This is a genomic window from Vibrio sp. Vb1574 (genome assembly GCF_033338675.1).
The window spans coordinates 1-57,671 of the sequence record NZ_JAWOTC010000024.1 but is presented as its reverse complement, the minus strand read 5'-3'; the positions used below and the strand labels follow the sequence as shown (position 1 = coordinate 57,671).

Below are 57,671 nucleotides of genomic sequence, written 5' to 3'. Positions count from 1 at the left end.
GTCGTTGAGCCGTAAAAGAGTCCGATTTTCATTATATTCGTCGTTATTTGTGTTGCTGTTGTGGAAGATTCTAACCATAAATTGAGGAAGATTGCAGCGAATATCCTATGTGGGATGATTTTTTATGGTATTGGATTGGCAGGTGCTTTAATCTAAATACTGTAAATATAAACAGATAAGGAAGCATTCATGACGGCACAACAGCCTGTCAATCAACAAGATTTTTCGTTTGTTGAGCAATTCTTAGATGCGATGTGGATGGAGCGTGGTCTATCAGAGAACACGTTGGCTTCCTACCGAAACGATTTAATGAAGCTGCTCGTGTGGATGGAAAAACATCGATACCGTCTTGATTTTATCAGTTTGTCTGGCTTGCAAGAATATCAAAGCCACCTTGTAGACTTAGATTACAAACAGACGTCCCGTGCGCGTATGTTGTCGGCTATTCGTCGTTTATTTCAATACCTGCATCGTGAGAAGGTGCGTGCTGATGACCCGAGTGCGCTCTTGGTTAGCCCTAAACTGCCACAACGTTTACCCAAAGATATTAGTGAAGAGCAAGTGGACGCGTTGCTCGAAGCGCCAGACCCGAATGACCCTATAGAATTGCGCGATAAAGCGATGCTAGAGCTACTCTACGCGACAGGGTTGCGTGTGACAGAGCTCGTCAGTTTGACCATGGAAAATGTTAGCTTGCGCCAAGGGGTGGTGCGCGTGACTGGTAAAGGTGGTAAAGAACGCCTGGTTCCTATGGGGGAAAACGCGGTCGATTGGATCGAGACGTTCATTCAACAAGGGCGCCCTGCGTTACTTGGTGATACATCATCTGATATTGTTTTTCCTAGTAAACGCGCAAGACAAATGACTCGTCAGACGTTTTGGCACCGTATTAAGTACTATGCTTTGATAGCAGGGATTGACACGGATCAGCTGTCGCCGCACGTACTGCGTCATGCCTTTGCCACGCATTTATTGAACTATGGCGCAGATCTCAGGGTCGTACAGATGCTTTTAGGACATAGTGACTTATCGACCACGCAAATTTATACTCACGTGGCGACTGAACGATTGAAGCAGATCCACAGTCAACACCACCCAAGAGCATAACAATGGTTAGATTCATCCATGTCTTCTTGGAAAAACGATTTTACATTAAGGTGAATTTCATGAGCGTATTACGCCGACTAACTCTGCTGACTTTACCATTTTTTGTTACCGCTTGTGGTGCAGAAGAAAGTCAGGCTCAAACGGAGACTCCTGCGCAACAAGTGGCGCCAGCTGCACAAAGCGGCTTTGATGAAGCAGCATTAAAAACTAAGTTCTCAAAGCTTGGTTTATCTATCGTTGATATTCAACCATCAGACGTCGCTGGCTTATTGGAAATTCAAACCAATGGCGGGATCCTGTTTGCTTCAAATGATGGTAGCCATTTTATCGCCGGTACGCTTTATGCCATTAATGATGATGGCAGTTACAAAGATGTCATAGCAGAGCGTCAAGCGCCGCTTAACGCCGAGAAAATTGCGCAGTTCTCCGATAGCATGATCGAATACAAAGCCGACGATGAAAAGTACGTTGTGACCGTATTCACCGATATCACCTGTGGTTACTGTGTGCGTCTGCATAGCCAAATGCAAGGCTATAATGATCTAGGTATTACAGTGCGTTACATGGCTTACCCTCGCCAAGGTGCAACTGGCCCTGTAGCGGAGCAAATGGCAACGATTTGGTGTGCTGAAGATCCGGCGTCGGCAATGCACAACGCGAAAGTGAATCGTACATTTGATAACCCTGCGAAAGACTTGAAACAGTGTAAAGAAACCATCCAGGCGCATTACAATCTAGGTCGCCAATTGGGTATTTCTGGTACGCCAGCAATCTTCTTACCGAATGGCGAAATGGTTGGTGGCTACCTACCACCTGCAGAGCTATTGAAACGTTTAAAGCAACTATAATCCATTAGGAGCAGAGCCGGCAAAGTTGTCGGCTCTTTTAAGCATGATAGAAATTCAACGACGTCCTGAACCTGATCTTTCCCTTCTTCCTGATTCCATTCCTCCGATTCTTAAACGTATCTACATCAACCGTGGGATAACGGATCTTTCACAATTAGAAACGTCGGCCCGTGGGTTGCATTCATATCAAAAACTCGGGGGGATTGAGCAAGCTGTCGATCTTTTGTTTCAGGCGATAAAAGAACAAAAACGCATCATCGTTGTCGGTGATTTTGACGCTGATGGCGCGACAAGCTCAGCATTATCAGTGCTCGCGCTGCGTATGCTTGGTAGTCACAATGTGGATTACCTAGTGCCAAATCGTTTTGAAGACGGTTATGGGTTAAGCCCAGAAGTCGTTGACCAAGCCTTAGAGCTTGGCGCTGAGATGATCATGACGGTGGATAACGGCGTCTCATCAATCGAAGGCGTGCGTTACGCAAAAGAAAATGGCATTACTGTGCTTGTTACCGATCACCACTTGCCAGGACAAGTGTTGCCTGATGTGGATGCAATGGTGAACCCAAACCTTGAGAGCTGTAGCTTTCCATCTAAAGCGCTTGCGGGTGTAGGGGTCGCGTTTTATCTTATGATGGCACTATGCGTTCATATGCGAAAACACAATTGGTTTGCAGAACAGGGGATGCAAGAGCCCAAATTGATGGAACTGATTGACCTTGTTGCACTGGGTACCGTCGCCGACGTCGTTCCATTGGATGAAAACAACCGCATTCTTGTACACCAAGGCTTGCAACGTATTCGTGCTGGCAAAGCGCGTCCCGGCATCCAAGCATTAATTGAGGTCGCGAAGCGCGATGCGCGTCGTTTAGTTGCGTCTGACTTTGGCTTTGCTTTAGGTCCACGTATTAACGCTGCAGGTCGTCTTGATGACATGTCTTTCGGTGTTGAACTATTGATGTGTAACAACATCCACGCTGCTCGTCGCATGGCAAGTGAATTGGATGGCTTGAACCAAACTCGTAAAGAGATTGAAGAAGGCATGAAGCAAGAAGCGATGGCTTTCTGTGAGCGCCTTCAGTTTGGTGAAGGCAATGAGCTTCCTTATGGCTTAGCCTTATTCCAGCGTGATTGGCACCAAGGTGTGATTGGTATTTTGGCTTCGCGCATTAAAGAGAAGTTTCACCGTCCAGTCATTGCATTTGCTGATGGCGGAGAAGGGACGATTAAAGGCTCGTGTCGTTCTATTCCGGGGCTACACATGCGCGATGCGTTGGATTTCATCGACACACAAAACCCGGGTTTGATCATCAAGTTTGGTGGACACGCCATGGCAGCAGGCTTAACGATTAAAGAGCAGGATTTTGAGCGTTTCAGTCGTTTGTTTGATGAAGTGGTAAAAAAGGAACTCGATGAAGCGGCGCTAAAAGGCGTGATCATGTCAGATGGTGAACTTAAGCCGGAAGAGTTCTCTATGCATGTTGCTGAACAGCTGCGATCGGGTGGCCCTTTTGGACAAGCCTTCCCTGAACCAATCTTTGATGGTGAGTTTAAAGTACTGCATCAAAAGCTGGTGGGTGAGAAGCATCTTAAATTGATGTTAGAGCCGCTTTATAAAGGTCACCCTACCAATGTGATGATCGACGGCATTGCATTCAATGTTGATCTACGCCGATGGCCAGATGCATCGGTTAAAACAGTACGTCTCGCGTATAAGCTGGATGTGAATGAATTTCGTGGTAATCAATCATTGCAATTGATGATCGACCATATCGAAGCTAAGTAATACCTAGATTAACCTTTCTTATAGAGTACGGTTGCCCCTAAGTGGGCGTAAAATTTTATGACCGTGCTCTCTCTCACCGCAATCTGATTTCTCATCCGAAATTTTCCTGTATCTCGGTCACATTTTTCAGTAGAATTTCTCGGTTAAATTCTATTCTAAAATGTTGAGTAAACATGTTTGAAATCAATCCAATTAAAAACCGTCTGCAGGACGTGTCTCAGCGCACAAATGTCCTGAGGGGGTATCTTTGACTATGACGCGAAGAAAGAGCGTCTAGAAGAAGTCAACGCAGAACTTGAACAACCAGATGTATGGAACGAACCTGAGCGTGCGCAAGCACTGGGTAAAGAGCGTGCATCACTAGAAGCGGTTGTTGAAACCATTGATCAACTAGAGCAAGGTGTGGAAGATGTAGAAGGTCTTCTTGAGCTGGCTGTAGAAGAAGAAGATCAAGAAACATTTGACGAAATTGAACCAGAACTTGCTGAGTTGGAAGAGAAGCTAGAAAAGCTTGAATTCCGTCGTATGTTCTCTGGCGACCACGATAGCTCTGATTGTTACATCGATTTGCAAGCAGGTTCTGGTGGTACAGAAGCACAAGACTGGACTAACATGCTGCTGCGTATGTACCTACGTTGGGCAGAAGCGAAGGGCTTCAAAGCTGAAGTGATTGAAGTCTCTGAAGGTGAAGTCGCGGGTCTTAAGTCGGCAACAGTTCGCATCTCTGGTGAGTATGCGTACGGTTGGTTACGCACTGAAACGGGCGTCCATCGTCTTGTTCGTAAATCTCCGTTCGATTCAGGCGGTCGTCGCCATACGTCATTTGCTTCTGCGTTCATCTATCCAGAGATTGATGAAAACATCGACATCGACATTAATCCTTCCGACCTACGTATTGACGTTTACCGTGCGTCAGGCGCAGGTGGTCAGCACGTAAACACCACAGAATCTGCGGTACGTATTACGCACGTACCTACGAACACAGTGGTTCAGTGTCAGAATGACCGTTCTCAACATAAGAACAAAGATCAGGCAATGAAACAGCTTCGAGCGAAGCTATTTGAGCTTGAATTGCAAAAGCAAAATGCGGAAAAACAAGCTAATGAAGACGCTAAGTCTGACATTGGCTGGGGTAGCCAGATCCGTTCTTACGTATTGGATGACTCACGTATTAAGGACCTCCGTACGGGCATTGAAAACCGTAATACTCAAGCGGTTCTTGATGGCGATCTGGACAAATTTATTGAAGCTAGCCTGAAATCAGGTCTATAAAGCTTTTCACCGACAAAAACAGGATACATCGAAAATGACTGATGCTGTTCAAAACGAAACTGTACTAGAAGAAAATAAGCTGATTGCTGAACGCCGCGCTAAACTGGATGCAATCCGAAAGAGCTGCAAAGCGAACGGCCATCCAAACGACTTCCGTCGTGACGCACTAGCGGGCGACCTTCAGAAAGAGTTCGGTGAAAAGACGAAGGAAGAGCTAGAAGAGCTTAACCACGTAGTAGCAATCGCTGGCCGTATCATGGCTAAACGTGGTCCATTCTTGGTAATTCAAGAAACTTCTGGCCGTATCCAAGCTTATGCTGACAAAGCGGTTCAAAAAGTACTTAAAGAAAAATACCAAGGTCTAGATATCGGTGACATCATCGGTGTTAAAGGTGCACTTCATAAGTCTGGTAAGGGTGACCTATACGTGAACATGGAAGAGTACGAGTTGCTAACCAAAGCACTACGTCCACTTCCAGAAAAGTTCCACGGTCTAACTGACCAAGAGATGCGTTACCGCCAACGTTACGTTGACCTGATCGTTAACGAAGACTCTCGTCAAGCGTTCGTAGTACGTTCTAAAGTAATGTCTGCAATCCGCAACTTCATGATCTCTAAGCAGTTCATGGAAGTTGAAACGCCAATGATGCACGTTATCCCTGGCGGTGCGAGTGCGCGTCCATTCATCACGCACCACAACGCACTAGACATGCCAATGTACCTACGTATCGCGCCAGAGCTATACCTGAAGCGTCTAGTTGTTGGTGGTTTTGATCGCGTATTCGAAATCAACCGTAACTTCCGTAACGAAGGCCTTTCTCCACGCCACAACCCAGAATTCACAATGATGGAATTCTACATGGCGTACGCAGACTACAAAGATCTGATGGACCTAACTGAAGAACTACTAAGCTCAGTGGCGCAAGAAGTTCTAGGTTCAACGTCAATGCCTTACGGTGATGAAACGGTTGAGTTTGGTGGTACTTACACTCGTATGAGCATGTTCGAAGCAATCAAGCACTACAACCCAGACCACGCGCAAATCCAAGCGCTAACAGAAGAAGACCTACAAAACCGTGATCTAATGGTTTCTATCGCGAAATCTGTTCACGTTGAAGTAGAACCTTTCTGGACATGCGGTCAGCTTCTTGAAGAGATCTTTGGTGAAACAGCAGAACCTAAGCTAATGCAGCCTACGTTCATCACTGGTTACCCAGCAGATATTTCTCCGTTGGCTCGTCGTAGCGATGATAACCCGTTCTTTACAGACCGCTTTGAGTTCTTTATCGGTGGCCGTGAAGTAGCGAACGGTTTCTCAGAGCTTAACGATGCTGAAGACCAAGATGCACGCTTTAAAGCACAGGTTGAAGCGAAAGAGTCTGGTGACGACGAAGCAATGTTCTACGATGCAGACTACATCACTGCTCTAGAGCACGGCCTACCGCCAACAGCAGGCCAAGGTATCGGTATCGACCGTTTGGTTATGCTACTGACTAACACGCACACTATCCGTGACGTGATCTTATTCCCTGCAATGCGCCCGCAAGCGTAATTCGATAGGATGAGTAAAAAAACCACCTTCGGGTGGTTTTTTTTTGCCTTTTAGTTAAGGTAATTCAAGTTGTTGCACTTGCCTTTTAATGGGATATGCAAATAAACATTCGCCAAATCTCAATCTATTGCATAGTCTTAATACTGAGACAGACGTGAGGGGGCGGAGTCTCGATAATGTTACCCGCTCGCAAAGATAAGTTTGTGGCACAAAATTTCTATTAACAATGAAAAAGGGTTAGAGAATGGCTGGGCAGTTTAAGATGGATTCCATCCCGGGATCGCTTGTGGTAGTTGGCGGTACTTATGAGCCTTGGTTATCGGTACTGGAGCAAGTGGGCTGGAAGTGTCATCAAGTAGGTGACTTACGCAAAGCTAATACGCTGTTAGAAGATATTGGTCCATGTATCGGTATTGTTGATCTCAGCCATGACGAGTTCAGCTTGAATGGTTTGGCGAACTTAGTCAGCTCTCACAAACACGTACGTTGGTTAGCGTTTATTCGTGAATCTCAGCTTGGCACTGACACCATATGCCAGTTCATTGTTAACTTTTGTATCGATTTTTTCACAGCGCCGATCCCAGATGCACAGTTATTAAGCACAATAGGTCACCAGCTTGGCATGCTTAAATTGGAGAAAAAAGTTTGGCCTAGTTTTGGTAGCAGTTTAGATATGGGTTTGATCGGTGAATCTATCCCGATGAAACGTTTACGCGATCAAGTGAAGCGCATTGGTCCAACGGACGTCAGCATTCTGATTTCTGGGGAAAGTGGGACTGGTAAAGAGGCGGTTGCTAGGGCCATCCATAAAGTCTCTTCACGCTCTCATAAACCGTTTATGGCAATTAACTGTCGCGCACTCAATGAACAACGTTTCCAAGCTGAAGTATTTGGTATTAACGCCGATGAAGATATGGAAGCATGCCTGCTTGAACAAGCAGATGGTGGCACCGTGTTGTTTAATGACATTCTTACCATTTCAAAAGAGCAGCAAATGAATCTGCTGAGATTCTTGCAAGAAGGCACCATTGATACCAAAGATGGCGTAAAAGCGGTTAACGTGCGTATTCTTGCTGCTAACTCGTCGGATGTTGAAAAAGCTTTGATTGACGGTGACTTCAATGAAGAGCTTTACCATTACATCAACGTTCTGCGCATCAATGTCCCTAGCTTGAAAGAACGTGCGAGTGACATCGCATTGCTGGCTCGTTTCTACTTACAAGAGTTCTCAAAAGAGTACAACTCGCAAGCAAAAAGCTTTTCTGAGGATGCATTCAAGGCACTGACACGTTATTTCTGGCCTGGAAATGTGCGTGAGCTGATGAACCAAGTGAAGCGAGCGGTATTAATGTCCGACAGCGTAATGATTGAAGATCATCACTTAGATTTACCTCAACGTAATGACTCAAAGCGCAGCTTGAAATCAATCCGAGAGAAGAGTGAACGTGATGCGTTGCTGGTTGTTTTGGAATCTCATTCTGGTCAAGTTTCAAATGCGGCGAAAGAGCTCGGAGTTTCGCGTGCAACCATGTATCGACTACTTAATAAACATAACTTGATTTCCGAACAAGCCATGTAGTTGGCCTTTCCCTGTGTTAAATAGGCGAATAAATACAATAAAAGAGAGTGGCCACAGAGCCGCTCTTTTTATTTTTGTTTGGTTTGATTTATAAAATCCGCAAATTTATATATTCCTCAGGTGAATATGTTATACATAAAAGTATATGAAACTAAATTGCGGTGTATTGATTTGTTTTTAATCAAAAAGGCAAAAAATGTTTGATATATATTCATCAAAGCTTACAATTTAACCGTAACTCAATGAGTTATACCTTTCATAAACGGATTAATTTTTAGCTAGGAGGCGCAAGATGAAACATTACGTTGTTAACACCACTGCTTGCGCTGATCGTATGCCTATCGCTCCGATAACCCTTAAATCGGATGATACCAATACCACTGGCTCACAAGATAAAAATTAATCCGTAACCTATCATATTTATTACTAGGCTGCGGGAAAGTAGCGGCTTAGTATCAACAGAATATTTCTGTTCATTTTACGCATTATTTTTCCCAGTCGAATACATCGATAATCGGAGAAAATATTATGCGTCACTCTATTTACTTACAATTGGCCACTTTGCTATTAAAAGCAGACCTTAAACGCGAAGAAAAGCAATGGCAGCGTACCATACGCCGAACTGCTCATGATATTCCATGGACGAATGTTCATCTATTGAGGGATATTGGTTTAGATCGCGATGGTCGTTCTACACGTGCCAATGTTCCGGATGCAGTAAAAGTTGAACGTCGAGTTCGTCACCTTCGTCGAGTCTTAACGTCGCGAATAATGACGTAATCGTTAGCGTGTTGGGCTGACTGAGTTGCTAACGAGTCATTCAACACGCTTAACTTTTTATATGAAGTATGACTTCATTGGATAAACAGCTGATCTTGAAGATCAGCTGTTTTCGTTTGAAGGTGGTAGTGTTAAGGGCAAGGATTCGAGTAAGTTGTACCTATTGCTTGAATTTCAGTAAGTAGTTCGTCGCTAAGTTGCAAATCAATACTGTCGATATTGGCTTTTAATTGGTCTAGGTTTGTTGCTCCGATAATGTTAGAAGCAACAAATGGACGCTGATTGACAAACGCGAGCGCCATTTGTGCAGGGTTTAGGCCATGCTCTTGAGCTAAATTGACGTAAGCTTCGGTCGCTTTAACACCTTGCGGAGTGAAGTAGCGCGCAAAACGCTCCCACTTAGTGCATCGAGCGCCTTCAGGTTTTGCCCCGTTTAGGTATTTACCACTCAGGCAGCCAAATGCCAAAGGAGAGTAGGCAAGTAACTGAACGCCCTCGTAATGGCTGATTTCAGACAAGCCAACTTCGAAGCTGCGGTTCAATAAGTTATATGGGTTTTGAATGGAGACAATTCTTGGCAAATCGTGTTTTTCTGCCAAACGCAATAGCGACATCACACCCCACGGCGTCTCGTTGGATACGCCGATATAGCGCACTTTACCTGCATTCACTAATTCAGTAAGCGCTTCCAACGTTTCAATTAACGTGACTTCTTCTTGTTTGTCAGGGTATGGGTAGTTGAGTTGACCAAAGCAGTTGGTTTGACGCTGCGGCCAATGTAGTTGGTACAAATCGACATAATCGGTTTGTAGACGATTAAGGCTGTCATCAATTGCTGTATGGATGTGGCGACGATTAAGGCTCATGTTGTCTCTGATGTGAGGAACATTGCGAGGGCCTGCCACTTTTGTTGCCAGTACTACTTTCTCTCTTTTGCCGCTTTTTGCTAACCAATTACCGATGTATTGCTCGGTGAGCCCTTGTGTTTCCGAGTTTGGCGGTACAGGGTACATCTCTGCGGTATCGATGAAGTTCACCCCATGATCGAGGGCAAAGTCGAGCTGTTCAAAGGCGTCCTTTTCTGTGTTTTGCTCGCCAAACGTCATAGTGCCGAGGCAGATTTTACTGATCTCAAGTGATGAGTGCGGTAGTTTTGTGTATTGCATATCACGTCCTTGAAGAGTTACCGACTAAATAAGTGACTCCAATATAGGGGATTTGTAGCCGCAATCGCAAATGATTTACGTATAAAGGAAGAGCAAACTCGAAAGCTACAGTTAGCCTAACTACACTTAAATGATCGTGTGAAGGAGGTATGTTATGCAGAAGCATCAATTGGACATGTGGCTACATGGTCCACATAAAGATACTTATAAAACTCCCAAAGTATTTGTGATTGGGTGTTCTGATGTCTCTGACTATCTTTTAGCTGTGGAGTACAAGCATCAACTTGAGCCGATTAAAGACGGTGAAGACCCGATACATTTTGGCTCTCTAGACTTAGTAAAAGAAGAACTATTGAGGCTAGGGGTCGATAAAGCGTATTTAAGGCTGCGCAATGCGTATGACGAATGTGGCACTGAAGAGGCAGCCTCATACTGCGATATTGAGTTATCGCTCGTGACGCACTAAATAGCTGATATAGTTTTATTCTGGTTGAGTGTTAATGTAGTGCTTGAGTAAGATCTGTTCAGTAAACTGTGTTCTAAGGTAAAAGCCTCGGGGCAGAGTTTTCATCGGCTTACCATTTGAGTTATATGCTTCGGTGAGCGCTTTTGCATTTGCGGCTTTAGGGCGAAGATGCAGCGCTTCTCCGTGTCTGGCGGAAATTTGATCAAATCTTCCCAAGACGATCATCTCCATTAACTCTTCCCAGTCATTTCGCAAAATCCGTTCTTCTTCTTCATCTGGTGACCAAATGAGTGGACTGCCCACACGTCTTTCAGGGAGTGGGATTTCTCGTTCTCCTTCTACGGGTACCCAAAGGACACGAGATAGCTTGTTTCGAACATGACTTGTTTCCCATGTAAGACCATGAACACCAGTGAGGGGCGCCACAGAAACAAAGGTTGTTTCTAAAGGTTTGCCAGAGTAACTGATCGGAATACTTTTCAACTCGATCCCTAGTTTTGCGAAATCTTGTTGAGGTTTACTGCCAGCTGGAGCGCCCAAGTGCCATTCGAGTAATTGACCCACCCAACCTTTATCACGTTTTAAGTTTTCAGGAACAATCATATTCGCCTCGGCGGCCAACTCAGCAAAACAGAGTCCTGCCATATCATGCGCTCGTTCCAATAGCTCTGCTTCTGTTTGTGGTTCTGGTTTCATAGTTACAAGGTGGTATTACAAAAAATATAGTTTATCAAACTCCGACCAAATCTACTGTTTAAGATTTCACCGAGGCGGTGTAAGAACGATCAATTCATAACTTATCCACAGGTGGAGGAGGTATTGATAAGATCCTGGCGGGGTCTGTATGAATAAACAGGGGTTAAAATGCATTTTTGGGGTTGATTTTGTTGTAATCATCTAAACGAATAGCAGGTGAGTGTGGATAAATAGCCTGTTGGTGGATCTTTGACCGATCTGAGTTTGGTGAAAAGATCATCAAGAAACTGAAGATCGAATAATCGTTGTTTTTAAAAATAAATACTTTTTTATCAATGTTTTATGTTTGTTTTTTTGTTTCTTCATCTGTTTTGCTTTTGATGGGATTGAACTGAATTACTCATTTGAATTGAATTCTTCACAAAGTTATTCACAGAAAAGGTGAATAAATGTGGGCAATGTCTCACTCTTGTGTTGATAAGGTATGGTTTGATTAAAAGATATCCAAAAATGGTGAAAAGGTAATAAATCTTGCTCATATCACATCAGTAAGTTTGCTAGTAATGGGGATATGTGGAAAAATCACGGTAATAAAAAATTTATTCATAGAGGTTAGCCAGTGATAGATGGCGATGGTTACCGACTTAATGTTGGTATTGTGATATGTAATAACCATGGTCAGGTCTTCTGGGCTAAACGATACGGGCAACACTCATGGCAATTTCCACAAGGTGGGATTGACGAAGGTGAAACCCCTGAACAAGCCATGTTCAGGGAGTTATACGAAGAAGTCGGTTTAACGAAAAAAGACGTTAAGATCATTGCAACAAGTCGTCATTGGTTAAGATATAAGCTACCAAAGCGATTGGTGCGTTGGGACTCCAAGCCTGTTTGTATCGGCCAAAAACAGAAATGGTTTCTGCTGAGATTAGAATGCGATGAGTCTCGCATTAATATGCAACGCGGAAAATCCCCTGAATTTGATGGTTGGCGCTGGGTAAGTTACTGGTATCCAGTTAGGCAAGTTGTTTCTTTCAAGCGAGATGTTTATCGACGAGCGATGAAAGAATTTGCATCCTTAGCCATGCCTTTTCGAGAGAGAAAAGCGAAAGGGAAAAGAAAAAAGCAACGTAGAGGATAATCATGCTCAGTCAGCTAAGGGAAATAGTTGAGAAAGTCTCCAGGGTCGATGATGTGCATCTGGCACTCGATATATTGGTGAAAGAGACTTGTGCTGCCCTTAGTACTGAGTGCTGTACTATCTATCTTGCTAATGAAGAAATGCAGCGCCTTGAGTTAATGGCAACTCAAGGCCTTATTTTTGAAGGTGATAGTATTCATATCAACTTCAATGAAGGCTTGGTTGGGTTGGTAAAACGAAGCGCTGAACCCCTTAACCTTGCCGAAGCCTCAAAACACCCCGAGTTCAAATTCTTTCCTCAACTCGGCGAACAGATTTACCACTCTTTTTTAGCTACTCCAATCATTCATCGTAAACAAGTTTTAGGTGTGTTGGTGATCCAACAAAAAACGCCGCGCTTGTTTAGTGAAATGGAAGAATCGTTTCTTGTTACCTTATCCGCTCAGTTAGCGGTGCTCATTGCACATGCGCAGAATCTTGGGCATTGGCAGTTAGCATCTAAACCCACGGTATTAAAAGGTTTGCCTGCGTCTACTGGTGTCGCGATTGGAGAGTTTTGGTTCGACAATACCCAGCCGAGTTTATCGGATGTTTTCCCTTCGTCCACGTTAGATAAGGAACGCGAGCACGAGACATTACTGGTGGCCATAGAGCGAGCGTTAAATGACTTTCGCCGTATGCGGAAAAAGCTGGACAGTGAAATCAACAAAGATGCGCTGGCGATCTTCGATCTGTTTACTCACTTACTGAATGATCCGATGCTTCGCGGTGATTTGAAGAAGCAGATTGAAAAAGGAGATAGGGCAGACTGGGCGTTACGCCAAGTTGTAGAGTCATACTCGAATCGATTTGCAAGAATGTCGGATGTATACATGCGTGAAAGAGCGCAAGATATCCGAGAGTTAGGGCAAAGGCTGCTCTATTTTCTGCACAACAGTGAGCAAGAAAATTCTGCAATTGATCGTCCCATTATTTTGGTGGCGAACGAACTCACTGCCACCTTGCTCGCTTCTGTACCTAAAGAGTTTTTGTTAGCCGTCGTATCATTAGAGGGAGGCGCAAACTCTCACGCTGCCATTTTATCTCGAGCTCTTGGGGTCCCTGCAGTCATGGGCGCCAACATTAATCCGGATGTGGTGAATGGCAAACTCGGGATAGTCGACGGCTATACGGGTGAGATCTTCTTAGAGCCAAACCGCCAGTTGTTGCGAGAGTATCGCAGCTTAGTAAGCGAAGAGTCTGAACTGTTTGCCATGGTAAACAAGGACCTCGCACTCCCTGCGGTTACGCAAGATAATCACCATATCGAAATTATGCTGAATGCGGGACTCAGTGCAGACAGTAATATTGCCATCAACACAGGTGTTGATGGTGTTGGGTTGTACCGAACTGAGATTGCATTTTTACTTCAGCATCACTTTCCTTCGGAAGATGAGCAGTATCATCAATACCAAGCAATACTTAACAGCTATCCGAATCAACGAGTAGTGATGCGTACTTTGGATATTGGTGGTGACAAACCTTTGCCGTATTTGCCCATCGAAGAAGATAATCCGTTTCTAGGCTGGCGTGGCATTCGTTTTACATTGGATCATCCAGACATTTTCTTGATCCAGCTGCGTGCAATGTTAAGAGCGAGTGCAGAAAGCGGAAACTTAAGTATCTTATTGCCAATGGTGTCAGGGGTAAAAGAGCTAGACGATGCCATTAGCTTGATTAATCAAGCTCACAGCGAAGCCGTTTTGCTTGATGATAGAATTCAATTCCCACAAATTGGGGTCATGATTGAAGTACCATCGATGGTGTATCTGTTGCCAACGATTGCTCACCGTGTTGATTTTGTTTCTGTCGGGACAAACGATTTAACTCAGTATTTATTAGCGGTAGATAGGAACAATTCGCGCGTAGCGGATGTCTATGAATCTATGCATCCTGCGGTACTGTTAGCGCTTAAGCAAATCCATGAGGTGTGTGATAAATATCAGGTGCCCGTGTGTATTTGTGGTGAGCTAGCGGGTGATCCATTTGGCGCTCTTCTCTTACTTGGGTTAGGGTATACCAGTTTGAGTATGAACACCTCCAACGTGGCTAAGGTGAAATATTTGATTCGTCATAGTCAACAAGAAGAATTAGAAAAATTAGCGGAGCAAGCAATGACAAAATCCTATGGGGAGGACATTCATCAAATGATGCATGACTTCTTCATTCAACAGGGCTTTGCGGGCTTTATCCGTGCAGGTAAAAAGTAGGAAATCGTGACCGTCTCTTTATTTTTGTTATTGTTGGCGCTAGGCGCTTTTGTGGGTGTGATGGCGGGGTTACTCGGTATCGGTGGTGGTTTGATTGTTGTTCCTGCCTTGTTGTATTTGCTTCCTCTTGCTGGGATCTCTCCAGAAATGAGTATGCACATGGCCTTAGCCACTTCGTTAGCGAGTATTATTGTCACGTCTGGCTCATCGGCGATGAATCACCTTAAGCTCGGCAATGTCGATATGTTTGTCGTAAAATGGTTGATGCCTGGTGTGGTCATTGGTGGCTTTGTTGGTGCCAATATTGCTGAGTGGATCCCTACACACTATTTGCCGAAAGTGTTTGGTGTCATTGTTCTTTGCCTGTCAGTACAAATGTTTCGTTCCATTAAAGTTACGAGCAGTAAACCTATGCCGAGCAGCCCTGTGACTGTAGTTTACGGCACGGGAATTGGTGTCGTATCAAGCCTTGCTGGTATTGGTGGTGGCTCACTGTCGGTACCATTTTTAAATAAACATGGGATAGAGATGCGTAAAGCGGTGGGCTCATCCTCCGTTTGTGGTTGCGTGATTGCTATTTCTGGTATGATCGGCTTCATCTTACATGGCTATAAAGTGGAAGGCTTACCTTCATACAGTATTGGCTATGTTTATCTTCCCGCTTTATTAGCGATTGCTATGGCCTCGATGCTCACAACAAAAGTGGGTGCGAAGCTCGCAACTAACCTTCCAACTGCGGTATTAAAAAAGATATTCGCGGTGTTCTTAATGTTTGTTGCAGCGACCATGCTGCTCTAAGTTTGTACCCAAGTCATTCTCGCTGAACCAAGCATCTAGAGGTTACTTGGGTATATTTATTTTGTTGTGATAAGAAGAGAATGATTTATGTCTCAGGGATATATTGAATTTCCCAATATTGATCCGGTTTTAATCTCTATTGGTCCTGTTTCGGTTCGTTGGTACGGTTTGATGTACCTTGTTGGCTTTATGTTTGCTCTATGGTTAGCGAACCGACGTGCGGATAAGCCTGGAAGTGGTTGGACACGAGAGCAGGTTTCTGATTTGTTGTTCGCAGGCTTCCTTGGCGTGGTGATTGGTGGCCGTGTAGGCTACGTGCTTTTCTACAATTTTGAGCTCTTCCTGGCTGACCCTTTGTATCTATTTAAAGTGTGGACCGGTGGTATGTCTTTCCACGGGGGCTTACTGGGTGTGATTACTGCGATGTTCTGGTATGCACACAAAAACGGGCGAACTTTCTTCGGTGTTGCTGACTTTATCGCGCCGCTTGTGCCATTTGGTTTGGGTATGGGGCGTTTAGGTAACTTCATGAACAGCGAGTTGTGGGGCCGAGTAACGGATGTGCCTTGGGCGATCGTTTTCCCAAATGGCGGTCCACTGCCACGTCATCCATCACAGCTTTATGAAATGGCGCTTGAAGGTATCGTCCTTTTCTTCATTTTGAATTGGTTCATCAAGAAACCTCGTCCTCTAGGTTCTGTTTCAGGACTCTTTCTTGCGGGTTACGGAACCTTCCGTTTCCTAGTAGAATACGTGCGCGAACCAGACGCTCATTTGGGTTTATTCGGTGGCTTTATTTCCATGGGACAGATTTTATCCCTGCCAATGGTGGTTATCGGTGTCCTCATGATGGTTTGGGCATACAAACGTGGTCATTACAAAGACGAATTACCACAAAAGACGAAGTAAGGTATTGGTGTGAAACAGTATTTAGATTTGTGTCAACGCATCGTTGACCAAGGTGTTTGGGTTGAAAATGAGCGTACAGGCAAGCGCTGCCTGACCGTAATCAACGCGGATTTAACCTACGATGTTGCGAACAATCAATTTCCGTTGGTCACCACACGTAAAAGTTTTTGGAAAGCGGCCGTTGCAGAGCTATTAGGGTATATTCGTGGTTACGATAATGCGGAAGATTTTCGTAAGCTGGGCACGAAAACCTGGGATGCCAATGCCAACCTAAATGATGCCTGGTTGAATAACCCATACCGTAAAGGTGAAGACGACATGGGCCGTGTCTATGGGGTTCAAGGGCGCGCCTGGGCGAAACCTGATGGTGGTCATGTTGACCAGCTACGTAAGATAGTGGATGACTTAACGCGTGGTGTTGATGACCGCGGTGAAATCTTGAACTTCTACAATCCGGGTGAGTTCCACATGGGGTGCTTGCGTCCTTGTATGTACAGTCACCATTTTTCATTGCTGGATGATACGCTTTACCTGAATAGTACTCAGCGTTCGTGTGATGTACCGCTTGGCTTAAACTTCAATATGGTTCAAGTTTACGTGTTCTTGGTGATTATGGCGCAAATTACGGGCAAGAAACCTGGTCAGGCATTTCATAAGATTGTGAATGCTCACATTTATGAAGATCAGCTTGAACTGATGCGCGATGTTCAGTTGAAACGTGAGCCATTAAAAGCGCCGACGTTCCATATCAACCCAGAGATTAAATCTCTAGAAGATTTGGAAACATGGGTCACACTGGATGACTTTTGGGTTGAAGGGTACGAGCATCACGATCCTATTCGTTACCCATTCTCAGTGTAACGAGTATCGTTCTTCAAGATATAGAAAAAGCTCCGAATGGAGCTTTTTTCTTTTTTGTACTTAGAAGGTATTATTTTAGTGCACTGACAATATAACGGTGAATTGGGTTGGTCTGCATCGGTGTGGACAGTGCCGGGCTAATAAACTTAGGTTGAGTGAATATTTCTTTACTCACTAATGAACGGATAAGCTCAAAGTACTTCAGCTCTGTTTTCCCGCACAACAATAGTGAAAAGTCATCGCCCAATTTATCATAGGCATTGAGCACCTCTCGGAATCCTCTAAGATACAAGTAATCCTTCGTTAAACCTCCACCTCGATAGACTCGGGCAGTCGTTGTAAATGCTTGAAGATCAGAAGCTTTATACTGTTCTTTTAATAGCATGAACGTATGGCGGAAATCGCGATCCTTGATCATCGACTCTACTGCCAGAACTCGTAAGGCTAAGGTTCTTAGGCGCTTGATACTGAAATGTCCTGACAGATACTCACATAATATAGCCAGCCCTTCTTGAGTGTTGGTATTGGCAGGGCAACCTAAGCTCAGGACTTTTAGCGGTTGTTGACGACCGTTAAGCGTAGTCAGGAGATGTACTCCCATTTCATGATGTGCAAGAGCCTCCAGCTCATCAGTGGTGATGTACGCCGCGTGGTTAATTTTGACTCGAGATCCTGAAACTAGTGCGTTTGCTAACATCCCGTCCAACACCTGTATTTCACATTCATACCCATTGCGTAGAGCAAAATTTTGCATGAAACGTGCTATTGCACGGCTATCGTGCTGAGGTTCTTTTTCTTCTTCTGTAGGAAGGTGCAATATGAAATGGGCGTTGGCAATATCTTTGGCGCTCGGTTCCCCATAATAGCGTAAGGAGTTATAAAGAAACTCTTGCGTGCCGATGGTATTCACTTGATCCAGTTTATCTGCATAAGACTGAATTACATCCGCGTACAGCCTCTGCAGTTGGGTGTCTTGAATGTTTTCTAGAGGTAGCTCATATAGACGTCGCTTTGCGCTGTGGGTATCTACGTTAGTAATTGAATATTGAAAATTAGGCTCTTGAGAATATTTGTTTTTAATGAAACGTTCTCTTTCTTGAGCATAATTAAGAGGATTCACGCTACTGAGGATATCAATATCAGCAACCAGTTGGGTTAGGTTTTCGTCTATTGCGAGTAGCTGATCAGAAATAGCGTCATTAAGCTGCGTCATGTTGTCGACTCCAAATGAGATAGCTCAGCATAAGCATGCTGATGTGGCTCAAATTATCACCGGACAATCGATTTGAACAGTTTAATTATCATAAAAAAGGCTCCACGATGTGGAGCCTAAACAATAAGCGATGGTATGTCGTTGTTGTTACGTTGTTAGGGCTAGAATTGCACCTGGTAGAATAACGAATACTGACATTAGGTAACCACCAACAACTGCTTTATTCTTAATAGCCATTTCAGAAATCATCTCAGCGCCTTTAACCGGAATCTCACGTAGGAATGGAATTCCAAAGATAAACAGCGTCGCCATGATGTTAAATACTAAGTGGACTAGAGCGATTTGTAGTGCGAATACTGCGAACTCTCCAGACACCGCTGTCGCTGCTAGTAGTGCCGTAATACAAGTACCAATGTTAGCACCCAGAGTGAAAGGGTAGATATCTCGTACTTTCAACACGCCAGTACCAACCAACGGAACCATTAAACTTGTCGTGGTTGAGGAAGATTGTACTAGAACGGTCACGATTGAGCCTGATACGATGCCGTGAATAGGACCACGACCGATGGCGTTTTTCAAAATTTCACGTGCGCGACCAACCATTAGGCTCTTCATCAATTTACCCATCACTGTGATTGCAACGAAGATAGTCGCAATACCCAAAGCAATAAGCATGACGCCGCCAACAGTATCACCGAAGGTAGAGAGTGGCTCTTTAATTGCGCCTACGACTGGCTTTGTAATTGGTTTAATAAAGTTGAAGCCTTTAATGCTCATATCACCAGTAGCAAGCAGTGGAGAAACAAGCCAGTGAGAAACTTTCTCTAAAATGCCGAACATCATTTCCAACGGAAGGAAAATAGCGACAGCAAGCAAGTTGAAGAAGTCATGAATGGTTGCACTTGCAAATGCACGTTTGAACTCTTCTTTACAGCGCACGTGGCCAAGAGACACAAGCGTATTGGTCACTGTGGTACCAATGTTAGCACCCATCACCATAGGGATAGCGGTTTCTACAGGTAAGCCACCTGCAACCAAGCCTACAATAATAGACGTTACAGTACTTGAAGACTGAATTAAGGCTGTTGCCACCAAGCCGATCATTAGACCTGCAACTGGGTGTGCGGCAAATTCAAATAGCACCTTAGCTTGATCGCCAGTTGCCCATTTAAAGCCACTACCAACCATAGATACTGCTAGAAGAAGCAGATATAACATGAATGCCAAGTTAGCCCAGCGTAACCAACGAGCTGTGCTCGAAATTGGTGCCACTGTTGAAGTAGCTTGGTTCATCATAATTTTCTCCGTTGACCTTTCAGTTCATTTTTCGGTCTGTAGTTGAATCTGCGGGCGATGTTAGAGAACAAATATTTCAGTAATATTACAGATTTCTTGCTGTGAGAGATTTTTATTGTTCTTTTTGATAATGGCGTAAAAGAGGAAGAAAATTAATTTTTAACTTATTGATTTTAATGGTTAAATTTTGATTTAGTTTTGTTTGGTTTTTGCGTTTTTTTTGTAGAGAAAATGCGCCTCAGTTCAACTTTTATGACAGTGTTGACTTTATACTTTCGGTAAAACTTATGCTTTTGTAAGGTATTGTATGGTTTTGTCGAGTTTATTGTTTGTCTCTGTCACATTTGGTATAAAAAGTATCACTTTCTTTTCGGGACTCGATCATGTCACATCTAAACTACAACCATCTCTATTATTTCTGGATGGTGTGCAAACAGGGCTCTGTAACTAAGGCGGCTGACGCGCTCTTCCTGACACCGCAAACCGTGACAGGACAGATTAAAGCGCTTGAAGAGCGCATGAAAGGAAAGTTAACCAAGCGCAATGGTCGTACAGTTGAGCCCACTGAGTTAGGTCAGCTTGTGTTTAAGTACGCCGACCGGATGTTCGGTTTGAGCTATGAGATGTTAGATATCGTCAATTACAGCCAGCACTCGAACATTCTATTTGAAGTTGGTGTAGCCGATGCATTATCTAAACGCTTGGTCAGTAAAGTACTGATGACGACCGTCCCGGAAGATAACAGTATTCATTTACGCTGTTATGAATCGACCCACGAACTGCTACTTGAACGCCTTTCTCAGCACAAGCTAGATATGATCCTTTCGGATTGTCCCGTTGATTCTACTCAAAGTCCTGGCCTTTATAGCAAAAAGTTAGGTGAAAGTAGCATGAGCTTTTTTGCTTCTTCTGAAATTGAAAATGTGCGATTCCCTGAGATCTTGGAACAAAAAAAACTTCTGATTCCCGCGAGCCGAACGGCTATGGGGCGTAAAGTTATTCAATGGTTTGATCGTCAAGGTCTTCAACCCAATGTGCTGGGGGAGTTTGATGATGTTGCGTTGATGAAAGCTTTTGCTCGGTACCACGATGATGTGATTTTCTTGGCACCGACCGTATACATGTCGGAGATTGAAGACGACCGAAATTTACAGCTAATTGGCCATGTCGATGGGCTAAAAGAAGAGTACTACGTGATTTTTGCGGAACGAATGATCCAACACCCCGCGGTAAAAAATGTTTGTGATGCTGATTTCAGTCAAATGTTTGAGTAAACCCGTATCGTTGCGTAAATAAATAGATTACTATCAATAAAAATATAATTCTAAATAATATCTAAGTAAGCAAGATACTTGTTTTAGTGAGCAAAACTATTAATTATTGATGGCGCACCAATTAAAATCCTTGGTGGATAATATTGGTGTATCACTAACAACTAAATTAGAGGTTCTAATAATGAAGACTCTGGAAGTGTATCTTGATTTTCTTAGATATATAAATCAGTGCAACACAACAAGCTGGCCAGGGTTGGAATAAGTAAGTTGTAGCTAGAGGTCCAACACATGAATCTACAAGAAATGGAGCAGAACTCCGCAAAAGCCGTCGTGTTGCTCAAAGCGATGGCAAACGAGAGACGCCTACAAATCCTTTGTATGCTGCATAACCAAGAGCTGTCCGTGGGAGAGCTGTGTGCAAAGTTAGAGCTAAGCCAGTCGGCATTATCTCAGCATCTTGCTTGGCTTCGCCGTGATGAGTTAGTCACGACAAGGAAAGAAGCACAAACGGTGTACTACACATTAAAGAGTGATGAAGTGAAAGCGTTAATAAAAACACTGCATAGTCTTTATTGTGCTGAGAGTGCTCAACATTAATTAAATAGTCCTAATATACTGCTCATCTTAGAGTGTGAATCTGACTTGTTGGAATATTTGAGAGTGGCGTTAAACTTTTGATGATAGGGTACTACTCATCGACCAATTTGCTTTGTTCTCAAGTGTTTTATTAGTGCTTTCTAGTTTGAGCGTTATATGGGTAATGAATAAGCTGATGTCTTTAAATGGGACATTCAGAAAAAGAAAAGCTGGCATTGCCAGCTTTTTTTATTAAGAAAATTTTGTAGATATAAAAAAACCGACACAAGGTCGGTTTTTTCTTCACTGTAAAATCAGGACTCTATTAAAGAGCTTTGATTTGTGCAGCGAAACGAGACTTATGGCGAGCTGCTTTATTCTTGTGAATAAGGCCTTTAGTTGCCATGCGGTCTAGGATAGGTGTAACTACAGCGAATGCAGCAGTTGCAGCTTCTTTGTCGCCTGCTTCGATAGCAGCAACAGTTTTCTTCATGTAAGTACGCATCATTGAGCGACGGCTAGCATTGTGCTGACGACGTTTCTCAGCTTGGATAGCGCGCTTCTTAGCAGATTTACTATTTGCCAAGGGTCTAACTCCCAAAAACTTAGTTCTGTGACAATTTAAGGGCGAGGAATATCCCTCATTTGCGCTTAAATGTCAAATGATTTGTGCAAAAACCGATCTAAGCCAAAACAAATTTTGGTAAGAGAGGTTATCGCGGTTAAGATGGCGGGGATTCTAACAGCATTTTTATACCAATGCTAATAATTATCCGCGAAAGGCACACTTATTCCTTACAACCCGCGGATAGATTTTTGACGTCTATTTACAGCACCTGTCAGAGAAACAGTATAGGGTTAGCTGTCTTATGGTGATATTCCGAGGTTACAGTGAGTAAACGACTACTCAAGTCTGGCATGATCGTCAGTGCTATGACATTTATTTCCCGCGTTCTTGGCCTAGTTCGTGATGTTGTAGTGGCAAATTTAATGGGGGCAGGAGCAAGCGCAGACGTCTTTTTCTTCGCCAATAAAATTCCTAATTTTTTACGACGTTTGTTTGCTGAAGGTGCTTTTTCCCAAGCGTTTGTACCTGTTTTAACGGAAAGCCATGCTCAAGGCGACATGGATAAAACTCGGGAGCTCATTGCTCGTGCGGCGGGTACATTAGGGGTGATAGTCTCAATTGTTACCATCTTAGGTGTTCTAGGTTCCGGAGTGGTGACTGCACTGTTTGGTTTTGGTTGGTTCCTAGACTGGATGCATGGTGGTCCCGCGGCTGAGAAGTTCGAACTTGCTAGCGTGATGCTCAAGATTACCTTTCCTTATTTATGGTTCATCACTTTTGTTGCCCTATCGGGAGCCATTCTCAATACACTAGGTAAGTTTGCGGTTTCTTCGTTTACTCCTGTCTTCCTCAATGTGATGATCATTTTGGCAGCATGGTTTATCTCGCCGCAGATGCCACAGCCAGAGATTGGTCTTGCCATCGGTGTTTTCCTTGGTGGTTTGGTTCAGTTCTTATTTCAAATCCCTTTCCTTATTAAAGCGGGGGTTATGGTTAAGCCGAAATGGGGCTGGCGCGATCCGGGCGTGGTGAAGATCCGAACCTTAATGATTCCTGCTTTGTTCGGTGTGTCGGTAAGCCAAATCAACTTGTTGTTTGATACTTTTATTGCCAGCTTTCTGCAAACCGGTTCGATCAGTTGGTTGTACTATTCAGATCGCTTGTTGGAATTCCCGTTAGGTCTGTTTGGTATTGCTATTGCAACGGTGATTTTACCAGCATTATCACGCAAACATGTTGACGCACAAAATGAAGGATTCGCACAAACCATGGACTGGGGGGTGCGCATGGTGATCTTACTTGGCCTTCCTGCAATGCTTGGTTTGATGGTACTGGCAAAACCTATGTTGATGGTGTTATTCATGCGAGGTGAGTTTTCGCCACAAGACGTACATCAAGCATCATTGTCACTCTTTGCTTACGCTTCAGGCTTGTTGAACTTTATGCTGATTAAAGTGCTCGCTCCGGGTTATTACTCGCGTCAAGACACTAAAACGCCAGTGAAATACGGCATCATTGCGATGGTGACCAACATGGTATTTAATGCAATTTTTGCGTACTTCTATGGCTACGTTGGCTTGGCTATCGCGACGGCACTATCGGCATTTGTGAATATGGCACTGCTGTATCGTGGCCTGCACATCGCAGAGGTATACCAAATCACTAAGCGAACCGTCTTCTTTATTATACGTTTAGCTATTGCTGGCGCGGCGATGGTGGCGGCAATCTTATGGCAACTGGAAGATATGTCAGTATGGCTGGGCTGGAGCTTTGCTCACCGAAGCGCGGTGCTAGGGATGTTGATCGGTTTAGGAGCCGTAGTTTACCTAGTGGTTCTATTTTTAACTGGTGCGCGTTTAAAAGACCTAAAAGCTGGGACAGACTGAGGGTGATTAGTATATAATCCGTCAGTTTCACACAGTGTAAAGTAAAACAGAGGCAGAAAGCAGTATCCAATGGAACTGATTAGAGGCATTCACAATATCAACCCGCGACATCATGGTTGTGTGCTGACTATTGGCAATTTCGATGGTGTCCATAAAGGCCATCAACAAGTATTGCAGCAAGTGTCTGAGCAAGCGGACAGGCTATCCTTGCCTTCTGTTGTGATGACCTTTGAACCTCAGCCGATGGAGCTGTTTGCCAAAGACAAGGCACCTGCAAGGTTGACTCGATTACGCGATAAGTTCGTGCAATTGAGTAAGCTCGATATTGACCGCTTACTGTGTGTCAATTTCAATCGCCATTTTGCAAATTTAACCGCGGAAGAGTTTATCCGTGACTTGTTGGTCGAGCGTTTGGGTGTTAAGTTTCTTGTCGTTGGTGATGATTTCTGCTTTGGCAAAGGCCGTACAGGTAACTTTGCAATGCTGCAGGAAGCAGGGGAAAAATACGGCTTTGATGTCGTAAGTACCCAGAGCTTTTGTTTACAACAATTACGTGTCAGCAGTACGGCTATCCGTCAAGCGCTGGCGCGTGACGATTTGCATTCCGCGCAACAGATGCTGGGAAGAAACTACAGCATCAGCGGTCGTGTTTCTCATGGAAGAAAGCTAGGTCGAACCATTGGGTTCCCTACTGCAAATATTCCTTTGAAACGCTGTGTTTCTCCGGTTTCCGGAGTCTATGTTGTTCAAGCGCTTGGCTTAGGAAATAAGCCAGTTGGTGGTGTTGCTAATATTGGTCAAAGACCAACCGTCAATGGTGTTCGCCAACAGTTAGAAGTGCACTTATTCGACTTTCATGCCAATTTATATGGCAAGCAACTAGAAGTGGAACTTTTGCATAAACTTCGAGATGAGCAAAAGTTTGAGTCGTTTGAAGCACTTAAACAACAAATTGAATTGGATGCTGAAGCAGCAAGGGTGTGGCTGCGTCAGCTTAAGCGTTGAGCGGTTTATTCCACCGTTCAACATAATGTCTAATTTTCGCCCAATATAACGGAATTAAGAATCGATGAGTGAGTATAAAGATACCCTGAACTTACCTGAAACAGGGTTTCCAATGCGCGGCAACCTGGCCAATCGTGAGCCAGAAATGCTTAAGCGTTGGTACAAAGAAGATCTTTACGGTGAAATCCGTAAAGCTAAGAAAGGCAAAAAGTCATTCGTATTGCACGATGGCCCTCCTTACGCAAATGGTGACATTCATATTGGTCACGCACTAAACAAGATTCTTAAAGACATTATTATTAAATCCAAAACACTTTCAGGTTTTGACGCACCTTACATCCCAGGCTGGGACTGCCACGGTCTACCAATCGAATTAATGGTAGAGAAGAAAGTAGGTAAGCCAGGCCAAAAAGTGACAGCAGCGGAATTCCGCGAGAAATGTCGTGAATACGCAGCAGGTCAGGTTGAAGGTCAGAAAGAGAGCTTCAAACGTCTTGGCATCATGGGTGAGTGGGACAAGCCATACCGCACTATGGATTTCGCAACTGAAGCGAACATTATTCGTGCTCTTGGTAAGATTGCAAGCAATGGTCACCTTCTAAAAGGTTTCAAACCTGTTCACTGGTGTACAGACTGTGGTTCTGCTCTTGCTGAAGCGGAAGTAGAATACAAAGATAAAGTATCGCCATCTATCGACGTTCGTTTTAAAGCGGCTGACGAAGCGGCACTGCTATCTAAATTTGAACTGACAGAAGGTCATGAAGGTCACGGTGACGTATCTATCGTTATCTGGACAACAACACCTTGGACACTGCCTGCAAACCGCGCAGTATGTCTACGTGATGATCTAGAGTACGTGCTTATCCAAACAGAAGGCGACAACGCTGAGCGTATCATCGTTGCTGCTGAGCTAGCGAAAGACGTAATGGATCGTGCGGGTATCGAGCACTTCCACAACCTTGGCTTTGCTAAAGGTGCGGACCTAGAGCTTTCTCAATTCCAACACCCATTCTACGATTTCACTGTACCGGCGATCCTTGGTGATCACGTTACGACTGATTCAGGTACTGGTGTTGTTCACACTGCTCCTGGTCACGGTCAAGAAGACTTCGCGGTTGGTAACAAGTACAACCTAGAAGTAGCAAACCCAGTTGGCTCAAACGGTGTTTACCTACCAGATACAGAGCTATTTGCTGGTCAGCACGTATTTAAAGCGAACGATGCAGTAGTAGAAGTACTAAAAGAAAAAGGTGCACTACTACACCACCACGCTTACGAGCACAGCTACCCACACTGTTGGCGTCATAAGACCCCAATCATCTTCCGTGCTACACCTCAATGGTTCGTTTCTATGGACCAAGCTGGCCTACGTGCTAAAGCATTAGAGTCAATCAAGAATGTAGAGTGGATGCCTGAGTGGGGTCAAAGCCGCATCGAAGGTATGATCGAAGGTCGCCCTGAGTGGTGTATCTCTCGTCAACGTACTTGGGGTGTGCCAATTGCTCTGTTTGTTCATAAAGAAACAGCAGAACTTCATCCAAACACGCTAGAGCTGATCGAGAAAGTCGCTAAGCTGGTTGAAGAGAAAGGCATCCAAGCATGGTGGGATGTAGATGCCGCTGAACTACTAGGTGCTGACGTTGACCAATACGAAAAAGTGCTAGATACGCTAGACGTATGGTTCGATTCAGGTGTCACTCACTTCTCTGTTGTTGATGCTCGTGAAGAGTACAACGGCAACAGTGCAGACCTATACCTAGAAGGTTCTGACCAACACCGCGGTTGGTTCCAATCTTCTTTAATTTCATCTATTGCGATGAAAGACGAAGCACCTTACAAACAAGTACTGACACACGGTTTCGTGGTTGACGGTCAGGGTCGTAAGATGTCTAAATCTATCGGTAACGTGGTTGCGCCAAAAGACGTAACCAACAAGCTAGGTGCTGACATTCTTCGTCTATGGGTTGCTTCTACAGACTACACTGGTGAAGTTGCGGTTTCTGATGAAATCCTAAAACGCAGCGCAGATGCGTACCGTCGTATCCGTAACACAGCGCGTTTCTTCCTTGCTAACCTAAGCGGCTTCAACCCTGAAACAGACATCGTTCCTGTTGAAGAGATGGTTGCGCTAGATCGCTGGGCGGTTGGTCGTGCACTAGCAGCACAAGAAGAGATTGTTAAAGCATACGAAGAGTACAACACACACGGTGTAACTCAGCGTCTAATGCAATTCTGTTCAATCGAAATGGGCTCTTTCTACTTAGACGTAATTAAAGACCGTCAGTACACAGCAAAACGTGGCGGCAACGCTCAACGTAGCTGTCAGACTGCACTTTACTACATCGTAGAAGCGCTAGTTCGTTGGATGGCGCCAATCATGTCGTTCACTGCAGATGAAATCTGGAACGAAATGCCAGGTCAACGCGACAAGTTCGTATTCACTGGTGAGTGGTTCGACGGTCTATTCGGTCTTGCTGAAGGTGAAGAGCTGAACAACGAATTCTGGTCTGAGATCCAAGCGGTTCGTGGTGCGGTAAACAAACTTCTAGAAGATGCGCGTAAAGAGAAAACCATTGGTGGTGCACTACAAGCTGAAGTGACTCTATTTGCTGATGACGCACTAGCGGCGAAGATCAACAAACTTGAAGATGAACTGCGCTTTGTTCTACTAACCTCTGCGGCGAAAGTTAAGCCTCTAGGTGAGAAGACGGATGCAGCACAAGCCACAGATATCGAAGGCTTGTTTGTAGAAGTAGCAGCAGCTGAAGGCGAGAAGTGTGACCGTTGTTGGCACCACACGCCAGACGTAGGCACAATTGAAGGTCACGAGAAGATCTGTGGTCGTTGTGTGTCTAACGTAGACGGCGAAGGTGAAGTACGTAAATTCGCGTAATTGCCTAGAACGACTGAACTTTTTTTAAAATTAACAGCCCCAGTATTTACTGGGGCTGTTTGTAGGTAAAGTAATGAGTGAAAAAGCACTGACGTTAAAGCAATCTGGAGTTCGCTGGCTGTGGTTAGCAATTCTGGTATTTATTGCAGATATTGGCATCAAATTGGTGGTGATGGACAACATGGGCTACGGATGGGCAAACCGAATTGAGGTGTTGCCATTCTTCAACCTACTTTACGTTCATAACTACGGTGCCGCTTTCAGCTTCTTGAGCGATCAAGCTGGTTGGCAGCGCTGGTTATTTACAGGTATCGCGTTTGTTGTTACGGGTCTTTTGACCTACTGGATGAGTAAGCTTCCAGCAAAAGAAAAATGGAACAACATTGCTTATGCACTGATTATTGGTGGTGCAGTGGGCAACGTGTTTGACCGCGTCGTTCATGGCTTTGTTGTTGATTACCTAGACTTCTTCTGGGGTAACTACCACTGGCCAGCATTCAACCTTGCTGACATGGCGATCTGTATTGGTGCGGCAATGATTATTCTGGATGGCTTCCGTAAAAAAGACGCTGACAAGTAATCTTTTGCGGTATATCGAATAACCCTAAGCGTCGTCCGTTGATTCGAGCGATGCTTTTTATTATGTTGGAGCGCCAATCAGCATATCAATGTATAAAAAGACCAAGCTGACAGCGTAATAACCCAAGAACAAGGAAGCATTAACGTGACAACAATAACCAATGAATCGGTAGTAACCCTTCACTTTACGATTAAAATGAAAGACGGATCGGTTGCAGATAGTACTCATAACATGGGTAAACCAGCGAAATTTGTTATGGGTGATGGCAGCTTGAGTGAAAACTTTGAGCAGTGCTTGATAGGCCTCGAAACAGGCGCACAAAAAGCGATTGAGCTAAAGGCAGAAGACGCGTTTGGTATGCCAAACCCTGATCATATTCACTATATGGATCGCACTAAATTTGTAGGTGATGCAGAAGTGGAAGTTGGTACAATCATGGCCTTCAGTGGCCCTGATGGCATGGAAATCCCGGGCATTATTACAGAGATTGCAGGCGATTCAGTCACTGTGGACTTCAACCATCCTCTAGCGGGACAAGACGTGACTTTCGAAGTTGAAATTTTGTCAGTAGAATAGCGAACCAAATAAAAGATAACTTCCATGAGCAATGAAATGAAAATCCTGTTAGCTAACCCACGTGGTTTCTGTGCTGGTGTTGACCGCGCGATTAGCATCGTAGAGCGTGCGCTAGAGATGTATCAGCCACCTATCTATGTTCGACATGAAGTGGTGCATAACCGTTTTGTGGTTGAAGGTCTAAAACAGCGTGGTGCTATCTTCGTTGAAGAACTGCACGAAGTGCCAGACAACAACATTGTGATTTTTTCTGCTCATGGTGTATCGCAGGCGGTTCGTCAGGAAGCGAAGCTGCGTGATTTGACCGTATTTGACGCAACGTGTCCTTTAGTAACCAAAGTGCATATGGAAGTGGCGCGTGCGAGCCGTCGTAATATGGAAGTGGTTCTGATTGGTCACGCAGGTCACCCTGAAGTCGAAGGTACGATGGGGCAATACGCCAGTGAAACCGGTGGTATGTACTTGGTTGAAACTCCAGCCGATGTCGAGAAACTGAAGGCGATTGTGAAAGATCCATCCGATCTTCATTACGTAAGCCAAACGACGCTTTCTGTCGATGAAACTGCCGATGTTATCGAAGAGCTACGCCGCGTGTTCCCAGATATCCAAGGTCCACGTAAAGACGATATCTGTTACGCGACACAAAACCGCCAAGATGCCGTACGTGAATTAGCTGGTGACGTAGATGTGATGGTTGTGGTGGGTTCTAAAAACTCATCAAACTCTACACGTCTTAAAGAGCTAGCTGAAAAGCTAGGGACACCTGGCTACTTAACCGACTGTCCGGAAGATATCAAACCTGAGTGGTTCGAAGGCAAAACAAAGGTCGGCGTGACTGCGGGAGCATCTGCTCCGGAAGAGCTCGTTAATCAGATTCTAGAGCGAATCAAAGAACTCGTCGGTGCCGAAGCGGTTGATGAAGTACTTGGCCGTGAAGAGAATATGTTCTTTGAAGTACCTAAAGAACTGCAAATCAAGCAAGTGGATTAGTCTCCATTTATCGAATATTCAAAAGGCGACCTGTGGGTCGCCTTTTTTACATCTCTCTTAACTCATTTAGGTAATCACGAATTTGGTCTTTTCCTAAACCATCGATAATCATATCAGACATCTTCGTGATTCTTCGCTCAAGCGACTGAGCAACCTTTTCGCAATGTGCGTACATGTCTTCATCAGAACCATCGGTCGGAAAAGCATCAACTTGCCAGTTTACTCGAACACCACCTGCAAGCCACTGAGGAGCGGTTTCTTGATGTAAAGAATCACAGAGAATAATAACGATGTCGGGAAGAAACTGAGTTCGCTCCTCCCATGAATGCGTGTGGATATGCGGAATGGGGAGTTGGTGGTCATCTAAATATTTTTGCACCACTGGGTGCACCTTGCCTGTGGGATGTGAGCCTCCACTGGTGACATTAAAATCTGCTGGCAGGATATTGGTTGCGATTGACTCCGCGAGGACGCTTCGTCCAGCGTTGTGCTTACATATGAATAAAACTTTATACATCATCGCCTCGTCTTTTCAGAGCGTCCTATTTATACGCTAGCGGAAACTCAGCGATGATGTGTGAAGTTTTTGTGTTAGTGGCTAATGCCGAGCATCTCTTTGAGCACCTTTAAGTAGCGGCGGCTTACTGGTATCTCAAAGCCTGTTTTGGTGATGATTTCCGCTAACCCATTTTCCAGTAACTTGATTTCGCTAATCGCTTTAATACTGACTAAGTATTGACGATGGCAGCGGACTAGAGGGGTTTTCTCTTCCAACGTTTTTAATGTCAGTTGGGTGCTCGCGGTTTGGCTGGTGGAGCGTACATGCACGCCGCTGATATCACTGTAAGCACATTCCACCGTGTCGGTGGCCATGATAACGATGCGGTTGTGTCCGATGCACGGTATTTGATCCAACGTGTCAGGTGTAATAGCAGACAGTTGTTGCGTTAGGGCGGATTGGCTAATGACTTTGTTTAGTCGTTTTACCGTTTTAGTTAGCCGGCATGGGTCGACAGGTTTGAGCAAGTAATCAAAGGCATTGTCTTCAAATGCTTGAATCGCATACTGATCATAAGCCGTGACAAAAACCACATAAGGCATGGTTTCTGGATCAAGCATCCCTAGTAATTCAATCCCCGTGACTTGAGGCATTTGGATATCGAGAAACACCACATCAGGCTTGAGTTCATTGATTTTTTTTAGGCCGAGGATTGCGTTTGAGGCATCGCCCACGACCTCAACTTGGCCTGTTTCATCCAGTAACTCTGCTAGCTCTTCACGAGCAAACTGTTCATCATCAATGACGAGTGCGGTTAACATCCAACATTACCTTTATTGCTTCAGCGTGCTTTTATGATTTTGGGGGAATGATAAAGCTCATTTTAGTAAATTGATGTGGCTCGCACGTAATTTTTAGCGCTGCATCACGTCCAAATTGATTAGTGAGACGCTTGTCGACAATTTCTAAACCTAGCCCTGAGTGGTTTTCTTTTGGCGGCTCAAAACTGCCTGCGTTGTCTTCGACGGTAATCAAGTGACCTTGTGGGTGTGCTTCGCTGTATATATGAACTTTACCACCTTCAAGCATGTTTGAAATGCCATGCTTAATGGCATTCTCAACCAAAGGCTGGAGTGTAAAGCTTGGTAATTTGATGTCCAGCAATTCAGGTTGAATATCGATTTCAACCTCTAAGCGGTCCGTAAAACGCGCTTTTTCGATGCTCAAGTACGAGTTCACATGTGCAAGCTCTTCCTTTAACGTCACGGTATTAATGTTCTGCTTTAAATTGCTGCGGAAGAAGTGCGATAGATTTTGGATTAGCTCGCGCGCTTTGTCAGGGTCACGACGAGTAATCGCACTAATAGTATTGAGTGCATTAAACAAAAAGTGTGGATTCACCTGAGCGTGAAGCAATTTTATTTCTGCTTGGGCGAGTAAGGCTTGTTGTTGTTGGTAATCGCCATAAAGGATTTGGCTAGATAGAAGCTGGGCTATTCCTTCCGCCATCGACATGTTGGCCGTCGAGAACAATTTACGCTTCGGTTCATACAGCTTTATGGTACCAATGACCTCTTTCCCTGCACGCAGTGGGATGATCAGCGCAGATCCGAGCTTGCAATCTTTTGCAATGGAGCATTGGTATGGACGCTCCGCGCCATCAAGATAAATGATGTCGTTTTTCTCCATGGAGTCTAATGTGCTTTGCGATGAAATCGGCGTGTTTGGTTTATGGTGATCATCGCTAATACCCACAAACGCCAAGATTTTTTCTTGGTCAGTAATCGCGACAGCGCCCACTTTGGTTTCTTCGTAAATAATACGCGCGATTTTCTCTGCGTTTTCGGTGTTGAAGCCGTTGCTTAGAATTCCCACTGAGCGATCAGCAATGGTGAGCGCTCGACGCGAAAACGTCGCAGAAAACTTTTCAAAGATTGCTTTTCTGTCTTGCAGGATACTCATGAACAACGCCGCACCAAATGAATTCGCGATGATCATAGGCGCTGCAATAGCGGACACCAGTTCATAGGCTTGATCAAAAGGTTTCGCGACGGCGAGCAGCAAAATCATTTGCACCACTTCTGCAACAAACGTGACGCTGAATACGACGCTTGGATTAAACAGCAATGCGCCTTTATTTCGCTTGATAAGGTAAACGTGGAGTAAGCCACCAATTACGCCCTCGGCGGTGGTTGAAATTGCGCAGGCTAGGTCAGTAAAGCCACCAAGAGAGTATCGATGGATGCCACCAGTAAATCCGACGGCGAAACCTACAACAGGTCCACCAAACAGCCCGCCCATAACTGCGCCGATCGCACGAGTATTGGCAATAGCATCGTTGATGTGCAGACCGAAATAGGTGCCGAGAATACAAAAGCCAGAGAAGAGTACGTAACAAATTAGGCGGTGGCTTAAGCGCGAAGAAATACTCAGCAAAGGTAAGATGATTGGCGTTTTACTTAGCATGTAAGCCAAAACTAAGTACACACACATCTGTTGTAAAAGGGAGATGACCAGTTCCATAGTGAACCTAACCTAGAATCAATGTTGTTATTGTATACCTAAGTAACCTCAAGATGCTTGGCTCAGATAGATAAGAACAGCTAAGTAAATGATGCTGCGCTGTGCTTTCTGAACCTTAAAGTGACTTGGGTATAAAACAAAAAGAGCCTGCAATTGGCAGGCTCCTATCTTAGTCACTCAGATGTGACGAGTATTACGCTGTTTCTGATACGGCTTGTGGTTTCTCTTCGTCAGCCAGTTCAGTTTCACCTTTACCCTTAGAGGTTTTGATAACGTAACCTGTCACAGCTAGGGCAAACACAATACCTACGATAGTTGATAGTTGCATTGGCAGACCAAAACCTAGCGAGCTGTTGTTTAAGATGAACGTGACACATACCGTGGTCATGAAGATAGCTGGGATAGTGGTAATCCAGTGCAGCTTGTTGTGACGCAGAAGGTAAGCGGACGCAGTCCAAAGCATCATTACCGCTGTTGTTTGGTTTGCAAAACCGAAGTAGCGCCAGATAATGCCGAAGTCTACTTGAGTTAAGATACCGCCGATAACGAACAGTGGAAGTGCCATCAGTAGACGGTTACGTAGCGTTTTTTGTTCCATGTTGAAGTATTCAGCAAGGATCAAGCGGCTTGAACGGAACGCTGTATCGCCAGACGTAATTGGTAGGATAACCACCCCCAGGAACGCAAGGATACCACCGAACACACCTAGCAGACCAAATGATGCGCTGTATACCACGTTACCAGGGCCACCGTTTTTCACAGCTTCTGATAGAGCGTCTAGAGAGCCGAAGAAAGACAGAGCGATAGCACACCAAATTAGCGCGATAACACCTTCACCAATCATTGCACCGTAGAATACGAAGCGACCGTTTTTCTCATTTTCCATACAACGCGCCATCAGTGGAGACTGAGTTGCGTGGAAGCCAGAGATAGCGCCACATGCGATAGTGATGAACAATGCAGGCCATAACGGCATGTCATTTGGGTTGAGGTTAGAGAACATGTCCGAAACTTGGAAGTCACCCATTACTGTGTGTTCGCTAGAGAAAGCAACGGCTGTCATTAGGCCAACAGACATAAAGATAAGTAGGGCGCCAAACAGTGGGTAGAAACGACCAATGATTTTATCGACAGGAACAATCGTCGCAATGATGTAGTAAGCAAAGATAGCAATAACCATTGTAGTCATGCTTACGCTCAAGCTTGTTTGATCATTGATGAGGTTAGTAATCATGCCAGCAGGGGCTGAAACGAACACTACGCCAACTAGAAGCAATAGGACAATGGCAAAAATATTCATAAAGTGTTTTGCGCCATTACCTAGGTAGCGACCTGTAATGGTAGGTACAGATGCACCGCCGTTACGCACTGAAAGCATGCCTGAGAAGTAATCGTGTACTGCACCAGCAAAAATACAACCGACTACAATCCAAAGCATCGCCGCAGGACCGTATAGTGCCCCCATGATCGGGCCAAAAATTGGACCAACACCTGCGATGTTAAGTAGTTGAACTAGGTAAACTTTCTTTGTTGACATTGGAACGAAGTCAACACCGTCCGATTTGGTGTGAGCTGGCGTTTGGCGTTTTTCATTGATGCCGAAAATCTTCTCGACGAAAGCGCCGTAGATGAAGTATCCGCCGATTAGGGCTGCGACACAGGTTAGAAACCACATCATAGCAATTGTCCTTGGTCTTAGTTGGGTAGGGTAATTTTTTAATCTCAGGATGCATGTTATGCGTCGCTTGTGTTAAATGCATTCGGTTAGTAGATGAGTGGTCGAATAGAGCACTGAGTGGTCGATATGCTGCTTGAGCGGTTTTTAAAAATGGCGAAAGGTTGATGACAGTCTTGAGTGGCTGATTTGAGTCATCAGTGGTTCAATCTGCAAGCTCAGCGGCAAGCGCCAATAATTAGTGGTAAGCTTATTTTTGAAAACAATTACTTAAGGAATAACCATGAAAAAGGTAACGGTAGGTCTGGCACTGGCTTTACTTGCAGGATGCACAGCAACGACAGCAGATCTTGCCAAGTCGGGAGATTGGCATCAGATCGGATATCAAGATGGCATAACCGGACACACATCGCGCACGATGAGCGAGCTTCGTGAGTTGGGTAGTGTTAAGCAAAGTGACTACGACCAAGGTTATTTAGAAGGTTTACGTGAGTACTGTAATCCTGCTTTTGCGTATCAAATGGGGTTATCTGGTCAGTATTACGAAGGGGTTTGTGAAGGTACTGAGCAAGCGCAAAAATTCCGCATGGAATGGCAACGTGGTTGGAATGAATACTCAAATTAATAGTCAATAAAGCCGTTGTTACACTGTCTGCATCACATAAATGTGGCAAAATCTTCCTTATTAAACTATGTTCATACTGCTTGATAGTGAGCACAGAAAAAAGGAATCACATTATGTCAACGCAAATGGCTGGTGGCTGGAGTCCATTTCATGAACTCACAGCAGATAATAAAGAAGTATTTGCTAAAGGTATCGAGGGGTTTGTCGGTGTCAAATACTCCCCTTTGGTTGTGGCTACTCAAGTCGTAGCCGGACAAAACTATGCGTTTTTCTGTAATGCAGAAGTTGTCTACCCTGGAGCACAACCATACCCAGCAATGGTTCATATGTTCAGTGACCTTGAAGGTAAAGTCGGTATTACTCACATTGAACGATTGAACTACTAAATTAAGCCATAAAAGGCGCCTGACTTTTAAATAAGTGAGGCGCTTTATTGATTAAGATTGATTAGTTTGCGCGATCACGACTTTTCTTAAATATCCTTGCTTGGCGTTCAGTTGCTCAGTCGCGCTTTCTCTATCCAGCCCGGTTAAAATCATCAAAATCGCTAACTTGGCGTCGTAGTCCGTTTCTTTGAGCGCCGTTTTAGCCTCTTGGTTAGTACAATCTGTTGCTTGCATAACAATACGAGCCGCTCTTGCAACTAGCTTTGCATTCGTCGCTTTCACATCTACCATTAAGTTCTGATAACTTTTGCCCAGGCGAATCATGCTTGCGGTAGTGAGCATGTTTAGTACGAGTTTTTGTGCCGTCCCTGATTTTAAGCGAGTGGATCCCGTTAACGCTTCAGGTCCAACAACGGGGCTAATCGCAATATCAGCAATATCTGCAATCGGAGAGTCAGGGTTACAAGATAGTGCTACAGTGGTGGCACCAAGCTCGTTCGCATACTCTAAGCCACCAATCACGTAAGGTGTTCGTCCACTTGCCGCAATACCAACGACGACATCGCGTTGTGTTAGAGTATTCTCTTTAAGATCTTGCTCACCCAATGCTGGATCGTCCTCCGCCCCTTCTTTTGCACGGAACATTGCCTCTTTTCCACCGGCAATAATACCAACGACCATCTCTGGATCTGTGCCAAAAGTTGGTGGGCATTCTGAAGCGTCCAAAACGCCAAGTCGACCACTGGTACCCGCACCGATGTAAAACAACCGACCTCCGACCTTAAATGCTTCCGTGATCTTATCAACGGCTTCAGCGATCTCAGGCAACACTTTTTCAACGGCAAGAGGAACGAGTTTGTCCTGTTGGTTGATGCGTTGAACAATATCGAGAGAAGGCAGCAAGTCGATGTCCATGGTGTCTGGGTTTCGCCCTTCAGATACCAGATGGGATAAAGCTGCGATAAGTGCATCGTTCGTCATAATGAATTAAGCCTTTTTGTTTAGGATCTATTGCCCTTAATTTTTTGAATAGAGTACACCCAGTGAAGCGAGACGACTTGCCCCCGTAACTTCCGGTAAGTTGCTAGGGAGGCCGTGAATATGGCGCTGCGCAAGCCAAGCAAACGCCATTGCTTCCATGTAGTCGCCATCAACGCCTTTTTCTGCCGTTGTCGCAACGCTCCATTGTGGCAATAACTTAGCTAGTCGCTGCATCAAAAGTGGGTTTCTTGCTCCACCGCCACAGACCAATAGTTGAGGTGTGATGCCATGAGAAAACTTGTCGACTTCGTTGGCAATGGTAATTGCAGAATACTCGCAAAGTGTACGTTGTACGTCTTCGATTGGTAAATTGTGATGGGCCAGTTGTAGATGCAGCCAGTCAATATTGAACAGTTCTCGCCCGGTACTTTTAGGGGCAGGCATGGCGAGGTAAGCTTCTTTGAGTAATTGAGTCAACAAAGTAGCGTTTACCGTTCCTTTAAGTGCAAATTGTGCATCTTCGTCGAAGCTTTGCCCAGTATGCAGCGCACACCATGCGTCCATCAACATATTGCCCGGGCCTGTGTCATAGCCAATGACTGGTTGTTCTGGATGCAGTACCGAGATATTGGCAATGCCTCCAATGTTAAGTACCACAGTTGTGGAATCCTGCATCGCAAAAATGCTTTTATGGAAAGCAGGGACGAGTGGGGCACCTTGTCCACCTAGCGCCATGTCTTTACGACGAAAATCCGCTACCGTATCAATGCCTGTCTTGACCGCGATAATGTTGGCATCGCCCAATTGAGTGGTAAACGGCAAGTTTCCGGTAGGCTGATGGAACACTGTTTGACCGTGATTACCAATCGCACGAATTTGCTCTGCGACGTAACCAGACTTATTGAGCAGCTGTAACACGGCATCTGCAAATAGGTGGCCGAGCTGGTGGTCAAGTTCACCTATGGCTTTTAAATTTGTTGCTTGACCGGTACAAACAGATAACAGCATGTCTTTTAGTGCTGCGGGCATTGGGTAGTCGTCGTGCGCAATCAGACGAACGTGCTCATCGCTTATTTCAACTAGAGCGGTATCAACACCATCCATACTCGTTCCAGACATCACACCAATGTACAGTTCGTTAAATTTCATAGCCGATCTCGTCAATTCTTCATTCACTTATTGTAAAGCAAATCTGAAGCGAATAACCTCATCGAATACGAGATATTCAGCCGATTTTGAGGAGAAAACATGGGACCGTTATGGGTTGACGTTGCGGGGTATGAACTGACCGCTGAAGACAAAGAAATCTTGGAGCATCCTACGGTTGGTGGCTTAATTCTATTTGCTCGCAACTATCATGATAGCGAACAGCTTCAAGCACTTACTCAATCCATCCGAAAGGCGGCTAAGCGCCCGTTTTTGATCGGTGTGGATCAAGAAGGCGGCCGAGTGCAGCGCTTTCGTGAAGGTTTCTCATTAATTCCTGCTGCTGATGAGTACGCTAAACATCAAAATGGTGAAGAGCTTGCTCGTATGGGCGGTTGGTTAATGGCAGCAGAGCTGATTGCCCATGATATTGATTTAAGCTTTGCCCCGGTACTTGACCAAGGCCATCAATGTAAAGCGATCGGTAACCGTGCATTCGGTGAAGATGCCGATACCATTCTTCGCTATAGCACTGCTTATATGCAAGGAATGAAGAGTGTTGGCATGGCAACGACAGGCAAACACTTCCCTGGACATGGTGGCGTGATTGCAGACTCACATCTAGAAACACCATACGACGAGCGCAGTGATATTTTTGAACAAGATATGGCGATCTTCAAAGCGCAAATTGATGCCGGTATTTTAGATGCCATGATGCCTGCTCACGTGATTTTCCCACATTATGATGCTCAACCAGCCAGCGGTTCTGAATACTGGTTAAAACAGGTTCTGCGTCAGCAATTGGGTTTTAAAGGTTTGGTTTTTTCGGATGACTTGACCATGGAAGGCGCTGCGATTATGGGCAGCCCAGCCGAGCGAGGTGCTCAAGCATTGAGAGCTGGCTGCGATATGTTGTTAATGTGTAATAAACGAGAAGCGCACGTTGAAGTATTAGACAACTTACCGGTTTCAACCGTGCCACTCGCGGATGCATTACTGAAAAAACAGTCATTTTCTCCAAGCGAACTTAAGCTATCTCAAGAGTGGAAAGCGGCGAGTGAAGCGATGAAACGCTTGACTAGCTAAACCTCTTGTAAAAGATTCAAAACGGCGATGAGAAGCCAAAGTTAATTATGCTTTGGCTTTTTATTTAACTGTAAACTTTAATTTACACTAAATGTTTTTTATTATGTACGCTTGTTTTTCTTTTTTAGCCTGTTATCTTGTCGTTAAAGCTTAGTTGTCTCACCAAGGGTTTGGTTGGGTGTAAAAATAAATATACAGGTTAGAGTTATGCAGAAAAGTGAGTTGAGCAATATTAATATTATCGAAGAACAGGTTCTTATTACTCCGGAGGAACTAAAAACCAAGCTTCCTTTGAGTGAAAAAGCACGTCGCTTTATTCAAGAGTCTCGTCAAACTATCGCTAATATTATTCACAAGAAGGATCACCGCCTGCTTGTTGTATGCGGTCCATGTTCTATCCACGACGTAGAAGCGGCGAAGGATTACGCAAAGCGCCTTAAAGCACTCTCTGAACAACTAAGTGACCAACTGTATATTGTTATGCGTGTTTACTTTGAGAAGCCGCGCACCACGGTCGGCTGGAAAGGCCTGATCAATGACCCACACCTAGACGGCAGTTTCGATATTGAACACGGTCTGCATGTTGGACGCGAACTTCTGGTGGAGCTGGCAGAGATGGAAATCCCGCTCGCGACTGAGGCTCTAGACCCAATTAGCCCACAATACTTGGCGGATACTTTTAGCTGGGCAGCCATCGGTGCTCGTACGACGGAGTCACAAACTCACCGTGAAATGGCAAGCGGCCTGTCTATGCCAATCGGTTTTAAGAATGGCACGGATGGCAGTTTGGCAACCGCAATTAACGCGATGCAAGCTGCGTCCTCTAGCCACCGTTTTATGGGAATTAATCGTGAGGGACAAGTCGCACTATTAACCACCCAGGGCAATGCTAATGGACATGTGATCTTACGTGGCGGCAAGCAAACTAACTACGATTCGGTATCCGTCACTGAGTGTGAGCAGGAGATGGCGAAATCTGGTCTTGATGCTTCATTAATGGTGGATTGCAGTCACGCCAACTCACGTAAAGATTACCGTCGCCAGCCATTAGTCGCGGAGGATGTGATTCATCAAATCCGTGAAGGCAATAAATCTATTATCGGTCTTATGATTGAAAGCCATATCAATGAAGGAAATCAATCTTCTGACTTAGCTCTTGAAGAGATGAAATACGGTGTATCTATCACTGACGCATGTATCAATTGGGATTCAACTGAGGCACTATTACGTCATGCACATGAAGAGCTAGTGCCTTTCTTAGAAAATCGTCTAAAGGCTAATTAATACAGGATTTAAGGAACATCAATGGCAGTTGAACTTAACGCATTACGCGATCAGATTGATGCAGTCGACAAGCAAATGTTGGAGCTATTGGCTCAGCGTTTAGCGCTCGTAGAGAAAGTTGGGGAAGTAAAAAGCGAACATGGTTTGCCAATTTATGCTCCAGACCGCGAAGCGGCGATGTTAGCTTCTCGTCGCGCTGAAGCTGAAAAAATGGGAATTCCTCCACAGCTTATTGAAGATATTCTGCGTCGAACAATGCGTGAGTCTTATGCCAGCGAGAAAGATTCCGGTTTTAAGTGTTTGAACCCTGATTTACGCTCAGTTGTTATTATTGGTGGTAATGGTCAATTGGGTGGCCTGTTTGGGCGTATGTTCAAATTGTCGGGCTACCAGGTCAAAGTTCTCGGTAGTAAAGACTGGGATCATGCGGATGAGATTCTAGACAACGCGGGTTTAGTCGTGGTCACGGTGCCGATTCATCTAACGGAAGGGGTGATCGAAAAACTGGGGAACTTGCCGCAAGACTGTATTCTGTGTGACCTGACTTCTATCAAATCGAAGCCTCTGCAAGCAATGTTGAATGTGCATCAAGGTCCTGTGGTTGGTTTGCACCCAATGTTTGGCCCAGATGTTCCGAGCCTTGCCAAGCAGGTTATTGTGTACTGTGATGGCCGTGGTCACGAGCATTACCAATGGCTATTGCAACAGTTTGGGATTTGGGGCGCAAGCTTGTGCCAAATCGATGCACAAGAGCACGATCATGGCATGACGTTGATTCAGGCGCTGCGCCACTTCACGTCGTTTGCTTACGGTATGCACCTTAGCAAAGAGAATCCGAACATCGATCAGTTGTTGAAGTTAAGCTCGCCAATCTACCGCCTTGAATTGGCGATGGTGGGACGACTGTTTGGTCAGGATCCGAACTTGTACGGTGATATCATTTTCTCTTCTCAAGAGAATATCGATATGATCAAGCGATTCCATCAGCGTTTAGGTGATGCAGTAGCGATTCTGGATAGCAGAGACAAAGCGCGATTCATCGAAAGCTTTAAGCAGGTGAGTGATTGGTTTGGTACTTATTCTCAACAATTTATGAATGAGAGCCAAAACTTACTCAAACAGGCGAATGATAATATTCATCGCGGCTAATCACGGGTCATTTAGCCGTGCAGAGTCCGAAACAAAAAGAGCAGCGTAAGCTGCTCTTTTTCGTGTTGATGGACAAATCAGTTCGTCGCAGTATTACTCGTATCTTCACTTGATACTGTGTTGATACTGGTATCGCGATAGGGTGAATTGGTTAAATTGACTTGTAGGCGTACAACGTTATCAATCAATTGAACCAAAGGTCCCCATTTCACTTTTTTCTCTTTTTCAAAGACGTCATTGAAGTTTTCTGGCGTCCACTCCATTAAGTATTGAGGGTTGAGTGCTCGTCCGAGGAAGCGTACTTCATAGTGCAAGTGTGGCCCTGTGGAGTTGCCAGAGTTACCGCATTGAGCAATGATGTCGCCTTTACTAACAAACTGACCGCTTTTCACTTTGAAGCGTTGTAGATGAGCAAAGGAGCTCATAAAGCCAAATGAGTGACGAATGGTGACATAGTTACCATAACCACGATTGCTCGGGCGAACGGTTTCCACCACACCGTCAGCCGGTGCCAGGATCTCTTCTCCTCTTTTACAAGTCAGATCGATACCAGTATGAACATGCCTCTTACCTGAAATCGGATTAATACGACTGCCGTAAGAAGAAGAAATACGTTGGTATGTGACTGGGCTGTCATTTGGTATCAAACGGAACATCGTCGCGCGAACAGCAGAATCGATAGCGGCTGCGTCAATTCGCTCCTCTAACCCCATGCTGTTCTCATCGATCATCAACTCTTCGTCTGCGAGACCTAAAACCGATTCAACGTCGAATACCCGTTTGCCCAATAGCTGAATTTGATTGTTTTTGTCCGTCAAAGACTGGGAAAGCGAATGATTGGTATCAAGCTGTTCTTCGTAAAGAGCCGTCACTTCGGCCTTTTCACTTTCCAGTTTGGCGATGATTTGTGTTAGTTCGTCTTTATTGTGCATCTGCTGCTGATTAAGGTACCACGCGCCACCAACGACGGCGGGTAATGCCAATACTGAAGCAAATACTGCTAGGACCGAACTGCGGCCCAAATAGAACTGCTGATCGCCGTCTTTCGTCGGGATCTGCATGATGATTTTTTTAGACATAGTTATTGTTACTTAAATAGGCGTTCATTTATTTTTCTCCTAAAAACCAGAGAGGTGCTCTAACTCTCGATTCAGAAGGTCGTTATTGCCTACATTCAATTCTATAAATCGTTTTAGTTGGCTAATGCTTTCGATGTCTATCTTAGCGATCTTCAACCTAATCTCACACTTAGAGAGATCCACAACTTGCGCTTTTAACGTAATCACTTGTTCGGATTGATCAAATGAAAAAGTCACATGGACTGGAAGGGTTGGATCCAAAGCCTCAGTCTCTTCCACTTTCATGAGTAAACCATGCAAGGAAAGATCTTGAATCCTAGCTTCAATTGCCAAGTCACGTTGTTCTATCTTAGCTGGAGCTTGATGGAGAATACGTGAAAAGCGTCGTCTCTCTGTCATATGAATATTCTCGTCAGGTCGTCAAACAGAATTGAATAGTATATCAATACGAACAAAAAATGTTCGATTGTTGTTTGAAAAGTGTCGAGGTCGCTACAGAGTGACGTAAGTGCTATGTCATGTTCTTAACGAACGAGACGGGCTAATGAGCTCTTTTTATAACAAAGAAAACAAAGGCCGCTATGATAGCGGCCTTTGTACAAATTACAATCAAACTTTGTGGGTTGCGATTACTTCGCAATACGCTTGTATTTGATACGGTGTGGTTCTGCGGCTTCAGGACCCAATGTTTTCTTCAACCAATCCATGTACTCTGTGTAGTTACCTTCGTAGAAGTTAACTTGGCCTTCGTCACGGTAGTCAATGATGTGGGTAGCGATACGGTCAAGGAACCAACGGTCGTGCGAGATAACCATTGCACAACCAGGGAACTCTAGTAACGCTTCTTCTAGAGCACGCAGTGTTTCAACGTCAAGGTCGTTGGTTGGTTCGTCGAGTAGCAACACGTTACCGCCCGCTTTAAGCAGCTTCGCAAGGTGGACACGGTTACGCTCACCACCCGATAGTTCACCAATAATCTTTTGTTGGTCACTGCCTTTAAAGTTAAAGCGTGAACAGTATGCACGAGCTGGGATTTCGAAGTTGTTGATCTTAATGATATCAGCACCTTCAGAGATCTCTTGGAATACGGTTTTAGAATCGTCCATGCTGTCACGGAACTGATCGACAGATGCTAGTTTTACTGTATCGCCCATCTCAATTGTGCCCGAGTCTGGTTGTTCAGTACCACTTAACATCTTGAATAGCGTCGATTTACCTGCGCCGTTAGCACCGATGATACCAACAATTGCACCTTTAGGGATGCTGAATGACAGGTCATCAATTAGAACTCGACCGTCAAATGACTTGGTCAGGTTCTTCACTTCAATAACCTTATCACCTAGACGCTCACCTGGTGGGATAAATAGTTCATTGGTTTCATTACGTTTTTGATGATCAGAGCTTTGCAGTTCTTCAAAGCGAGCCATACGTGCTTTTGACTTCGCTTGACGACCTTTAGGGTTTTTACGTACCCACTCAAGCTCTTTCTCGATAGTCTTTTGGCGAGCACTCTCTTGGGAGGCTTCTTGTTGTAGACGAGCGTCTTTTTGCTCCAGCCATGAGGTGTAGTTGCCTTCCCATGGGATACCTTCACCACGGTCCAGTTCTAAGATCCAGCCCGCAGCGTTATCTAGGAAGTAACGGTCGTGGGTGATGGCTACTACGGTACCTGTGTAATCCACTAAGAAGCGCTCTAGCCAAGCCACTGATTCTGCATCTAGGTGGTTGGTAGGTTCATCAAGCAGTAGCATGTCTGGCTTAGAAAGTAGCAAGCGACAAATAGCCACACGGCGGCGTTCACCACCTGATAGGTGCGCAATTTTTTGGTCCCATTCAGGTAAACGAAGTGCGTTTGCCGCACGCTCAAGCGCATTTTCTAGGTTGTGGCCATCTTTCGCTTGGATAAGGGCTTCTAGCTCGCCTTGCTCTTTTGCAAGTGCGTCGAAGTCTGCATCTGGTTCAGCGTATGCTGCGTAGACTGCGTCCAAACGTTTCAGAGCGTCAGCAACGTCAGCAACCGCTTCTTCAACAACTTCACGAACGGTTTTTGATTCGTCTAATACTGGTTCCTGAGGTAGGTAACCTACGTTTAGACCAGGTTGTGGACGCGCTTCACCGTCGATATCCGTGTCGATACCTGCCATGATACGTAGCAGTGTGGATTTACCTGCACCGTTCAGACCTAAAACACCGATTTTCGCACCAGGGAAGAAGCTCAGAGAGATGTCTTTAAGAATTTGACGCTTAGGTGGCACAATTTTGCTCACCCGCGACATGGTATATACGTATTCAGCCATTGCCGATCGTTCCTAAATTAACTGTCATTCAAACCCATCATTTTATACCAAGTGCTTTGTTTTTGTTACCGCATTGCAAGAATTTCCCTAACGAATGGATTTCTTATTTTGAGCTGACCGGAAACTTACACGGTTAGGGTATACACTTTTGTTATTCGTTAAGAATGACGAAGTGTTTTCTATGCGAGTTAGAAACGCTTTGTCTCCATCGTCTTAAAAGTTTGACGAGTACAATTTTTAATACACTAAGTTGCTTTACATGGACATCTGCATTCTGTGTAAATAGATGCATGTGTGAAAATTGCCTTAACATCACATGAACTCTAACAAAACTAGGCTTTAGGGCAGTATATGTCTGGGGAAAATGACACAAATGAGATTCAACGTATCTGAATTGGCTAAAAACGTATGCTGCGCCGCCGCGTTGTGTGCTATGAGTTTGAGTGCTAATGCCGCGCTGAGTTTGGAAAAGCAGCGCGAAGTATATGAGCAAGCTCAAGATTTATTAGATAAAAATGACATCGATGGATACCTTTCGATTCGTCCTAAAATTTCTAACTATCCACTAACGCCTTATGTGGATTACCGCACTTTTATTAGACAGTTACCGGAAAAGTCACCACAACAGGTAAACGAGTTTATTTCTGAGCACGAGTCTTTTCCATTTTCTCGTCGAGTTCGCGCTCCATACCTCAATCATCTTTATAAGCAAAAAGATTGGAAAACCATTACTGAGTTTCAAAAAGTCATTCCTAGTGGTGAGCGTTACCAATGTATTTTCTACGTCGCCCAGTTAAAGCAAGGCAAGAAAGTCGCGGCATTTAAAGGGGCTGAACATATGTGGTTACGTGGCATCAGCATTGCTGATGAGTGTGACCCATTATTTGCGGCATGGGACAAGGCGGGTGAGCGTACCGATGAACTGATTCTACAGCGTATGTTACTGGCGTTTGATGCTCGTAATGGCGGTTTGATGAGTTACTTGCTCAAACTGCCTAAATCAGCGCAGGCAAAGCAACAAGCCAAAGAAATGAAAGCGTTGTTTGATAATCCTTCAAGTGTTGCGGAATTCGCGAAGAAAAAACCTGCGAATGATTTTAATCGAGCGCAAAGTGAATATGCGTTAGAAAAGTTGGCTCGTATGAACACTAGCCAAGCACAAGGTGCGTACGATGCCGTCATTAAAGGACAGAAGTTTTCTCCAGAAAAAGCGCAAGAACTTGCCGACTATATTGCATTTCGATTGACTCGTACGGAGTCTGAGTCATTAGCTAAATGGCGCGATGATAAAACGAAAACCAGTCAGTACTTACCGTTGATTGAAACGCGCATCCGCTTAGCGATTCAAAATGCAGATTGGAAAGGCGTACAAGAGTGGATTGCTGTTCTAAATAAAGAAGAACAAGCCACGCTACGCTGGCAATATTGGCTTGGAAGAAGTGAAATAGCGTTAGGTGATGACATCGCGGGGAAACAGCGTTTAGCAACTCTGCTTGGGCAACGAAACTTCTACAGTGTGGCTGCCGCCAATGCAATCGGACAATCAATCAAATACCCAACGCATACGGTTAAGTTGGATAAGAAAGTTGTTCAACCCTATCAAGACTCGTTAGCTCGTATCGAAGAGTTGATCGCGACGGATAAAATCGCAGCAGCGAAGAGTGAATGGGCACACTTACTGCGCCGCGTAGGAAAAGATGAAAAGGCGATGTTGGCGGCTTATGCATCATTTAAACGTTGGCATCACCTAACGGTGACCGCGAGTATTCAAGCGCAGATGTGGGATAATATCGAACTTAGGTTCCCAATAGCACACCGCTGGTGGTTTAACTTTTATGCGAAAAAGCACAACATTGATCCCGTCACGATGATGTCTCTCGCTCGACAGGAAAGTGCGTTAGATGTTGAAGCCCGCTCTCCAGTTGGCGCTCGTGGTCTTATGCAGATCATGCCTGCGACGGCGAAGTACACGGCACGTAAATATAAGTTGAGTTATCAAGGTACGCAGGATCTCTACAATGTAGGAAAAAATATCGAAATTGGTAGCCATTATTTGCAAGGTTTATTAGAGGATTACGATAATAATCGTATTTTTGCTCTTGCTGCTTATAATGCAGGTCCTAACAGAGTAAAAACGTGGCGAGAGCGTACCCAAGGAAAAGTGGATGCTTATGCCTTTATTGAGGCAATTCCATTTAAAGAGACGCGCGGTTATGTACAAAACATCTTGATGTTTGAAACATACTATCGTGATCTTTTGGGTATCGATGGCGCGTTCTTGAATCAACATGAGATCAATACCAAGTATTGAGTGAGGTAACTTGATGTCGCACGAACCCGAGTACAAAGACTGGCAACAGATTATTGAGCTAATTCGAACAAGTATGGGCACCCAGCAAGATGACATGCTGTTAACTATGCTGATGTCACGTGATGAGAGAGAGTCATTAATATCACGCGTTAATATAATTAACGAACTTCTTAAAGGAGAATTATCTCAACGTCAGATCAGTCAGATGCTTGGTGTGGGCATTGCCACCATTACTCGTGGCTCTAACGAACTAAAGTCGAAATCTGATGAAGAAAAAGACAAGTTGAAAGTCTTGTTAGAACAAGTTGCGGTATCTAAGTAGACAGTATATCCAATTTGCTTTTAGGCCTTGGTGTTACAAGTGACTAAGATAACGTATTACAAAGGGCGGAAATATCCGCCCTTTGCGTATCTAGAGACTAGGCTGAGTGTTATAAATTTGAAGGAAAATGCTCAGGGTTTGTGAATGGAATTAAAGCCAGAATCAAGGCTTGGTGATAGACCGAGCTTCGAGTTAGCTGGTTTTGGGTTAGCAGGCTAATAGCGCCACCTTTCTGTTTGATATTATCAGTACCAAACACTTCGTCCATTACATCTCCCAATTCATTCGCATCCTTGAGTTTTTCCAAGACTTTTGGCGGCAACATTAAGCTTGCAGAACGAGATTCACCGCGGTGAGTCTCTGATTCAACCACCATCCAAGCAAACGTCACGTTTGCTTCAATTCCCGCTTCGAGACCGACATAGTAATCCGCGTTTGGCATCTCTACTTTTGCGTTTTTAACGCGGTTTAGCGCACCACGATGAGTTTCTTCATTCGTCATGGGCTGATCTGCGACCTCACTCGGTACACTGACGCCAACGAAGTTGAATTCTTGATGCGGAAATGCATTACGAAATGCACTTTGAACTGCATTAATTTTGGCTGGGTTTAGCGATGCGATTACGACTTTTTGGGTTGCCATGATCTTTTTACTCACTGGTGTCTATTAACTCAATTTTACTTGCGTAGGCTTTACGTTCTCACTCGGGTAACAGCCTAATACTTTCAAGTGCTTAGTGATTTTTGTTAGCTCTTCAAGTGCCTGTTGCATTTCTGTCGAAGCAAGATGTGATGTCAAGTCTACGTAGAACATCTCCTCCCACGGGTTCCCCATAATTGGGCGTGATTCTAGCTTGGTCATATTGATGCCGTAACGTTGCAGCACTAATAGTGTTTCAACCAATGAGCCTGCCTCTTGGGAGGTCGACATGATCAATGTGGTTTTTGCTGGAATCTGAGTAGAAACTTCAACCGGTTTACGAGCAACCACGATAAAGCGAGTATGATTTTCGGTTTGGTTTGCGATGTTGCCTTGAATTGCTTGCAAGCCATATAGCTTACCGCTTGATGCATTACCAATTGCAGCCACATCATCACGATCCATCTCTTGGACTTTCTGCATTGCATCTGCTGTGCTCGCGCAGGACTCCAGCTTTACCCCTTTCATACGGCTTAAAAACTCACTGCACTGTTGGTGTGGCTGAGGGTGAGAATACAGCGTTTTAATATCTTCCAGACGAATGTCTTTTTTCGCAACCAAGCAGTGTTCGATTGGTTGAGTTAGCTCTCCAACGATGTAAAGCGTCGTGTGTTGTAGTAAGTCATACACTTCATTAATAGAGCCTGAGCTGGTGTTTTCGATTGGCAGAACGCCATAATCAGCATGGCCAGATTCAACCGTTTGAGTCACTTCTTTAAAGTGCTCGCAGTTGAGCTCGATAAGCTCTGTATTTTTACGACTGAAGTATTCGCGACTTGCCAAGTGCGAATAAGAGCCTTTGGCTCCTAAAAAAGCGACGCGAGCAAGTGGCTTACGGCTTTGCTGTGGGTTAACGAGATTTTGCAGATAACTTTGTTGAAGCAGAACTGAGTCTTCAATGATGGTATGGAAAAGTTTGGTGATGTACTGCGCGTCAAGTTCGTATTTATCTTGGCCATTAGAAATCAGCTTGACCAATAATTGCTGTTCACGGACGGCGTCGCGAACAGGCTTTGAGGTTTGTACTTTGCTTTTGGCTACTTCAATGCTGAGTTTACGGCGCTCAGACAATAAGCTGAGAAGTTGGTCATCCAACTCATTCAAGCGTAAACGAATTTCTTCGAGGGAAATAGGTTGGTCAGTCATCAATTCTTTCCTTATAAAAAAGCCTCCCGATTTGGGAGGCTTTCTGTTTGTTTTTGACTTTTCTTTCACAAACGAGTTAGCCCCTCCAACTATGGGAGGAAAAAGAAGTCAAAAATAAACAGTGAGGTTAAATGCATAAATAGTGCTTAATTTATGAGTGTTTAAACACAATAAGCAAGGCTGGGGAGAGCGTCAAGCAAAAAAATAGCGCCTTTCGGCGCTATTTCCTCAATCTGTTCAGTTTACTCTTCTTCTTCCACTAGCTCAGGCTTACTTGCACGTCGAGCTTCAGGTTTGTGGGTCAGCTTGTTCAATTGTCGTTCTAGTTTTTGCTCCACTTCGTTGATAGCTGCGTAAAGATCTTCGTGAGTTGCTGAGGCAATGAGCTGGCCTTTAGGAACTTTGATAACCGCTTCGAATTTCTTCTGTTTGTTTGGTTCCTCACTGAAAGTTGCTTGGCAACCAATTAGGTCTACTTGCCATTTCTCCAGTTTTTTAAATTTGCTCTCAATATGAGCTCGGATTGCAGAGGTGATTTCGATGTTTTTGCCAGTGATATTCATTGTCATAAGTGTTTTTCCTCTGTTGCATCCCTCATGGGTTGAGTTCAGATTACCGCTTTAAGCATAAAAAAATGTGATTCAGATCATTATTTTGCTCGGGTTTTTTATGATGAAAAATGAATGTGATCTCACTCAAGAACTTCTGAGATTTATCGTGAAATTGCTTGTTATCGGTTAGTAAATCCGTAGATTGAATAGAGTACTCAGCTGAAAACGGCCTCGTTTTTAGGGAAGTTTTACGGCCTAATATTTGAGGTGGTTAAAATTTAACTACACGTAAGGTGTGATGACGATCACTGAGTCTTTCCAATGAATCCATTTAAAAAGCCGCTTACTGTACAAGCGGCTTTTTACTGTCTGGCATTTGGCTGACTTTTCGTAGCGGTATCATGAAAATGGGGTCTTTTGGGGCTAGTGAAACCCTTTCTAGACTTTTGACTTGGTCCAAACTTTCTAGTTGTTTGTATATTATGTAGTAGCGATTAATGCTTGTGACGTACCCAACCGTTGAGCTTAAACTTTTCCGCATAACGACTTCCACGTTATTAAACCAAACATTAGGATCGTAACCTTGTTGGGCTGCACGCTTACGAATACGCTCTACATTGCCGGGGCCCGCATTGTAAGCCGCCAATGTAAAGTAGAGTTTATTTTGTGCAGTAATATCAGGATCACTGAAGTACTGCTTACGCAAAAAAGCTAAGTATTTCACTCCAGCATGAATGTTGTTTTCTAATTGTCGAACATTTTTGATATTGATATTCGGATCTTGAGCGGTGCTGGGTAGGACTTGCATTATGCCAACGGCACCTCGGCTTCCAACTAGGTCGTTATTAAATCCTGATTCCTTGTAAGCGATTGCTGCGATCAGTAAATAGTCGATATCGTATTTCTCACCATAGCGTGAAAATAGCGCTGCGAGTTTTTCTAGTTGAGCAATTTTCTTAGGGTTAAGAGCTCTGTTCAACCATCCCGTGTTATCGATGTATTTACCGTAAATAACGTTACCGAGTAGTGTCCCAGAGCGAGACTTCTGGATGAACTTATTCACGACGGCTTTTAATTTGGGACTATTTTCTCGCATTGCCCAAGCAATTTTGCCATTTTTGCGGATAGGGATTTTTTTGTGCACCCGAATATCATCCATCACTTTCAGCCAAAGCTTGGCTTTATGGCTATCGAGAACAATGGCTTTGACGTAACCATTGTTGAGCATTCCGACCAGCTCATAATCTTGAAGTGTTTCTTCAATAAAGTGCACGATAACAGGCGGTAAGCCTTTTTTGTTTAGTTTCTTATTTAGTGTCTGAATGCTTTCAAAGTAGCTAGAGCTGGCGCGCACCCAAATCTCTTTGCCGCTCAGTTGTTCGATTTTCGTCATCGTTGGTGTGCTTTTGTTTGTCACTACCCACTCTTGAATGTCAGTGAGAATGGGTGAACTGAACTCCACTTTCTGTTTGCGCGTGTCGGTAATAGTCAGGTTGGCGACAACTAAGTCACCTGAACCGTTTTCTAAGGCTGGCAGTAGCTGGTCGCGGGCAACAGGAATAATTTGTACGTTAAGCTTTGGTTTGATTTTACGAAGGTCTTTTTCGAAATGCGCCAGCAATTCCGCGCCTATGCCTTTTGGTGTGCCGCCCTCAATGTAGTAAAAGCCTAAATCAGCAGAAACTAAGACGCGCAGTACATTCTTCTCCTTGATGACATCGAGGTCCCCAGTATAAGGAGGCTGTTTGAGCGGCGAGATTTGCAGTGCGCAAACGGAAGCAGACAATAGGAGCAGCATAACTGCGCAAAGCTTAGATATCGTCACGTTCACATCCTTTTTATAAAGGGGGGAGGAGAACTTTAAGCATATGTGGAGCTAGGAAGATCATCAAGAAAGGGCTGAATACACTATTGAGAGTAGTAAAAAACCGCCACGGTAAAAACGGTGGCGGTTCAGTTTAAAGCAAGTTCAATTACTTCACAGGGTTGAGCTCTATAAGCTTTTCAGTTCTTGCTACGGCGTCTTCCAAACCAAGTTGCTTGTAGGCCTCTAGCTGGATAGTCAGTGACTTACGTGCAGCTTCTGTGTCTGGATACGCTTTTTGTAGCTCTTGGCTGCGATTAATAGCAGCGACCCAAGCTTCACGGCGAAGGTAGAAGTCAGCAGTCGCTAAATCATAGTTCGCTAGACGGTTTTTCAGCGCGACCATACGTTTTTGTGAATCTTCTGCATATGGGCTATTCGGGTAACGTTGAAGTAGTTTTTTGAAGTCATCAAACGCTTTTTTTACCGGTTCAGGATCGCGATCGCTTCGATCTACGCTGAATAAATCATGCATAAAGTTACGATCTTGCGCCATGTGGCTTAGACCTCGCATGTACAGCACCCAATCCATCTTTTCATGGGTTGGGTTTAAACGCATAAAGCGAGAAATGGTTGCCAAGCCCAAAGCAAGGTCGTCGTTTTTGTAGTACGCATAGATTAGGTCAAGCTGCACCTGTTCAGAGTAGGCACCGAATGGGTAACGTGAGTCTAATGCTTCCAGTTTCTCAATTGCAGAAAGCCAATTACCACTTTGAAGAGAAATCTGTGCGTCTGCATACAGTTCCGAAGGCGGCACATCAGGAACGATTTCTTCTTTGCTTGCACATCCAAACAGAAGGGATACCGCTAAAAGGCCTGTTAAAGTCTGACGTTTCATATCAGGAGTCTGTTCCTTGAATCTAAATATTTCTTAAGCTGCCGTTACTTTCTTTCCAGTAACAGATACAATGACGTAATAGTCTATTTTTTCACAGTCGTGAGCATTAGTCTCACAGTTTTTAAAAAAGTTCGATATGGCTCAGCAGATTGTATTAACAAATACCGTAAAAGATAGCCAGTTAGGTCAACGTTTAGACCAAGCTATCGCCGAATTATTCGCGGACTTCTCTCGCTCGCGCCTAAAAGAGTGGCTGCTTGATGGGAAAGTTCAAGTTGATGGTGAAGTTGTCACTAAACCTCGTACCAAAGTAATGGGTGGCGAGGAAATTACATTGCAAGCCGAGTTAGAAGATGAAGAACGCTGGGAAGCGCAAGATATCCCGCTAGATATTGTCTATGAAGATGAAGATATTATCGTTATCAACAAACCTCGTGACTTTGTGGTTCATCCGGGCGCTGGTACGCCTGATGGCACTGTACTTAATGCGTTGTTGCATCATTACCCTGATATTGCAGAAGTACCTCGTGCAGGTATCGTGCACCGTTTGGATAAAGACACAACGGGTTTGATGGTGGTGGCGAAAACCGTTCCTGCACAAACTCGTCTGGTTCGCGCACTGCAAAAACGTAATATTACTCGTGAGTACGAAGCGATCGCTATTGGTCGTATGACTGCGGGCGGTAAAGTGGATCAACCTATTGGTCGTCACTCTACTAAGCGCACGCTTATGGCGGTGGCACCAATGGGCAAACCAGCAGTAACGCACTACCGTGTTGCTGAACGCTTCCGCGAACACACGCGTATTCGTTTGCGTCTAGAAACGGGTCGTACGCACCAGATTCGTGTGCACATGTCTTATCTTCAGCATCCGCTGCTCGGTGATATTGCATATGGTGGACGTGCTCGCATCCCGACAGGTGCGTCTGAAGAGCTAACGGCAATGATCCGGGGCTTCGATCGCCAAGCATTGCACGCAGTAATGCTGCGCTTTGAGCACCCAATTACGGGCGAAGTTCTTGAGTTTCATGCTCCAGTGCCTGATGACATGGTTGTGATGACTGAAGCGCTTCGTCAAGATACAGAAGAGCACGGCTTACCGGAAGAATTCTAATATGAAGACGATCATTCCGAACTGGCCAGCGCCTAAAAATGTCAAAGCTTTCGCCTCAACACGCATAGGCGGATTTTCGACAGGCCCTTACCAAGGGCTAAATTTAGGTACTCACGTTGGGGATGATTTGTCTTTAGTAGAGAAGAACCGAGCTTGGTTGGCGCAACAGGCAAGCATGCCAAATGCGCCAATCTGGTTAAACCAAACGCATTCAACCGTTGTGGCTCAAGCAAATGAACCAACAACACAGGTGCTTGATGCGGATGGTGTATTTACTTCTTCAAGCCATGTTGTTTGTTCAGCGATGACCGCCGATTGTTTACCTGTATTATTGACTAATACACAAGGTACGCAAGTAGCCGCTGTTCACGCAGGTTGGCGCGGCTTAGCAAATGGCATTGTCGAAAATGCGTTAGCGTTGTTTTCTGGTGAAGTGATAGCGTGGCTTGGCCCCGCCATTGGCCCTCAAGCCTTCGAAGTGGGTGAAGATGTTCTGCAAGCTTTTGTTGATTTTGATTCACAGGCGAATCAAGCATTTGCTCCACGCGATATCGACGGTAAATGGTTTGCTGACATGTCGGTGCTGGCAACGCAACGTCTAAACCGGGCTGGTGTGACACAAGTGTTTGATTCTGGACTTTGTACTTACCAAGATAAAGCCTCTTTTTACTCTTATCGCCGTGATGGTAAGACTGGTCGACAAGCAACCTTTATTTGGATCGAAGACTTGCTATAAGCACCAAAGTGCTAAGATGCATACTACTATTTTTGCAAAGCTATCTTTATTCATTCACTCCCTTGAAATTCCCCACCCGAGTATCCATCTTTCTAACTGTCAAAAGAATTTCCTTTAGTTGAGGTTAGGAAGGTAGATATGCGTCTTGATCGATTCACAAGTAAGTTTCAAATCGCTATCTCTGATGCTCAATCACTAGCGTTAGGGCGCGATCATCAATATATCGAGCCAGTTCACCTCATGGTGGCTTTGCTTGATCAAAATGGCAGTCCAATTCGTCCATTGCTTACTATGCTGGATGTGGACGTAACGCATTTACGCTCTAAATTGAGTGAAATGTTAGATCGATTACCAAAAGTCAGTGGCATCGGTGGGGATGTTCAGCTCTCTAGCTCGATGGGCACATTGTTTAACCTGTGTGACAAAGTGGCGCAAAAGCGTCAAGACTCCTATATCTCGTCTGAAGTCTTCCTGCTTGCCGCTTTAGAAGATCGCGGACCATTGGGGCAATTGCTCAAAGAGATCGGCTTAACAGAGCAAAAAGTCAGCCAGGCAATCGAAAAGATCAGAGGTGGTCAAAAGGTCAATGATCCGAATGCAGAAGAGCTTCGTCAAGCATTGGAAAAGTTCACCATAGACCTTACCGAACGTGCAGAGCAAGGTAAATTGGATCCGGTTATCGGCCGTGATGATGAAATCCGTCGTACTATCCAGGTATTGCAGCGTCGTACTAAAAACAACCCTGTGATTATCGGTGAACCAGGCGTAGGTAAGACAGCAATTGTTGAAGGCTTAGCGCAGCGCATAGTTAACAATGAAGTACCTGAAGGTCTGCGTGGTCGCCGTGTGCTATCACTGGATATGGGCGCACTGGTTGCTGGCGCGAAATACCGTGGGGAATTTGAAGAGCGTTTAAAATCAGTATTGAATGAACTTGCTAAAGAAGAAGGCAACGTCATCCTCTTCATTGATGAACTACACACTATGGTCGGTGCTGGTAAAGGTGAAGGCTCAATGGATGCGGGCAACATGCTAAAACCGGCATTAGCTCGTGGTGAGCTGCACTGTGTTGGCGCAACAACATTGGATGAATATCGTCAGTACATCGAAAAAGATGCAGCATTAGAACGTCGTTTCCAAAAAGTGCTGGTGGATGAGCCGACCGTTGAGGATACCGTGGCGATTTTACGTGGCTTGAAGGAGCGTTATGAGCTTCATCATCACGTCGAAATTACCGACCCAGCGATTGTTGCTGCGGCGAGTTTGTCACATCGCTATGTCTCCGACCGTCAGTTGCCGGATAAAGCGATTGACTTGATTGACGAAGCGGCTTCAAGCATTCGTTTACAAATTGACTCTAAGCCAGAGTCCTTGGATAAGCTTGAGCGTAAAATCATCCAACTCAAAATTGAGCAACAAGCACTAAGTAACGAGCACGATGAAGCGAGTGAAAAGCGTTTGAAAGCGCTTAATGAAGAACTCAATGAAAAAGAACGTGAGTACGCTGAACTAGAAGAGGTTTGGAATACAGAAAAAGCAGCTCTTTCTGGCACTCAACATATTAAGTCTGAGCTTGAACAAGCTCGTATGGACATGGAGTTTGCTCGCCGTGCTGGCGATCTAAACCGTATGTCGGAGCTTCAATATGGTCGTATTCCTGAACTTGAGAAGCAGTTAGATCTTGCAACCCAAGCTGAAATGCAGGAAATGACGCTATTGCGTAATAAAGTAACCGACAACGAGATTGCAGAAGTACTTTCTAAGCAAACCGGCATTCCGGTATCCAAGATGCTAGAAGCGGAAAAAGAGAAACTACTTCGTATGGAAGACGTGCTGCATAATCGTGTGGTAGGGCAAAGCGAAGCGGTCTCTGTTGTATCGAATGCCATTCGTCGTAGTCGAGCTGGGCTTTCTGATCCAAACCGACCAATTGGCTCCTTCTTATTCTTAGGTCCAACTGGTGTGGGTAAAACAGAGCTTTGTAAGACACTTGCGAGCTTTATGTTCGACAGTGAAGATGCGATGGTCCGTATCGATATGTCTGAGTTCATGGAGAAACACTCAGTGGCAAGATTGGTGGGTGCGCCTCCAGGCTATGTCGGATATGAAGAGGGTGGTTACTTAACTGAAGCGGTTCGTCGCAAGCCGTATTCGGTAATTTTGTTAGACGAAGTAGAGAAAGCGCATCCGGATGTATTTAACATTCTGCTGCAAGTTCTCGATGATGGGCGTTTAACGGATGGTCAAGGTCGTACTGTTGACTTCCGTAATACGGTTGTGATCATGACATCTAACTTGGGTTCATCTCGTATCCAAGAGAATTTCGCAACATTAGACTATCAAGGTATCAAGAGTGAAGTGATGGATGTGGTTAGCAAACACTTCCGCCCAGAGTTCTTGAACCGTGTTGACGAAATCGTGGTGTTCCATCCACTTGGTCAAGAGCACATTAAGTCCATTGCTTCTATTCAATTGGAACGTTTGGCGAAACGACTAGAGGAGAAAGGCTATCAACTAGAAGTTTCCGACAAAGCACTCGACTTGATCGCTCAAGTTGGTTTCGATCCTGTGTATGGTGCGCGTCCTTTAAAACGTGCAATTCAGCAGAATGTCGAGAACCCGTTAGCCAAATCAATTCTTTCTGGTGAAATCGTTCCAGACAAGACAGTGCAGCTAATTGTTACTAATGACCAAATTTGTGCTCATCAATAATTGTATGGATACAGTAAAATTGAGATAAAAATCACACTAAAGGGGCCGTTTGGCCCCTTTTCTATAGTTTTTTAGAGTCTTTTGTCTGTTTTCTATACGAATAAACTAAAAAGGTGAGTTTTTTTAAAAAATGCACTTGTGTTCTTTAATGAACTCCCTATAATGCGCCTCCGTTGTCACGGGAAAGCAAGTGAAGCGGAACCTAAACAACTACGGTTAGTGAGTTAAAATTAACTCGCAGATAAATAACTTAAAAAAGTGTTTGACACGATAAGTTATCTAGCTAAAATAGCCGTCCACTTTGAAGAGAACTTCGAAGTGTGCTCTTTAAAAATATAGACCTATCAATCTGTGTGGGCACTCGTTGATGATAATCCAATTAGAAGCTTAGGCTTCAAATTAGGTTTCAATGATACGAAGTGACCATTGAATCGAAAGATTCAGCACAGTCAATTCAAACATTACTTCTGCTATTTATTAGCGAAAGGAATGTTCAGTATTCATTGAGCCGAACAAAATCTTAAATTGAAGAGTTTGATCATGGCTCAGATTGAACGCTGGCGGCAGGCCTAACACATGCAAG

General features: G+C 44.6%; 51 protein-coding genes and 1 other annotated feature (1 of these 52 running past the window's edge). Of the genes, 31 read left to right on the top strand and 20 right to left on the bottom strand.

What is annotated here, in order from left to right; genetic code table 11:
• A protein-coding gene (fldB, locus tag R7O12_RS15280) for a flavodoxin FldB (protein WP_005381790.1) crosses the window boundary here: on the bottom strand, nucleotides 1–32 show its start. 487 nt of this gene lie to the left of the window's left edge; the window shows 32 of its 519 coding nt (coding positions 1–32); its start codon is at nucleotides 30–32; the stop codon falls past the left edge of the window.
• A 157-nt stretch (nucleotides 33–189) separates the two neighbouring features.
• Between fldB and xerD the strand changes: the two genes are divergently transcribed.
• The 7 genes from xerD to R7O12_RS15245 all read left to right on the top strand — a co-directional run bounded on the left by xerD (nucleotide 190) and on the right by R7O12_RS15245 (nucleotide 8,921).
• Nucleotides 190–1,107, top strand: a complete 918-nt coding sequence (gene xerD / locus R7O12_RS15275) for a site-specific tyrosine recombinase XerD (protein WP_318101982.1) — start codon at nucleotides 190–192, stop codon at nucleotides 1,105–1,107.
• Nucleotides 1,108–1,166: 59 nt separating this feature from the next.
• The gene (gene dsbC / locus R7O12_RS15270; RefSeq protein ID WP_005381786.1) at nucleotides 1,167–1,955 is read left to right on the top strand and encodes a bifunctional protein-disulfide isomerase/oxidoreductase DsbC; all 789 of its coding nucleotides are present in this window, start codon (nucleotides 1,167–1,169) and stop codon (nucleotides 1,953–1,955) included.
• A gap of 43 nt (nucleotides 1,956–1,998) precedes the next feature.
• Entirely contained in the window at nucleotides 1,999–3,738 is a 1,740-nt protein-coding gene (gene recJ, locus R7O12_RS15265) for a single-stranded-DNA-specific exonuclease RecJ (protein WP_017821504.1), read from the top strand.
• Between the two features lie 173 nt (nucleotides 3,739–3,911).
• A protein-coding gene (gene prfB / locus R7O12_RS15260) for a peptide chain release factor 2 (protein ID WP_100068604.1) occupies nucleotides 3,912–5,010 on the top strand; the annotation gives its coding sequence in 2 pieces (ribosomal slippage) (nucleotides 3,912–3,986 and nucleotides 3,988–5,010; 1,098 coding nt in all).
• Between the two features lie 34 nt (nucleotides 5,011–5,044).
• Nucleotides 5,045–6,562 carry a lysine--tRNA ligase gene (lysS, locus tag R7O12_RS15255; protein ID WP_005382861.1) on the top strand — a complete coding sequence of 506 codons (1,518 nt, stop codon included), beginning with the start codon at nucleotides 5,045–5,047 and terminating at the stop codon, nucleotides 6,560–6,562.
• A gap of 244 nt (nucleotides 6,563–6,806) precedes the next feature.
• Nucleotides 6,807–8,141, top strand: coding sequence for a cyclic-di-GMP-binding transcriptional regulator VpsR (gene vpsR / locus R7O12_RS15250; RefSeq protein WP_005385970.1), 1,335 nt, complete (start codon nucleotides 6,807–6,809; stop codon nucleotides 8,139–8,141).
• Nucleotides 8,142–8,669: 528 nt separating this feature from the next.
• Nucleotides 8,670–8,921, top strand: coding sequence for a hypothetical protein (locus tag R7O12_RS15245; RefSeq protein ID WP_005381776.1), 252 nt, complete (start codon nucleotides 8,670–8,672; stop codon nucleotides 8,919–8,921).
• Between the two features lie 131 nt (nucleotides 8,922–9,052).
• Here R7O12_RS15245 and R7O12_RS15240 read toward each other — a convergent pair whose 3' ends face one another.
• The gene (locus R7O12_RS15240; RefSeq protein WP_005381774.1) at nucleotides 9,053–10,087 is read right to left on the bottom strand and encodes an NADP(H)-dependent aldo-keto reductase; all 1,035 of its coding nucleotides are present in this window, start codon (nucleotides 10,085–10,087) and stop codon (nucleotides 9,053–9,055) included.
• 154 nt (nucleotides 10,088–10,241) lie between these two features.
• Between R7O12_RS15240 and R7O12_RS15235 the strand changes: the two genes are divergently transcribed.
• Entirely contained in the window at nucleotides 10,242–10,553 is a 312-nt protein-coding gene (locus tag R7O12_RS15235) for a DUF6482 family protein (RefSeq protein ID WP_005381772.1), read from the top strand.
• A gap of 15 nt (nucleotides 10,554–10,568) precedes the next feature.
• Here R7O12_RS15235 and mutH read toward each other — a convergent pair whose 3' ends face one another.
• Nucleotides 10,569–11,249, bottom strand: coding sequence for a DNA mismatch repair endonuclease MutH (gene mutH / locus R7O12_RS15230; protein WP_005385968.1), 681 nt, complete (start codon nucleotides 11,247–11,249; stop codon nucleotides 10,569–10,571).
• A 619-nt stretch (nucleotides 11,250–11,868) separates the two neighbouring features.
• Here mutH and rppH point away from each other — a divergent pair.
• The 5 genes from rppH (at nucleotide 11,869) to R7O12_RS15205 (ending at nucleotide 17,207) form a co-directional block, all read left to right on the top strand.
• Nucleotides 11,869–12,390 (top strand): RNA pyrophosphohydrolase, encoded by a 522-nt coding sequence (gene rppH, locus R7O12_RS15225; protein WP_005381953.1) that lies wholly within the window; start codon nucleotides 11,869–11,871, stop codon nucleotides 12,388–12,390.
• 2 nt (nucleotides 12,391–12,392) lie between these two features.
• Nucleotides 12,393–14,639: a phosphoenolpyruvate--protein phosphotransferase gene (gene ptsP / locus R7O12_RS15220; protein ID WP_005385966.1), complete on the top strand. Its 2,247-nt coding sequence runs from the start codon at nucleotides 12,393–12,395 to the stop codon at nucleotides 14,637–14,639.
• 6 nt (nucleotides 14,640–14,645) lie between these two features.
• The gene (locus R7O12_RS15215) at nucleotides 14,646–15,437 is read left to right on the top strand and encodes a sulfite exporter TauE/SafE family protein (RefSeq protein ID WP_005385965.1); all 792 of its coding nucleotides are present in this window, start codon (nucleotides 14,646–14,648) and stop codon (nucleotides 15,435–15,437) included.
• 87 nt (nucleotides 15,438–15,524) lie between these two features.
• Nucleotides 15,525–16,346, top strand: coding sequence for a prolipoprotein diacylglyceryl transferase (gene lgt, locus R7O12_RS15210; RefSeq protein ID WP_005381948.1), 822 nt, complete (start codon nucleotides 15,525–15,527; stop codon nucleotides 16,344–16,346).
• Between the two features lie 9 nt (nucleotides 16,347–16,355).
• Nucleotides 16,356–17,207 (top strand): thymidylate synthase, encoded by an 852-nt coding sequence (locus R7O12_RS15205; RefSeq protein WP_025768429.1) that lies wholly within the window; start codon nucleotides 16,356–16,358, stop codon nucleotides 17,205–17,207.
• Between the two features lie 70 nt (nucleotides 17,208–17,277).
• On the opposite strand, the gene R7O12_RS15200 is transcribed toward R7O12_RS15205, so the two are convergent.
• On the bottom strand, nucleotides 17,278–18,420 hold the full coding sequence (locus R7O12_RS15200; protein WP_262635009.1) for a flavohemoglobin expression-modulating QEGLA motif protein: 1,143 nt from the start codon (nucleotides 18,418–18,420) through the stop codon (nucleotides 17,278–17,280).
• Nucleotides 18,421–18,567: 147 nt separating this feature from the next.
• Nucleotides 18,568–19,713, bottom strand: coding sequence for a Na/Pi symporter (locus tag R7O12_RS15195; protein ID WP_025768431.1), 1,146 nt, complete (start codon nucleotides 19,711–19,713; stop codon nucleotides 18,568–18,570).
• Between the two features lie 386 nt (nucleotides 19,714–20,099).
• On the opposite strand from R7O12_RS15195, the gene nhaR reads away from it, so the two are divergent.
• Together nhaR and R7O12_RS15185 are read left to right on the top strand one after the other, a co-directional pair.
• Nucleotides 20,100–20,990, top strand: a complete 891-nt coding sequence (gene nhaR / locus R7O12_RS15190; protein ID WP_005381942.1) for a transcriptional activator NhaR — start codon at nucleotides 20,100–20,102, stop codon at nucleotides 20,988–20,990.
• A 288-nt stretch (nucleotides 20,991–21,278) separates the two neighbouring features.
• Nucleotides 21,279–21,587 (top strand): ArsR/SmtB family transcription factor, encoded by a 309-nt coding sequence (locus R7O12_RS15185; protein WP_005381940.1) that lies wholly within the window; start codon nucleotides 21,279–21,281, stop codon nucleotides 21,585–21,587.
• 304 nt (nucleotides 21,588–21,891) lie between these two features.
• Here the strand turns inward: R7O12_RS15185 and rpsT are convergent, their stop codons facing one another.
• Nucleotides 21,892–22,152, bottom strand: coding sequence for a 30S ribosomal protein S20 (gene rpsT, locus R7O12_RS15180; RefSeq protein ID WP_005381938.1), 261 nt, complete (start codon nucleotides 22,150–22,152; stop codon nucleotides 21,892–21,894).
• Between the two features lie 305 nt (nucleotides 22,153–22,457).
• Between rpsT and murJ the strand changes: the two genes are divergently transcribed.
• The 6 genes from murJ (at nucleotide 22,458) to ispH (ending at nucleotide 30,064) form a co-directional block, all read left to right on the top strand.
• A complete protein-coding gene (gene murJ, locus R7O12_RS15175; RefSeq protein WP_005385957.1) occupies nucleotides 22,458–24,020 on the top strand; it encodes a murein biosynthesis integral membrane protein MurJ in 1,563 nt (520 codons plus the stop codon).
• 69 nt (nucleotides 24,021–24,089) lie between these two features.
• Complete coding sequence (gene ribF, locus R7O12_RS15170) at nucleotides 24,090–25,025, top strand: bifunctional riboflavin kinase/FAD synthetase (RefSeq protein WP_017636167.1); 936 nt, start codon at nucleotides 24,090–24,092, stop codon at nucleotides 25,023–25,025.
• 64 nt (nucleotides 25,026–25,089) lie between these two features.
• Nucleotides 25,090–27,918 (top strand): isoleucine--tRNA ligase, encoded by a 2,829-nt coding sequence (ileS, locus tag R7O12_RS15165; RefSeq protein ID WP_017636166.1) that lies wholly within the window; start codon nucleotides 25,090–25,092, stop codon nucleotides 27,916–27,918.
• Nucleotides 27,919–27,991: 73 nt separating this feature from the next.
• Nucleotides 27,992–28,498 carry a signal peptidase II gene (gene lspA / locus R7O12_RS15160; RefSeq protein WP_005385948.1) on the top strand — a complete coding sequence of 169 codons (507 nt, stop codon included), beginning with the start codon at nucleotides 27,992–27,994 and terminating at the stop codon, nucleotides 28,496–28,498.
• Between the two features lie 144 nt (nucleotides 28,499–28,642).
• A complete protein-coding gene (gene fkpB, locus R7O12_RS15155) occupies nucleotides 28,643–29,074 on the top strand; it encodes an FKBP-type peptidyl-prolyl cis-trans isomerase (RefSeq protein WP_005381922.1) in 432 nt (143 codons plus the stop codon).
• A gap of 24 nt (nucleotides 29,075–29,098) precedes the next feature.
• Nucleotides 29,099–30,064, top strand: coding sequence for a 4-hydroxy-3-methylbut-2-enyl diphosphate reductase (gene ispH / locus R7O12_RS15150; RefSeq protein WP_017636164.1), 966 nt, complete (start codon nucleotides 29,099–29,101; stop codon nucleotides 30,062–30,064).
• Nucleotides 30,065–30,110: 46 nt separating this feature from the next.
• Here ispH and R7O12_RS15145 read toward each other — a convergent pair whose 3' ends face one another.
• The 4 genes from R7O12_RS15145 to R7O12_RS15130 form a co-directional block, all read right to left on the bottom strand.
• The gene (locus R7O12_RS15145; RefSeq protein WP_318101987.1) at nucleotides 30,111–30,584 is read right to left on the bottom strand and encodes a low molecular weight phosphatase family protein; all 474 of its coding nucleotides are present in this window, start codon (nucleotides 30,582–30,584) and stop codon (nucleotides 30,111–30,113) included.
• 71 nt (nucleotides 30,585–30,655) lie between these two features.
• Entirely contained in the window at nucleotides 30,656–31,384 is a 729-nt protein-coding gene (gene btsR / locus R7O12_RS15140; protein WP_005381917.1) for a two-component system response regulator BtsR, read from the bottom strand.
• A gap of 31 nt (nucleotides 31,385–31,415) precedes the next feature.
• Nucleotides 31,416–33,086, bottom strand: coding sequence for a sensor histidine kinase (locus tag R7O12_RS15135; protein ID WP_318101988.1), 1,671 nt, complete (start codon nucleotides 33,084–33,086; stop codon nucleotides 31,416–31,418).
• A 193-nt stretch (nucleotides 33,087–33,279) separates the two neighbouring features.
• Entirely contained in the window at nucleotides 33,280–34,764 is a 1,485-nt protein-coding gene (locus R7O12_RS15130; RefSeq protein ID WP_005381914.1) for a carbon starvation protein A, read from the bottom strand.
• Between the two features lie 280 nt (nucleotides 34,765–35,044).
• Between R7O12_RS15130 and R7O12_RS15125 the strand changes: the two genes are divergently transcribed.
• The gene (locus R7O12_RS15125; RefSeq protein WP_005381912.1) at nucleotides 35,045–35,386 is read left to right on the top strand and encodes a DUF2799 domain-containing protein; all 342 of its coding nucleotides are present in this window, start codon (nucleotides 35,045–35,047) and stop codon (nucleotides 35,384–35,386) included.
• Nucleotides 35,387–35,499: 113 nt separating this feature from the next.
• Nucleotides 35,500–35,772 carry a hypothetical protein gene (locus tag R7O12_RS15120; protein WP_053350226.1) on the top strand — a complete coding sequence of 91 codons (273 nt, stop codon included), beginning with the start codon at nucleotides 35,500–35,502 and terminating at the stop codon, nucleotides 35,770–35,772.
• Nucleotides 35,773–35,823: 51 nt separating this feature from the next.
• Here the strand turns inward: R7O12_RS15120 and murQ are convergent, their stop codons facing one another.
• Together murQ and R7O12_RS15110 are read right to left on the bottom strand one after the other, a co-directional pair.
• On the bottom strand, nucleotides 35,824–36,753 hold the full coding sequence (murQ, locus tag R7O12_RS15115) for an N-acetylmuramic acid 6-phosphate etherase (protein ID WP_017636161.1): 930 nt from the start codon (nucleotides 36,751–36,753) through the stop codon (nucleotides 35,824–35,826).
• 36 nt (nucleotides 36,754–36,789) lie between these two features.
• Complete coding sequence (locus R7O12_RS15110) at nucleotides 36,790–37,902, bottom strand: anhydro-N-acetylmuramic acid kinase (RefSeq protein ID WP_158157247.1); 1,113 nt, start codon at nucleotides 37,900–37,902, stop codon at nucleotides 36,790–36,792.
• Between the two features lie 99 nt (nucleotides 37,903–38,001).
• Here R7O12_RS15110 and nagZ point away from each other — a divergent pair, with 99 nt between their 5' ends.
• From nagZ to tyrA, 3 genes are all read left to right on the top strand, one after another.
• Entirely contained in the window at nucleotides 38,002–38,985 is a 984-nt protein-coding gene (nagZ, locus tag R7O12_RS15105; protein WP_064369000.1) for a beta-N-acetylhexosaminidase, read from the top strand.
• 207 nt (nucleotides 38,986–39,192) lie between these two features.
• A complete protein-coding gene (locus R7O12_RS15100; protein ID WP_005381904.1) occupies nucleotides 39,193–40,269 on the top strand; it encodes a 3-deoxy-7-phosphoheptulonate synthase in 1,077 nt (358 codons plus the stop codon).
• 21 nt (nucleotides 40,270–40,290) lie between these two features.
• The gene (gene tyrA / locus R7O12_RS15095) at nucleotides 40,291–41,418 is read left to right on the top strand and encodes a bifunctional chorismate mutase/prephenate dehydrogenase (RefSeq protein ID WP_005381901.1); all 1,128 of its coding nucleotides are present in this window, start codon (nucleotides 40,291–40,293) and stop codon (nucleotides 41,416–41,418) included.
• A gap of 77 nt (nucleotides 41,419–41,495) precedes the next feature.
• Here tyrA and R7O12_RS15090 read toward each other — a convergent pair whose 3' ends face one another.
• The 3 genes from R7O12_RS15090 to ettA all read right to left on the bottom strand — a co-directional run bounded on the left by R7O12_RS15090 (nucleotide 41,496) and on the right by ettA (nucleotide 44,794).
• On the bottom strand, nucleotides 41,496–42,497 hold the full coding sequence (locus tag R7O12_RS15090) for a M23 family metallopeptidase (RefSeq protein ID WP_005381900.1): 1,002 nt from the start codon (nucleotides 42,495–42,497) through the stop codon (nucleotides 41,496–41,498).
• Nucleotides 42,498–42,536: 39 nt separating this feature from the next.
• A complete protein-coding gene (locus tag R7O12_RS15085) occupies nucleotides 42,537–42,896 on the bottom strand; it encodes a PilZ domain-containing protein (protein ID WP_033906113.1) in 360 nt (119 codons plus the stop codon).
• Nucleotides 42,897–43,126: 230 nt separating this feature from the next.
• A complete protein-coding gene (gene ettA / locus R7O12_RS15080; protein WP_005381894.1) occupies nucleotides 43,127–44,794 on the bottom strand; it encodes an energy-dependent translational throttle protein EttA in 1,668 nt (555 codons plus the stop codon).
• 364 nt (nucleotides 44,795–45,158) lie between these two features.
• On the opposite strand from ettA, the gene R7O12_RS15075 reads away from it, so the two are divergent.
• A complete protein-coding gene (locus R7O12_RS15075) occupies nucleotides 45,159–47,105 on the top strand; it encodes a transglycosylase SLT domain-containing protein (RefSeq protein ID WP_395234483.1) in 1,947 nt (648 codons plus the stop codon).
• 13 nt (nucleotides 47,106–47,118) lie between these two features.
• Entirely contained in the window at nucleotides 47,119–47,427 is a 309-nt protein-coding gene (trpR, locus tag R7O12_RS15070; RefSeq protein ID WP_005381892.1) for a trp operon repressor, read from the top strand.
• A 109-nt stretch (nucleotides 47,428–47,536) separates the two neighbouring features.
• Here trpR and yjjX read toward each other — a convergent pair whose 3' ends face one another.
• From yjjX to bamD, 5 genes are all read right to left on the bottom strand, one after another.
• On the bottom strand, nucleotides 47,537–48,070 hold the full coding sequence (gene yjjX, locus R7O12_RS15065; protein ID WP_199267684.1) for an inosine/xanthosine triphosphatase: 534 nt from the start codon (nucleotides 48,068–48,070) through the stop codon (nucleotides 47,537–47,539).
• Nucleotides 48,071–48,094: 24 nt separating this feature from the next.
• A complete protein-coding gene (gene pheA, locus R7O12_RS15060; RefSeq protein ID WP_017636154.1) occupies nucleotides 48,095–49,273 on the bottom strand; it encodes a prephenate dehydratase in 1,179 nt (392 codons plus the stop codon).
• Between the two features lie 12 nt (nucleotides 49,274–49,285).
• Nucleotides 49,286–49,407, bottom strand: a sequence feature (Phe leader region).
• Nucleotides 49,408–49,515: 108 nt separating this feature from the next.
• Complete coding sequence (gene hpf, locus R7O12_RS15055; protein WP_005381889.1) at nucleotides 49,516–49,842, bottom strand: ribosome hibernation-promoting factor, HPF/YfiA family; 327 nt, start codon at nucleotides 49,840–49,842, stop codon at nucleotides 49,516–49,518.
• Nucleotides 49,843–50,167: 325 nt separating this feature from the next.
• Nucleotides 50,168–51,649, bottom strand: coding sequence for a lytic transglycosylase F (locus tag R7O12_RS15050; RefSeq protein ID WP_315956861.1), 1,482 nt, complete (start codon nucleotides 51,647–51,649; stop codon nucleotides 50,168–50,170).
• Between the two features lie 148 nt (nucleotides 51,650–51,797).
• Entirely contained in the window at nucleotides 51,798–52,526 is a 729-nt protein-coding gene (bamD, locus tag R7O12_RS15045) for an outer membrane protein assembly factor BamD (protein WP_005381876.1), read from the bottom strand.
• Between the two features lie 136 nt (nucleotides 52,527–52,662).
• Here bamD and rluD point away from each other — a divergent pair, with 136 nt between their 5' ends.
• The 3 genes from rluD (at nucleotide 52,663) to clpB (ending at nucleotide 57,088) form a co-directional block, all read left to right on the top strand.
• Entirely contained in the window at nucleotides 52,663–53,640 is a 978-nt protein-coding gene (gene rluD / locus R7O12_RS15040) for a 23S rRNA pseudouridine(1911/1915/1917) synthase RluD (protein ID WP_005381875.1), read from the top strand.
• A 1-nt stretch (nucleotide 53,641) separates the two neighbouring features.
• Entirely contained in the window at nucleotides 53,642–54,376 is a 735-nt protein-coding gene (gene pgeF / locus R7O12_RS15035) for a peptidoglycan editing factor PgeF (protein ID WP_318101994.1), read from the top strand.
• Nucleotides 54,377–54,514: 138 nt separating this feature from the next.
• Complete coding sequence (gene clpB, locus R7O12_RS15030) at nucleotides 54,515–57,088, top strand: ATP-dependent chaperone ClpB (protein ID WP_005381873.1); 2,574 nt, start codon at nucleotides 54,515–54,517, stop codon at nucleotides 57,086–57,088.
• The last annotated feature ends 583 nt before the right edge of the window (nucleotides 57,089–57,671 follow it).

Coding starts and splice junctions, on each gene's coding strand:
- xerD (WP_318101982.1), top strand. CDS start 190: ATGACGGCACAACAGCCTGTCAATCAACAAGATTTTTCGTTTGTTGAG.
- dsbC (WP_005381786.1), top strand. CDS start 1,167: ATGAGCGTATTACGCCGACTAACTCTGCTGACTTTACCATTTTTTGTT.
- recJ (WP_017821504.1), top strand. CDS start 1,999: ATGATAGAAATTCAACGACGTCCTGAACCTGATCTTTCCCTTCTTCCT.
- lysS (WP_005382861.1), top strand. CDS start 5,045: ATGACTGATGCTGTTCAAAACGAAACTGTACTAGAAGAAAATAAGCTG.
- vpsR (WP_005385970.1), top strand. CDS start 6,807: ATGGCTGGGCAGTTTAAGATGGATTCCATCCCGGGATCGCTTGTGGTA.
- R7O12_RS15245 (WP_005381776.1), top strand. CDS start 8,670: ATGCGTCACTCTATTTACTTACAATTGGCCACTTTGCTATTAAAAGCA.
- R7O12_RS15240 (WP_005381774.1), bottom strand. CDS start 10,087: ATGCAATACACAAAACTACCGCACTCATCACTTGAGATCAGTAAAATC.
- R7O12_RS15235 (WP_005381772.1), top strand. CDS start 10,242: ATGCAGAAGCATCAATTGGACATGTGGCTACATGGTCCACATAAAGAT.
- mutH (WP_005385968.1), bottom strand. CDS start 11,249: ATGAAACCAGAACCACAAACAGAAGCAGAGCTATTGGAACGAGCGCAT.
- ptsP (WP_005385966.1), top strand. CDS start 12,393: ATGCTCAGTCAGCTAAGGGAAATAGTTGAGAAAGTCTCCAGGGTCGAT.
- lgt (WP_005381948.1), top strand. CDS start 15,525: ATGTCTCAGGGATATATTGAATTTCCCAATATTGATCCGGTTTTAATC.
- R7O12_RS15200 (WP_262635009.1), bottom strand. CDS start 18,420: ATGACGCAGCTTAATGACGCTATTTCTGATCAGCTACTCGCAATAGAC.
- R7O12_RS15195 (WP_025768431.1), bottom strand. CDS start 19,713: ATGAACCAAGCTACTTCAACAGTGGCACCAATTTCGAGCACAGCTCGT.
- nhaR (WP_005381942.1), top strand. CDS start 20,100: ATGTCACATCTAAACTACAACCATCTCTATTATTTCTGGATGGTGTGC.
- R7O12_RS15185 (WP_005381940.1), top strand. CDS start 21,279: ATGAATCTACAAGAAATGGAGCAGAACTCCGCAAAAGCCGTCGTGTTG.
- ribF (WP_017636167.1), top strand. CDS start 24,090: ATGGAACTGATTAGAGGCATTCACAATATCAACCCGCGACATCATGGT.
- ileS (WP_017636166.1), top strand. CDS start 25,090: ATGAGTGAGTATAAAGATACCCTGAACTTACCTGAAACAGGGTTTCCA.
- lspA (WP_005385948.1), top strand. CDS start 27,992: ATGAGTGAAAAAGCACTGACGTTAAAGCAATCTGGAGTTCGCTGGCTG.
- ispH (WP_017636164.1), top strand. CDS start 29,099: ATGAGCAATGAAATGAAAATCCTGTTAGCTAACCCACGTGGTTTCTGT.
- R7O12_RS15145 (WP_318101987.1), bottom strand. CDS start 30,584: ATGATGTATAAAGTTTTATTCATATGTAAGCACAACGCTGGACGAAGC.
- btsR (WP_005381917.1), bottom strand. CDS start 31,384: ATGTTAACCGCACTCGTCATTGATGATGAACAGTTTGCTCGTGAAGAG.
- R7O12_RS15135 (WP_318101988.1), bottom strand. CDS start 33,086: ATGGAACTGGTCATCTCCCTTTTACAACAGATGTGTGTGTACTTAGTT.
- R7O12_RS15130 (WP_005381914.1), bottom strand. CDS start 34,764: ATGATGTGGTTTCTAACCTGTGTCGCAGCCCTAATCGGCGGATACTTC.
- R7O12_RS15125 (WP_005381912.1), top strand. CDS start 35,045: ATGAAAAAGGTAACGGTAGGTCTGGCACTGGCTTTACTTGCAGGATGC.
- R7O12_RS15120 (WP_053350226.1), top strand. CDS start 35,500: ATGTCAACGCAAATGGCTGGTGGCTGGAGTCCATTTCATGAACTCACA.
- murQ (WP_017636161.1), bottom strand. CDS start 36,753: ATGACGAACGATGCACTTATCGCAGCTTTATCCCATCTGGTATCTGAA.
- R7O12_RS15110 (WP_158157247.1), bottom strand. CDS start 37,902: ATGAAATTTAACGAACTGTACATTGGTGTGATGTCTGGAACGAGTATG.
- nagZ (WP_064369000.1), top strand. CDS start 38,002: ATGGGACCGTTATGGGTTGACGTTGCGGGGTATGAACTGACCGCTGAA.
- R7O12_RS15100 (WP_005381904.1), top strand. CDS start 39,193: ATGCAGAAAAGTGAGTTGAGCAATATTAATATTATCGAAGAACAGGTT.
- tyrA (WP_005381901.1), top strand. CDS start 40,291: ATGGCAGTTGAACTTAACGCATTACGCGATCAGATTGATGCAGTCGAC.
- R7O12_RS15090 (WP_005381900.1), bottom strand. CDS start 42,497: ATGTCTAAAAAAATCATCATGCAGATCCCGACGAAAGACGGCGATCAG.
- R7O12_RS15085 (WP_033906113.1), bottom strand. CDS start 42,896: ATGACAGAGAGACGACGCTTTTCACGTATTCTCCATCAAGCTCCAGCT.
- ettA (WP_005381894.1), bottom strand. CDS start 44,794: ATGGCTGAATACGTATATACCATGTCGCGGGTGAGCAAAATTGTGCCA.
- R7O12_RS15075 (WP_395234483.1), top strand. CDS start 45,159: ATGACACAAATGAGATTCAACGTATCTGAATTGGCTAAAAACGTATGC.
- trpR (WP_005381892.1), top strand. CDS start 47,119: ATGTCGCACGAACCCGAGTACAAAGACTGGCAACAGATTATTGAGCTA.
- yjjX (WP_199267684.1), bottom strand. CDS start 48,070: ATGGCAACCCAAAAAGTCGTAATCGCATCGCTAAACCCAGCCAAAATT.
- pheA (WP_017636154.1), bottom strand. CDS start 49,273: ATGACTGACCAACCTATTTCCCTCGAAGAAATTCGTTTACGCTTGAAT.
- hpf (WP_005381889.1), bottom strand. CDS start 49,842: ATGACAATGAATATCACTGGCAAAAACATCGAAATCACCTCTGCAATC.
- bamD (WP_005381876.1), bottom strand. CDS start 52,526: ATGAAACGTCAGACTTTAACAGGCCTTTTAGCGGTATCCCTTCTGTTT.
- rluD (WP_005381875.1), top strand. CDS start 52,663: ATGGCTCAGCAGATTGTATTAACAAATACCGTAAAAGATAGCCAGTTA.
- pgeF (WP_318101994.1), top strand. CDS start 53,642: ATGAAGACGATCATTCCGAACTGGCCAGCGCCTAAAAATGTCAAAGCT.
- clpB (WP_005381873.1), top strand. CDS start 54,515: ATGCGTCTTGATCGATTCACAAGTAAGTTTCAAATCGCTATCTCTGAT.